Annotated in this window: 45 protein-coding genes and 2 tRNA genes (1 of these 47 running past the window's edge); 21 read left to right on the plus strand and 26 right to left on the minus strand. The window is 40.6% G+C overall.

What is annotated here, in order from left to right; translation table 11 throughout:
• Positions 1-93 precede the first annotated feature (93 nt).
• Positions 94-768: an SRPBCC family protein gene (locus ACXZ1K_RS16965; RefSeq protein WP_458970871.1), complete on the plus strand. Its 675-nt coding sequence runs from the start codon at positions 94-96 to the stop codon at positions 766-768.
• On the opposite strand, the gene ACXZ1K_RS16970 is transcribed toward ACXZ1K_RS16965, so the two are convergent.
• Positions 765-1,244, minus strand: coding sequence for a DUF5362 family protein (locus ACXZ1K_RS16970; protein ID WP_458970872.1), 480 nt, complete (start codon positions 1,242-1,244; stop codon positions 765-767). The genes ACXZ1K_RS16965 and ACXZ1K_RS16970 overlap by 4 nt on opposite strands.
• Positions 1,245-1,343: 99 nt before the next feature.
• Here ACXZ1K_RS16970 and ychF point away from each other — a divergent pair, with 99 nt between their 5' ends.
• A complete protein-coding gene (gene ychF, locus ACXZ1K_RS16975; RefSeq protein WP_458970873.1) occupies positions 1,344-2,438 on the plus strand; it encodes a redox-regulated ATPase YchF in 1,095 nt (364 codons plus the stop codon).
• A gap of 364 nt (positions 2,439-2,802) precedes the next feature.
• Here ychF and mgtE read toward each other — a convergent pair whose 3' ends face one another.
• A complete protein-coding gene (gene mgtE / locus ACXZ1K_RS16980; RefSeq protein ID WP_458970874.1) occupies positions 2,803-4,173 on the minus strand; it encodes a magnesium transporter in 1,371 nt (456 codons plus the stop codon).
• Positions 4,174-4,509: 336 nt separating this feature from the next.
• On the opposite strand from mgtE, the gene ACXZ1K_RS16985 reads away from it, so the two are divergent.
• The 4 genes from ACXZ1K_RS16985 (at position 4,510) to ACXZ1K_RS17000 (ending at position 8,542) form a co-directional block, all read left to right on the plus strand.
• A tRNA-Arg gene (locus ACXZ1K_RS16985) sits at positions 4,510-4,581 on the plus strand.
• Between the two features lie 495 nt (positions 4,582-5,076).
• Positions 5,077-6,888, plus strand: coding sequence for a glycoside hydrolase family 2 protein (locus tag ACXZ1K_RS16990; RefSeq protein WP_458970875.1), 1,812 nt, complete (start codon positions 5,077-5,079; stop codon positions 6,886-6,888).
• 115 nt (positions 6,889-7,003) lie between these two features.
• Complete coding sequence (locus tag ACXZ1K_RS16995) at positions 7,004-7,432, plus strand: hypothetical protein (RefSeq protein ID WP_458970876.1); 429 nt, start codon at positions 7,004-7,006, stop codon at positions 7,430-7,432.
• Positions 7,433-7,516: 84 nt separating this feature from the next.
• Positions 7,517-8,542 (plus strand): basic secretory protein-like protein, encoded by a 1,026-nt coding sequence (locus ACXZ1K_RS17000; RefSeq protein WP_458970877.1) that lies wholly within the window; start codon positions 7,517-7,519, stop codon positions 8,540-8,542.
• On the opposite strand, the gene ACXZ1K_RS17005 is transcribed toward ACXZ1K_RS17000, so the two are convergent.
• From ACXZ1K_RS17005 to ACXZ1K_RS17040, 8 genes are all read right to left on the minus strand, one after another.
• The gene (locus ACXZ1K_RS17005) at positions 8,539-9,897 is read right to left on the minus strand and encodes an FGGY-family carbohydrate kinase (RefSeq protein ID WP_458970878.1); all 1,359 of its coding nucleotides are present in this window, start codon (positions 9,895-9,897) and stop codon (positions 8,539-8,541) included. The two genes, ACXZ1K_RS17000 and ACXZ1K_RS17005, sit on opposite strands and share 4 nt — an antisense overlap.
• A gap of 2 nt (positions 9,898-9,899) precedes the next feature.
• A complete protein-coding gene (locus tag ACXZ1K_RS17010) occupies positions 9,900-11,174 on the minus strand; it encodes a sugar isomerase (protein WP_458970879.1) in 1,275 nt (424 codons plus the stop codon).
• A gap of 11 nt (positions 11,175-11,185) precedes the next feature.
• Complete coding sequence (locus tag ACXZ1K_RS17015; protein WP_458970880.1) at positions 11,186-13,306, minus strand: bifunctional aldolase/short-chain dehydrogenase; 2,121 nt, start codon at positions 13,304-13,306, stop codon at positions 11,186-11,188.
• A gap of 16 nt (positions 13,307-13,322) precedes the next feature.
• Positions 13,323-14,414, minus strand: a complete 1,092-nt coding sequence (gene rhaT / locus ACXZ1K_RS17020; RefSeq protein WP_458970881.1) for an L-rhamnose/proton symporter RhaT — start codon at positions 14,412-14,414, stop codon at positions 13,323-13,325.
• A 106-nt stretch (positions 14,415-14,520) separates the two neighbouring features.
• On the minus strand, positions 14,521-15,552 hold the full coding sequence (locus ACXZ1K_RS17025) for a GntR family transcriptional regulator (protein WP_458970882.1): 1,032 nt from the start codon (positions 15,550-15,552) through the stop codon (positions 14,521-14,523).
• A gap of 1 nt (position 15,553) precedes the next feature.
• Entirely contained in the window at positions 15,554-18,244 is a 2,691-nt protein-coding gene (locus ACXZ1K_RS17030) for an alpha-L-rhamnosidase (RefSeq protein ID WP_458970883.1), read from the minus strand.
• Positions 18,245-18,279: 35 nt separating this feature from the next.
• Entirely contained in the window at positions 18,280-20,931 is a 2,652-nt protein-coding gene (locus tag ACXZ1K_RS17035) for a family 78 glycoside hydrolase catalytic domain (RefSeq protein WP_458970884.1), read from the minus strand.
• Positions 20,932-21,321: 390 nt separating this feature from the next.
• Positions 21,322-21,534, minus strand: a complete 213-nt coding sequence (locus tag ACXZ1K_RS17040) for a DUF6965 family protein (protein ID WP_458970885.1) — start codon at positions 21,532-21,534, stop codon at positions 21,322-21,324.
• Positions 21,535-21,603: 69 nt separating this feature from the next.
• Here ACXZ1K_RS17040 and ACXZ1K_RS17045 point away from each other — a divergent pair, with 69 nt between their 5' ends.
• Entirely contained in the window at positions 21,604-22,161 is a 558-nt protein-coding gene (locus ACXZ1K_RS17045) for a hypothetical protein (protein ID WP_458970886.1), read from the plus strand.
• Between the two features lie 64 nt (positions 22,162-22,225).
• On the opposite strand, the gene ACXZ1K_RS17050 is transcribed toward ACXZ1K_RS17045, so the two are convergent.
• Complete coding sequence (locus ACXZ1K_RS17050) at positions 22,226-22,495, minus strand: hypothetical protein (protein ID WP_458970887.1); 270 nt, start codon at positions 22,493-22,495, stop codon at positions 22,226-22,228.
• Positions 22,496-22,552: 57 nt separating this feature from the next.
• Positions 22,553-23,989: an arabinose isomerase gene (locus ACXZ1K_RS17055; RefSeq protein ID WP_458970888.1), complete on the minus strand. Its 1,437-nt coding sequence runs from the start codon at positions 23,987-23,989 to the stop codon at positions 22,553-22,555.
• Positions 23,990-24,045: 56 nt separating this feature from the next.
• Here ACXZ1K_RS17055 and ACXZ1K_RS17060 point away from each other — a divergent pair, with 56 nt between their 5' ends.
• The 3 genes from ACXZ1K_RS17060 (at position 24,046) to ACXZ1K_RS17070 (ending at position 27,441) form a co-directional block, all read left to right on the plus strand.
• Positions 24,046-24,543, plus strand: coding sequence for a TspO/MBR family protein (locus ACXZ1K_RS17060; protein ID WP_458970889.1), 498 nt, complete (start codon positions 24,046-24,048; stop codon positions 24,541-24,543).
• Between the two features lie 67 nt (positions 24,544-24,610).
• Positions 24,611-26,914: a patatin-like phospholipase family protein gene (locus ACXZ1K_RS17065; RefSeq protein ID WP_458970890.1), complete on the plus strand. Its 2,304-nt coding sequence runs from the start codon at positions 24,611-24,613 to the stop codon at positions 26,912-26,914.
• On the plus strand, positions 26,911-27,441 hold the full coding sequence (locus tag ACXZ1K_RS17070) for a hypothetical protein (RefSeq protein WP_458970891.1): 531 nt from the start codon (positions 26,911-26,913) through the stop codon (positions 27,439-27,441). Before ACXZ1K_RS17065 ends, ACXZ1K_RS17070 begins: the two co-directional genes overlap by 4 nt.
• Here ACXZ1K_RS17070 and tamL read toward each other — a convergent pair whose 3' ends face one another.
• On the minus strand, positions 27,442-29,835 hold the full coding sequence (gene tamL / locus ACXZ1K_RS17075) for a translocation and assembly module lipoprotein TamL (RefSeq protein WP_458970892.1): 2,394 nt from the start codon (positions 29,833-29,835) through the stop codon (positions 27,442-27,444).
• On the opposite strand from tamL, the gene ACXZ1K_RS17080 reads away from it, so the two are divergent.
• From ACXZ1K_RS17080 to ACXZ1K_RS17090, 3 genes are all read left to right on the plus strand, one after another.
• Positions 29,826-30,575 carry a TrmH family RNA methyltransferase gene (locus tag ACXZ1K_RS17080; RefSeq protein ID WP_458970893.1) on the plus strand — a complete coding sequence of 250 codons (750 nt, stop codon included), beginning with the start codon at positions 29,826-29,828 and terminating at the stop codon, positions 30,573-30,575. The genes tamL and ACXZ1K_RS17080 overlap by 10 nt on opposite strands.
• A 49-nt stretch (positions 30,576-30,624) precedes the next feature.
• Positions 30,625-30,698, plus strand: a tRNA-Cys gene (locus ACXZ1K_RS17085).
• 28 nt (positions 30,699-30,726) lie between these two features.
• Positions 30,727-30,903, plus strand: a complete 177-nt coding sequence (locus ACXZ1K_RS17090; protein WP_458970894.1) for a spore protein — start codon at positions 30,727-30,729, stop codon at positions 30,901-30,903.
• Between the two features lie 51 nt (positions 30,904-30,954).
• On the opposite strand, the gene ACXZ1K_RS17095 is transcribed toward ACXZ1K_RS17090, so the two are convergent.
• Positions 30,955-31,980 carry a quinone-dependent dihydroorotate dehydrogenase gene (locus tag ACXZ1K_RS17095; protein WP_458970895.1) on the minus strand — a complete coding sequence of 342 codons (1,026 nt, stop codon included), beginning with the start codon at positions 31,978-31,980 and terminating at the stop codon, positions 30,955-30,957.
• A 58-nt stretch (positions 31,981-32,038) separates the two neighbouring features.
• Between ACXZ1K_RS17095 and ACXZ1K_RS17100 the strand changes: the two genes are divergently transcribed.
• A complete protein-coding gene (locus ACXZ1K_RS17100; RefSeq protein ID WP_458970896.1) occupies positions 32,039-33,958 on the plus strand; it encodes an ABC-F family ATP-binding cassette domain-containing protein in 1,920 nt (639 codons plus the stop codon).
• Positions 33,913-35,220: a type IX secretion system plug protein gene (locus ACXZ1K_RS17105; RefSeq protein WP_458970897.1), complete on the plus strand. Its 1,308-nt coding sequence runs from the start codon at positions 33,913-33,915 to the stop codon at positions 35,218-35,220. The genes ACXZ1K_RS17100 and ACXZ1K_RS17105 overlap by 46 nt, the downstream gene beginning before the upstream one ends.
• Here ACXZ1K_RS17105 and ACXZ1K_RS17110 read toward each other — a convergent pair.
• Positions 35,217-36,716: an alpha-amylase gene (locus ACXZ1K_RS17110; protein WP_458970898.1), complete on the minus strand. Its 1,500-nt coding sequence runs from the start codon at positions 36,714-36,716 to the stop codon at positions 35,217-35,219. The genes ACXZ1K_RS17105 and ACXZ1K_RS17110 overlap by 4 nt on opposite strands.
• 45 nt (positions 36,717-36,761) lie before the next feature.
• Between ACXZ1K_RS17110 and ACXZ1K_RS17115 the strand changes: the two genes are divergently transcribed.
• Complete coding sequence (locus ACXZ1K_RS17115; RefSeq protein ID WP_458970899.1) at positions 36,762-37,283, plus strand: acyl-CoA thioesterase; 522 nt, start codon at positions 36,762-36,764, stop codon at positions 37,281-37,283.
• 12 nt (positions 37,284-37,295) lie between these two features.
• On the opposite strand, the gene ACXZ1K_RS17120 is transcribed toward ACXZ1K_RS17115, so the two are convergent.
• The 6 genes from ACXZ1K_RS17120 to holA form a co-directional block, all read right to left on the minus strand.
• Entirely contained in the window at positions 37,296-37,700 is a 405-nt protein-coding gene (locus tag ACXZ1K_RS17120) for an EVE domain-containing protein (RefSeq protein WP_458970900.1), read from the minus strand.
• 82 nt (positions 37,701-37,782) lie between these two features.
• Entirely contained in the window at positions 37,783-38,520 is a 738-nt protein-coding gene (locus ACXZ1K_RS17125; RefSeq protein ID WP_458970901.1) for a hypothetical protein, read from the minus strand.
• 79 nt (positions 38,521-38,599) lie between these two features.
• The gene (locus ACXZ1K_RS17130; protein ID WP_458970902.1) at positions 38,600-38,974 is read right to left on the minus strand and encodes a VOC family protein; all 375 of its coding nucleotides are present in this window, start codon (positions 38,972-38,974) and stop codon (positions 38,600-38,602) included.
• A gap of 16 nt (positions 38,975-38,990) precedes the next feature.
• Complete coding sequence (locus ACXZ1K_RS17135; RefSeq protein ID WP_458970903.1) at positions 38,991-39,239, minus strand: putative signal transducing protein; 249 nt, start codon at positions 39,237-39,239, stop codon at positions 38,991-38,993.
• Between the two features lie 335 nt (positions 39,240-39,574).
• Positions 39,575-42,145 (minus strand): zinc-dependent metalloprotease, encoded by a 2,571-nt coding sequence (locus ACXZ1K_RS17140; protein WP_458970904.1) that lies wholly within the window; start codon positions 42,143-42,145, stop codon positions 39,575-39,577.
• 79 nt (positions 42,146-42,224) lie between these two features.
• On the minus strand, positions 42,225-43,250 hold the full coding sequence (gene holA, locus ACXZ1K_RS17145; protein ID WP_458970905.1) for a DNA polymerase III subunit delta: 1,026 nt from the start codon (positions 43,248-43,250) through the stop codon (positions 42,225-42,227).
• A gap of 45 nt (positions 43,251-43,295) precedes the next feature.
• On the opposite strand from holA, the gene ACXZ1K_RS17150 reads away from it, so the two are divergent.
• Positions 43,296-43,757, plus strand: coding sequence for a type I restriction enzyme HsdR N-terminal domain-containing protein (locus tag ACXZ1K_RS17150; protein ID WP_458970906.1), 462 nt, complete (start codon positions 43,296-43,298; stop codon positions 43,755-43,757).
• A 452-nt stretch (positions 43,758-44,209) separates the two neighbouring features.
• On the opposite strand, the gene ACXZ1K_RS17155 is transcribed toward ACXZ1K_RS17150, so the two are convergent.
• Positions 44,210-46,873 carry a valine--tRNA ligase gene (locus tag ACXZ1K_RS17155; protein ID WP_458970907.1) on the minus strand — a complete coding sequence of 888 codons (2,664 nt, stop codon included), beginning with the start codon at positions 46,871-46,873 and terminating at the stop codon, positions 44,210-44,212.
• Positions 46,874-46,984: 111 nt separating this feature from the next.
• Here ACXZ1K_RS17155 and ACXZ1K_RS17160 point away from each other — a divergent pair, with 111 nt between their 5' ends.
• Complete coding sequence (locus ACXZ1K_RS17160; protein ID WP_458970908.1) at positions 46,985-47,872, plus strand: DMT family transporter; 888 nt, start codon at positions 46,985-46,987, stop codon at positions 47,870-47,872.
• Positions 47,873-48,134: 262 nt separating this feature from the next.
• Entirely contained in the window at positions 48,135-50,165 is a 2,031-nt protein-coding gene (locus ACXZ1K_RS17165; protein WP_458970909.1) for a M13 family metallopeptidase, read from the plus strand.
• 145 nt (positions 50,166-50,310) lie between these two features.
• Here ACXZ1K_RS17165 and ACXZ1K_RS17170 read toward each other — a convergent pair whose 3' ends face one another.
• From ACXZ1K_RS17170 to ACXZ1K_RS17185, 4 genes are all read right to left on the minus strand, one after another.
• Positions 50,311-51,150 carry an aldo/keto reductase gene (locus ACXZ1K_RS17170; RefSeq protein WP_458970910.1) on the minus strand — a complete coding sequence of 280 codons (840 nt, stop codon included), beginning with the start codon at positions 51,148-51,150 and terminating at the stop codon, positions 50,311-50,313.
• A 104-nt stretch (positions 51,151-51,254) separates the two neighbouring features.
• Positions 51,255-54,314, minus strand: a complete 3,060-nt coding sequence (locus tag ACXZ1K_RS17175; RefSeq protein WP_458970911.1) for a glycosyl hydrolase — start codon at positions 54,312-54,314, stop codon at positions 51,255-51,257.
• A gap of 5 nt (positions 54,315-54,319) precedes the next feature.
• A complete protein-coding gene (locus ACXZ1K_RS17180) occupies positions 54,320-55,870 on the minus strand; it encodes a family 43 glycosylhydrolase (protein ID WP_458970912.1) in 1,551 nt (516 codons plus the stop codon).
• A 45-nt stretch (positions 55,871-55,915) separates the two neighbouring features.
• Positions 55,916-56,251: an MmcQ/YjbR family DNA-binding protein gene (locus ACXZ1K_RS17185; RefSeq protein WP_458970913.1), complete on the minus strand. Its 336-nt coding sequence runs from the start codon at positions 56,249-56,251 to the stop codon at positions 55,916-55,918.
• Between the two features lie 216 nt (positions 56,252-56,467).
• Between ACXZ1K_RS17185 and ACXZ1K_RS17190 the strand changes: the two genes are divergently transcribed.
• Both ACXZ1K_RS17190 and ACXZ1K_RS17195 read left to right on the plus strand, forming a co-directional pair.
• Entirely contained in the window at positions 56,468-56,884 is a 417-nt protein-coding gene (locus ACXZ1K_RS17190; RefSeq protein WP_458970914.1) for a hypothetical protein, read from the plus strand.
• A gap of 24 nt (positions 56,885-56,908) precedes the next feature.
• On the plus strand, positions 56,909-57,671 hold the 5' end (the start) of the coding sequence (locus ACXZ1K_RS17195; RefSeq protein WP_458970915.1) for an LruC domain-containing protein. Its footprint extends 767 nt past the window's final position; 763 of the gene's 1,530 nt are visible here — the first part of the coding sequence; it begins with the start codon at positions 56,909-56,911; its stop codon lies off the right edge, out of view.

Genomic DNA, 57,671 nt, shown 5'->3' on the forward strand with positions numbered 1-57,671 from the left:
GTAAATCGTTACAATTAAACAGAATCCTAAAACTAATAAGGAGTAAAACTGTTAAAAATACACTTGATGTAATCACAAAATAAGCGAGCGATTATGAAACTACAACATCTTCATTTACACAGCAGGGCCGGTGAGGCAACTATTGATAGACATCCATTTCAAAATATTGGGCGTTCTGAGCGGTTGTTATCTGTTTTCCTGGGTGGATTAATGCTTGGAAGATATATTACAAAACCATTTAAGGCACCCTTTTTATATGGAGCCTATTTGACATACCGGGGCGCTACTGGAAGATGCTTGTTTTATGAACGTATGGGAATTGATGCCAGCAGTACAAAAGCGATTAACATTCGAGGTGAATTTGAAGTGGATAAACCTGTCGCAGAACTCTATGCATATTGGCGAAACCTGGAAAACTTACCAGGAAGTTTAAAGCATTTGGCAGAAGTAAAAGTGATAGACGGACAGGTATCGCAATGGAAATCAAATTTACCTGGAAACCTATTTAACCTACATTGGGAGGCGGAGATTGTGAAAGATGAGCCCGGCAGATTAATTGGATGGAGTTCAACTCCAGGTTCCTTTCTTCAGCATGTTGGTCGCGTTACGTTTGAAGAAAAAGCAGATGGAAGCGGCACAATTATGAAAGTTGTTTTCTCCTACCATCCGCCTGCGGGAGGTGTTGGTATGGCTATAGCCAAGCTCGTAAATCCCTATCTTGAAGATTTGCTGGAGAAAGAAATGAGTACGTTTAGATTTAAGCGCTAGCCTATATTTGCTGCTACGCCGGCAACTACTGCAAACACAATAGCCAGGGCATAAAGTCCAAGCACGATAATAAATACCACGCCCCAAAATTTAAAGAACGACTTCAAACTGCTCATGGCATTATTAAGACTTTCTTGATCTCCATACAACACGCCTTGTTTTGCAGCATTGCTAAATTTAAACAGTACAAAACTTGGGTAAAAATAGATGGCGGCAGAGATCAGGATCACGATGGTAAGTGCTCCAGAGCCTAATGCGTTATATGGATTGTTTTTCGCCCCCATAGCCGAATCCATAGCGGTCATCATGGCACCAACACTAAATGAGATCAATACCATCAGCGCAGAAAATATGAATCCTATAATAGACAAGAATTTGGTCCACTTTGAAGCTTCGTAGATGTAGCTTCTGATGTCTTCAGATACAACAAGTTTAACAGCGTCGTGATCAGGTAATGATTGTTCGTATTCTTCCATAATTAAGCAAATCTTAACGGCTAAGCCTGGATAAACATAAAGATTATTTTTAAAAATTTGATACCTTTGCGGGCAAATCACGAAAAATAATAATCATACATGGCATTACAATGTGGTATAGTAGGTTTACCAAATGTTGGAAAATCTACCTTATTTAACTGTTTATCTAACGCAAAAGCTCAGGCCGCAAACTTCCCTTTCTGTACTATAGAACCAAATATAGGCGTAATCACTGTACCTGACGACAGGCTTACTAAGCTTGAAGAACTGGTAAAACCGAATCGCGTTGTCCCAAATACAATTGAAATTGTAGACATTGCAGGGCTGGTTAAAGGTGCTTCAAAAGGTGAAGGTTTGGGCAACCAGTTTTTAGGAAATATCAGGGCTACTAATGCAGTTATTCATGTATTGAGATGCTTTGATGATGGAAATGTAATCCATGTGGATGGTTCTGTTGATCCAATCAGAGATAAAGAGATCATTGATACTGAATTGCAGTTGAAGGATCTTGATACTGTTGCTAAACGTATCCAAAAAGTGGAGAAGATGGCAAAAACTGATAAAGATGCCAAAAGAACATTTGATATTCTGAGCGTAATCAAAACACATTTGGAAAGCGGTAAATCTGTACGTTCTGCTGCTGTTTCTGCTGAAGATTTTGAGTTTATTCAAGACCTTGGTTTACTCACCCAAAAGCCGGTAATGTATGTTTGTAACGTGGATGAAGCTTCCGTAGTTACTGGTAACGCATATGTAGATCGTGTTAAAGAAGCGGTTAAAGATGAAGGTGCTGAAGTTTTGGTGATTTCTGCAAAGATCGAATCTGAAATTGCTGAAATGGATAGGTATGAAGACCGTCAGGAGTTTCTTGCAGATTTAGGCTTAACTGAGTCAGGTGTTAATAAACTGATCCGTGCCGCTTATCGCTTACTTGACCTTTACACTTATTTTACAGCTGGTGTGCAGGAAGTAAGGGCCTGGACCATTACAAAAGGTTTTACCGCTCCTCAAGCTGCTGGAGTGATTCACACCGATTTTGAAAAAGGCTTTATCCGTGCTGAGGTTATAAAATACAACGATTTTGTAACATTGGGATCTGAAGTTGCTTGTAAAGATGCGGGTAAGTTAGGGGTTGAAGGTAAGACGTATGTTGTTGAAGATGGTGACATTATGCACTTCCGCTTTAATGTTTAAGGTTGAAAATAAAGCATTACTCTTCGAAGACTGCATCTTTTGCTGAAAAAGCAAAAGTGCTGAGGTCTTCTCTGAGAACGCATTTTTTTCTTGATTAAACCAGGGCGCTCATCTTAAAAGGGTTGAGTTGAAATATCTTGTCGATGAGATAAAGCGCATTGAGTTCAAAAAGCAAAAGTGCTAAATCCTAAGTCTTTCCCTTCCATCACAATAAAAGTGTAATCTTTTTAATTTCTGCGCCTTACCCGGCAACATTTGATATTTTCAGAGAAGGCCTAAGCGCTTTTTGCTCCCCCTTCAGGGAGCCTAAAAGATGCAGCCTTCGAAGAGAATATCAAATGTTGCACTAATCAACGAGCATAAATTAAAGCAATACACCTTTTAAAAACAACACCGCCATGGTGAAATAAATGATCAGCCCGGTAACATCTACAAGTGTTGCTACAAAGGGTGTTGAAGAAACCGCCGGATCCGCGCCTAATTTTTTTAACAGCAATGGCAACATAGATCCCATTAGTGTACCCCAAAGTACCACACCAATCAAGGAGCACCCAACAACTAAACCGATACGTACCGGCTCCTGCAAGTTGCCTGTCATTAACTGCCAGGTTAATATTACTGAAAAGCTCAAGGCGCAAAGTGTGCTGCCAAGAAATATTCCTGAAAAAATTTCCCTCCTCATTACACGCCACCAGTCTTTGATCGTAATTTCTCCTAAAGCCATCGCCTGAATAATCAAGGTTGCAGCCTGAGATCCGCTATTACCGCCGCTTGAAATGATCAAAGGCACAAAAGTAGCCAGCATTACCACCTTTTTGATTTGATCTTCAAAATTAGACATGGCAAAAATGGTAAGCAGTTCTCCAAAGAATAGTACAATTAGCCAAACCACACGTTTTTTGTAGAGCTCAAATACGGGAACATCCAAATATGGCTCGTCCAGGGCCTGGGTACCCCCTATTTTATGAATATCTTCGGTATATTCTTCATTGGCAATCCACAAAATATCATCCACGGTCACAATACCCAGCAATACATTGTTATCATCCACAACCGGCAAGGCCACGCGATTGTTCATTCTGAACACATTAATGGCCTCTTCCTGGTGATCTGTAACTTTAAGTGAAATTAGGCGGTGGTCTGTCAGCTCTCCGATTTTAGCTTCCGGATCTGCCAATAAAACCTCCCTGATTCGCATATCGTCAAGCAATATTCCGTCTTTGTCAATCACATAGATCACGTCAATGGTCTCAGAATTCTTTCCATAACGTCTGATGTGGGTCAACACGCGACTTACAGACCAGTCCTTCTTTACAGCAACATAGTCAGGCGTCATCAAGCGACCTACACTGTCCTCCTCATAACCCAGCAGAGATAGTGCCTCTACCCGGTCTTTGGCAGGAAGGAGGATAATCAGCTTAGCAACAGCATCGCCTTTCAACTCACTAAATAGCGATGTCCGATCATCAGGGGGTAATAGATTAATGAGTTCTGCCAGCTTTTTTCCTGGAAGCTTCTTGATGAGTTTCTCCTGAGTAGGAAAATCAAGAATACGGAATACGTTTACCGCTCTTTTGGCCGACAAAGTATCAATAAACTTTACGGCATGTTGTGGAAGTTCGTCGATCAGGTGCTCCACATCTGAAATATTCAGATCATCTAAATAACTTTTTAGTTTAAAGTCATCTTCCAGGGCTAACAGGGTTTCGATTTCTTCTACAACGATTTCTTCCATAAGCAATAAACTGAACCTATCTACTTTTAGGCCACCAACTGCAAAAATGCCTTTTTATTTTTAAAAACACCTATATTTCATGTTATGAAATTAAAGGGCCTAGCTGTTGATTCTTTAGTGCATCTCTTTCTGCACATGATTACAATCACAAAAGGCAATAACCTTGGAGATTGATACCAAATCTCATTTCCCAGTTACTTCGCACAGCAAAGCCTTAAAAATTACTACCAATGGAACCAGGCAATACAGCCCGCTAAATGTTGAATTGACAAAATGATAAGTTAAGTTCATTTCGTTATACAGAATAGTTTCCTATTTTTGCACTCTCAATTACCGGTCTTCGTAGTTCAATGGATAGAATGTCAGATTCCGGTTCTGATGATGGGGGTTCGAATCCCTTCGAGGACACTCAGTGAGAGTCAGATCTAATTTTAGTTCTGACTCTCTTTTTTTCATGCAACTTACTGTTTAAGTGATAGATAAATTTGGAAGTAATGAGAAACTATCACTTAGCACAACATTTCAAGCTGGTTTGGGCCTCATTTGCCTTCGGTAAGGGTTAAGGGAACCCCTGGACAACAACTGTTAATCTTACGTATAAAGCCTGTATCATCTTCAGGTCTTCGACACATTAACTACAGGTTCTCTACAGGTTAGATTCACTAAAACCTGAACATAACCTGAACATAACCTGAAGAAGACCTGAACATAACCTGAAGCAAACACGGCAGTTACTGCGTTTTTGTACGGCACCTATACTGGCTTACCCAGAATTATACCCCAATTCAAATAGGTTAATGCCCTAACCGGGAGGCAGTGGCATAATGTGATTAATCACATGGAGATTAATGCAGTTCCATTTTAATTATTTACTTTTAGGACACAATAACCATCACAAATCTAATGAACACCCTCAAACAATTTTTTTTCACAGGTATAATTATACTTACAGTTCTTCTCACTAAAAATACCATTGCTCAAACCGCTAAGCTCCCAACCATGTGGACAAAAGCAGCAGCGGTGGCAGAAGCACCATTTCCAGAATATCCCCGTCCGCAGTTACAGCGTAAGGACTGGTTAAATTTAAACGGCAAATGGGATTATATTGGGGGTAAACAGGTTGCTTCAGCGCTCCACCCTGAAAAACCAATTGGTTTTGCTGGCCAAAAAGAACAAATATTGGTTCCCTATTGCCCTGAATCAGTACTTTCTGGAATCGAACGCAAACAGGAAATCAATATGTGGTATAAAAGAGATTTTCAAATCCCGACTTCCTGGAAAAACAAAAAAGTAATCATTCATTTTGATGCTGTAGATCATGATGCAACCATTTTTATCAATGGTAAAAAAGCAGGAACTCACGCGGGTGGTTATGATTCCTTTAGTTTAGATATCACAGCATTTTTAAAGTCGGCCAACAACGAGTTAATCGTTGCTGCACACGACCCTAATGACGGCAGAACACCTTCTGGCAAAAACGGACCTCGTGGCGATTACACTTATACTTCAGGGATATGGCAAAGTGTATGGCTGGAACCAGTTGGACAAAGCTATATCAAGAACATCCGACTTACGCCAGATCTGTCCAATAACCGATTGAAGGTAAAAGTAGAAGCCAACGGCTTGCAGGTCTCAGCTAGTGCATTAGAAGGAAAGAAGGTTGTCGCACAAGTCAGTGGTACAGTGGGTACAGAGTTCTATATTCCAATAGAGAACGCTAAATTATGGTCGCCAGAGGATCCATTTCTTTACGATCTAAAACTCAGCTTGAAAGACAAGAACGGAAATGTTACCGACGAAGTCACTAGTTATTTTGGAATGCGGGACGTAAAATTGGGAAAAGTTAATGGTGTGGTAAGACCATTACTGAATAATCAGTTTGTGATGCAGATAGGCTTGCTTGACCAAGGATACTGGCCAGACGGAATATTGACAGCACCAACAGATGAGGCGCTTAAATCTGATGTAGAGTTTACCAAAAAAGCAGGTTTTAATTTGATCAGAAAACACATGAAGACCGAGCCAAAACGCTTTTACTATTGGGCTGATAAGCTCGGGATACTGGTATGGCAAGATATGCCTGCCATGTGGTATCAAAATGAAGATACCGCTCGTGTACGGAGTACGTTCAGAAAAGAACTGAAAGCAATAATGGACGATCACTATAATTCCCCATCAATCATTACCTGGGTACCATTTAACGAGAATTGGGGTGCATTTGATGTGAAAGAAATGACCGACTGGGTAAAAAAATATGATCCTTCAAGACTAGTAAATGGCAATTCCGGGTTCAATAATAATCCTGGTTATCAGAAAGCTTCAGGAGATCCGGGCAATGGTGATTTTGTTGATACCCATATCTATATAGGACCAAATGATGCCTCTAAACCTGACGATAAACGAGCCGCTTCATTAGGAGAATATGGTGGAGTTGGACTTTTCGTAAGGGGACACATGTGGCCTGTTGAGAACAACGCTTACGGATATGAACCTACCAAATCTGCACTAACGGATAAGTATGTACTACTGATGGACCAGGTTGAGCAGCTGATGAAATACCAGGGATTAAGTGTTGCAGTTTATACCCAAACCACAGATGTAGAACATGAGATTAATGGTTTGCTCACCTACGATCGTGCCTTTGAAAAGATGGATCCGCAAAGAGTCAAAGAAGTGAATCAGGCAGTGATCAACGAAAGTAAAAAAATTAGGTAACGCAGCCCGCTATTCAGTTTGTTCAGTTTAACTGCTTCTTTTTAAACACAACTATGTTTACCTAAATTTAGTCAGTGTCAGGCCCCCTCTAAAACCTGCATGACTCGCTAATCAAATGAAAAAGATATTAATATCCCTATTATTAATAGTATCGGCCTTTGGCTGTAAAAAAGAAAATCAAAATGCCCAAATTTCGCTAAGCGGCACTACCTGGGAGAGCTCCTCATTTCCGAATGGTGATGTAGTGGTATTGAATGAGCGGCTGGAATTTATTTCTGCTAACGAAGTCGTATTTTACAGCACATTTAGCACAAATAGACTGATGACGGCTCAGGGAAGAGCTACGATGAGCTTTACCATAGATGATCCAAATGCTGTATCTCCTACAATCCACATTAAGGGCAGATATAATTCTATTTCGGGCACTATTGGACAAGGTGCCATTGCAGATTTTAAGCTTACCTATAACAGAGCAAGTGGCAATGCCGAACCATCCTTAAGTGTTGGAGATGGTAAAATTTACGCGAAAGTGGTGTACCGTTAAGTATAACAAGAGACATCGACTGTATCCTCATTTTTACAGCAACAAATTGTTGGAAGAGATATCTTTACGGAAATATTTTTTAGCATGTTTCAAAAAGCAATTCTTTCAGCGGCTCTTCTGGTTACTTCTTTTTCCTTATTTGCGCAAGAGACACCAGCTAAATCTGCCGTTGATGCTCAAAGGCAACAAAGACGCGGGCCAAGGCCGTATACTTTAACCTTTGTTAATCACTCTGATTTTTTATTGGATACTGTTGCCAAGGCAGAGTTTAAAACAGTGTTTGATAAAGTATATCCAGCTTTCGCTCAGGCTGATGGCTACCGCACAAAGCGAGAGGTGAGCATGGAGATTTCAGATAAATTTGAGGGAACGTTAAGCGCTAAAGCTGGTGAAATTGTGGTAAACAGCAAATGGTTAAAAGATCACCGGAGCAGCTTTGAAAAAGCGTTGATGTATCAGTTTTCCCGCAACTGGGTATCTGCTGATACGATTAAAAAGAATGGCTATCAATTGGTGTTTATTAGTAAAGCACCTGAATTTGATCTCACTACCAAACAAAATTTGATAAACACCTATTTCAAGGTCTACCCAAAATTGGTTAAAAAGTTTAATAAGAAGACTACGAAGGAAGTATTGTTTGTGGTGGATACTGCTTATAAAGGCGTAGCTGAAGCTAGTGGAAATAGAATCCTTTTCAGCGCGACATACATGAAAGCACATCCAACTGACATAGATATTGTTACGCATGAAGGAATGCACCTTGTACAGGGTTATGGCTATAGCGCCGGACCGGTGTGGCTTACAGAGGGAATTGCTGATTATATTCGCTACAAGTATGGCGTGGACAACATTGGCTCTAAATGGGCGCTACCTGAATTTAACGATAAGCAAAGCTATCAAAACAGCTATCGTATTACTGCCCGATTTTTTGAGTGGCTGGAGCAGCATGTAAAAAAGGGTTTGATCATGAAGCTTGACAAGGAGCTTCGCGACCACACCTACACGGAGAAATCATGGGCTAATCTTACCGGCAAGACGATAGATGAGCTCTGGAGTGACTATTCCAAAGCTCCTGCTGTTAAACTTAAATATAGCGGCAAGGCAATTTAAAGTACCTGTGGCTGAAGGACCGAGTAGTATTTTAGGCCAATAATATCATTTGGAAGCGGCTTGGTATTCCATGATTTGTGGATAGCAAGTGCAGCACCAATTGCGGTAGCTTGTGCCATATGAGCGGCAAATACTTCTATTTCTGGAAATGCTTTTGCCAGCAAATTCATAAAGATCAAGTTCTTGCTGAAACCACCATCAACAAAAATCCTTTTTACTTTGGTTCCACTTAACACCAGCTGTGTAGAGTCGTATTGTGCCCTTACCAGATCTACAATAAGTTGATGATATGCAGCAATATCTGACTTGAACTGCGAAAGGTCCCGGTTGACGAATGAATCCTCCGGTATAGTTGGATCTATTAATTTCGGGTTATAACTGACATTTCTATACGCAATTACGTCCGTACCATAATGTGCAGCAATACGTTTTACTTGTTGTTCATGTTCGTAACCGGCAAAAAGCCTTGATGCTTTTACGGGCTTGCCCTGGTATTGAAGGTAACATAGACAATCCTGCTTCAACTCTTCTGCTGTTAATGGCGAGGAATTAAAAGGGTTTAAACTGATGCACCAGGTTCCTGTGCTTAGCAAGATAAATGGTTCTGTGAAACTAACAAGATACGGAATCAGTGCTGCTGAGCTGTCATGAAACCCCGGACCAACAGCATAGTTGTTACCAGGGAAAGCAGCAGGCATCACACTATCAGCCGGTACTATGGGCGCTAGCTTTTCTAATATGCCTTCTTTTTTAACCCATTCATGGTATTCGTTTTTAGAAAAATCCCAAAGGTTGGTATGGCAGCCGATACTGGTTAAGTCTGAATAGGCTTCACCTGAGATCAGGTAACTTAAATATTGAGGCAAATGCAATGCGTATTTAATCTGAGCAAATAGCTCAGGCTTTTCGTATTTAAGGCGATATAACTGCATACCTGAATTTAGGCTGCCCAATACTGGAGAAGCGGTACTGTTACTGAACGCTTCTTCTCCCCCATAATCATTATAAAACTTTGCCTTTAATGCTTCAGGGTACTCCTTCAGGTAATTGTACAAAGGTGCCAATGGTTTGCCTTGTTCGTCGATGTACACAAAACTGGCACCGTAGGTAGCAAAGTTGATGGATTTCACCTCAAACTGCGGAAGCTTAAAGACCTCACGAAGTGAATCAAACACGGAGAGCCTTAAACTCTCCAGGTTTTCGCATGGGTCGCCATCCTCGTCTACCGTTTCCGTAAATCGGGCTGTTCTTTCGAAAACAATTTGATAGTTCTCGTCAAACAGGAACAGCTTCTTATTGGTTTTACCCACATCAAAAACTGCCACTACCGGCGTTGCCTTAACTTTTACACTCATTCTTACAATCCTGTTGCAACGGTTTTTGCACCGCGGTTTTTGATCAGTTCTTCCCTAACTTTTTGCGTTCTGTACACTTCAAGTGGGTTCAATGCCGCGCCAGCACGTAAACGCGCTTCTGCTACCAGCGGACGAACATCTGTTCTAAATGCCTGTTGCAAGATTTCCTGGCAACGGACTACATCATTTATCGCTTGTGCTTCCTGCAAGCCTTTTCGGTCAACCGACAAAGCTTGTGCATAGGCAATCATAATGGCTTCTACAGATTGCAATAAATCTTCCAGCGGGTCTTTCACATTGTGAGAGGCATCAATCATCCAACCCAGATCTTCTCTGTGGTTCATTCCTCTTGCATCCATTCCTTCAACCAGTTCGTTAAAGATCAGGAACAACTGGTATGGTTTCATGCTACCTGCTGTTAGATCATCATCTCCATATTTGGAGTCGTTGAAATGGAAACCACCTAACTTTTGCTCCATTAAAAGCAGGGAGACGATTTGCTCAATATTTGCGTTTGGCAAATGGTGACCTAGATCTACTAAGGTATATGCTTTGGGTCCAAGCTTGTTTGCATACAATAGCGACTGGCCCCAATCTCCCACGGTAGTGGAATAGAAATTAGGCTCAAATGCTTTGTATTCAACAAAAACTTTCCAATCATCCGGCAATGCAGCATAAATCACTTTTAAGCTGTCCAAAGTATTTTGGAACGCTCTTCTAAAGTTAAGCTGACCAGGAAAGCATGAGCCATCGGCAAGCCATACGGTTAAGGCTTTAGAACCAAGCTCTATACCTTGACGGATTACTTCAATATTATGATCAATAGCCTGCTGTCTAACTGATTTATCTACATGCTGCAGGGAACCGAACTTATAGCTTTTTTCCTGATCTGGCTGATCCTGGAATGTATTGGAATTCATCGCATCAAAGCGCAATCCATGTTGTGCGGCAAGGGCTTTGATTGCCGATGGGTTTGTTGCAGTATCCCAAGGAATGTGCAAGGAAATAGCGCCACTGGCCGCATTTAGCTTGTGCAACAAACCTATATCTTCGATTTTCTCTTCAATATTTCTAGGCTCACCTCCAGACGAAAAACGTCCGAAGCGAGTGCCGCCTGTCCCAAGCGCCCAACTTGGAATGGCAATTTGAAAGGCAACCAATTTGTCTATAATAGCTGCAGATCCTTCAATCTCGCCAGTAATAAATTCCAGCTTACGCTGATGTCCCGCCAATAAAGCTTCGTTATGCGATTCTATGTGATAGTTTTCTAATTTCATGATGCAATAAATTAACGTACAAAGGCAGTGGCAACACCACCGTCTACATTTAAAACATTTCCTGTTGACTTGTTGAGTAGTCCACCAGTAACTGCAAAGCAAGCATTTGCGATATCTTCTGGCAAGATTACTTCATTCAATAAAGTGCGTTTGGCATAAAAGCCAGGAAGCTCTGCTACGGTAATACCGTATGCTTTTGCCCTGCCTTCTGCCCATGCACCTGCCCAAATTTTGCTGTCTGATATTACAGCATCCGGGTTTACTACGTTTACTTTGATTTTATCGGCACCGAGCTCAGCTGCATTCAATCTGCTCAAATGTAGCTGTGCTGCCTTGGCCGATCCGTAACCTGCGTTATTTGGTCCGGATACTAATGCGTTTTTACTTACTATGTTGATGACATCGCCACCAATGTCTTGTTTGCGCATGACTTCTACACCCTGTTGGGTAACAAAGAATTGCCCTTTTACCAAAACATCGTACAAGATATCCCAATCTTTTTCCGTGTGTTCTTCTATAGGTTTAGAGATGGATAGCCCTGCGCAGTTCACCACAATGTCGACTCCGCCGAAAGCTAATGCAGCAGTACTGTAGGCTTCTTTAATTTGATCTGCGCTGGTCACATCAAGCAAAGCCGTGGTATAACTGTCTTTGCTGTAAGCACCTCCGAACCAGGCATCTGCTTCGGCAAGGCGACCCGCATCATTGTCGTTCACCACAACAACCGCTCCTTCATCAATAAATTTCTTGGCAATTGCTTTACCAATACCGCCTGCACTTCCAGTTACCAAAGCTATTTTACCAGATAAGGCTTTAGGCTTAGGCATGCGCTGTAGCTTAGCCTCTTCCAACAACCAGTATTCTATATTAAACGCTTCTTGTCTCGGTAAAGAAGTGTAAGATGAAATGGCTTCTGCACCTTTCATCACATTAATGGCATTGATATAAAATTCAGCAGCTACCCTTGCGGTTTGTTTATCCTTTGAGAACGAAAACATACCTACTCCAGGGTATAGGATTATTACCGGATTGGTATCACGAATAGCCGGACTGTTTGCATGTTTACAAGTTTCATAATACTCGGTATACATCGCTCTATAAGCCTCAAATTCCGGGAGTAGTTTTTCCTTGAGTGCTTTTACATCACTAAGGTCTTCAGAAGGTTCAAGTTTTAAAACAAGCGGACTGATTTTAGTTCTCAAAAAGTGGTCAGGACAGCTTGTTCCAAGTGGCGCCAGCGTATCAAGATCGTTTGAGTTAATGAATTCGAGTACACGGGTATCATCTGTAAAATGACCAATCATATGGTTTTTGCTGGAGCATAAGCCTCTTAAAACAGGGGCCAGTATTGCAGCTTGCTTTTTCCTGTCAGCTCCTTCCAAACTGGCGATCTTTTGTCCGCCAAACACCGGGCCTTTTTTGCCATAATTCTCTTCCAGGTATTGCGCGCAGCGCTCAACAACTTCTAAAGTATTGATATAACTTTCGTACGCAGTATTTCCCCAGGTAAATAATCCATGAGAACCTAGCATAATCCCTTTAATACCGGGGTTTTCATCAAGACAGGCTCTTAATTGCAGTCCGAGATCAAATCCTGGCTTTTGCCATTCCACCCATCCTATCTCGCCATTAAATAATTGGGCAGTAATTTCCTTACCATCTTTTGCAGCCGCAATTGCGATTGCAGCATCTGGATGCAAATGATCGATATGATTGAATGGTAAAAAACCGTGTAACGCCGTGTCAATAGATGGTGCTTTTGAGGCAAGATCATAGATACAATGATTAAACAGCTCTACCATTTCGTCTTCATAAGCAAGACCACGATAGATATTTTTTAAGCTCTCTAAACGATCTACGTATAAAGCTGCCAGTCCGCTTTTCGTCAACGTACCAATATCACCACCAGATCCTTTAACCCACATAACCCGGGTATCTTCTCCTGTAAGGGGATGCTTTGTTGTGGCTTTACAGGAAGTGTTTCCGCCACCATAATTGGTTAAGCGCAAATCTGCCCCCAGTAAATTGGAGCGGTAAATTAATAATGCAACTTCGTCACCCGCCAATTCAGCAGCTTTTGCATCGTCCCATAAATAGCTTACGTGTTTAAAATCAGTCGTTCTAACAGTCATAAATAGATTATATATATTATTTTATTGAGTTACCGTAGCCAACGATCAGTACCGATAGGATGATGGTACAAATGCCGACTATTACAGTAATTAATGTCTTCTTTTTTACACCGCTCCACTCTTTTAATGCCAAACCCCATGCGTTGGCAACTAAGATGATAAAGGCCATGTGCAATATCCATGAACTGGCTCCATTACCCATTTTGCTTTCTCCCATTCCGTAGAAAAAGAATTGCAAAAACCATGTTGTTCCGGCTAATGCTGAAAAGATATAGTTCTTTAAAAGTGGTGTGCTTTTTTTAGTGTAATCTCCAAACGTCTTGTTTCTTGCGTTTAAGATCATACACCAGATAAAATTAGTGGTCAGGCCACCCCATAGTACAACGATGTAGGTAACGTTATTTTGGAACAGGAAATTGCCGGCTTCTGATGGATTTGCAGCTTTCCATATCGCATTTGCAGCATCAGCCATTGGCTTACCCGCCTCAATACCGAAGTTAAAGCATGCACTTAATATTCCTGAGATAATGCCGACAGTTAGTCCTAATGCAAATTTATATTCAGTTTTTACTTCCATCCCGTGAGGATCCGTAATGTCTGCTTTAATTTCCTTCTCTTTCATCGTACCAGCTTTACCGCAGATGATAATACCCAGAACGCAAACTATAAGCCCTAGCATAACCATTCGGCCCCAGTCGGTAGTTAAGAACACGCTAAAAGGATCTTTGCCTGCCTGTGGAAAGAATTCGAAATAGATGGACGGTAAGATTGAACCAATAACCATGCATAGCCCTAGGATAATACTACTACCCAGGGAAACACCCAGATAGCGTACACCGAGACCATAAGTAAGACCGCCAATACCCCATAGCACACCGAAAAAATAGGTAAGTAATAAAATACTACCACTGGTACTGGCTATGATATCACTAAAATTTGGTATGGTTAAGTATGCAGCAATTGGAGGAACGACCAGCCATGAGAAAAGGCCACCAACAATCCAATAGCTTTCCCAGGCCCAGCCTTTAACTTTTTTGTAGGGAACGTAAAAACTACCAGAGGCGAAACCCCCAATAAAATGAAAAATTACTCCGAAGATGACCTGCATACGTTTGCTTTATAATTTGGTTAGAAATATATGTTACTAATTTATACTTATTGTTCTGCTAAACCGTCCTGTACTATCATGAAAAGGCCTTTAGTTTAGTGTATTGTTATAGAGAAGCTCTTTTGGTGTAATAGAACGGAACTTCCACATGGCGTTTACTATTGTCCAATATCAGATTGGCCGCCACGGTTCCCATAAACTTAAAATCAGTGGATATGGTAGTGATGCCATTTAATAAAATTTTCTTCAAAGGCGTTTCATTGTAGGAGATCACCCCAATGTCTTTACCAATCTTAAAATTAAGGCTAATCAATCGCTCCAATAAGATCACTAAATCAGCTTCCATCAAGTTGATAAAAACCTCTCCTTCATTAATTGGCTCAGTACTGATATTGCTGACCACGTGATGTGAAAAGGCGTATTGCTGACAAAAGCGATGAAAGCCGTCCAAAATCTCTTTTGGAAAATAGCTTTTTTTGGGAAAGATGATTTTCAGTGTATGGTATTTGCTGAGCTCTTCTCTTGCCTGCTCCAGCGCTTCATAGATATTCTTTTCAAAATTCTCGTAGGCTGCTGCATATTCTCCCTCAACTCCTGCTATTTTTTTATCCAGCAGTATCAACTTTTCTTTTGGAATTTGATTGATGATGTCGCGGGCGTACTCTTCTCCTTCTATAAAATGTGGGATTACCACGTAGTGGGAATAATTTTCCTTTTTATTGGTAAGAAAGCGTTTAAACAGTCTAAAATCGTTGTTGTAAATATAGAAGTCTACTGAAACTTCATCGCCTAGCGCGGCAACGAAGGCATCGTAAACAATCTTCTTGTGCGCACTTAGTTTGTTAAACAGCAGAAACACCTTAAGTTTCTGCTTAAACTCTACATTGGAAATGTAATACCCTTTACCGGGTACAGATTTGATGACCCCAATATTTTTAAGGTATTTATAGCCCTTTTCTGCAGTATCCCTGGATATTTCCAACTTGATGCTCAACTCATTTATGGATGGCAATAAGTTTTCCTGATCCAGCTTTCCCTGTTCAATTGCATCAATAATTGCACTTCCCAGTTGCAGATATTTGGGAGTTGCAGAGTATTCGTCAATGCTAATGAAATCAAAGAAGGATGCAGGCTTCATATTATTTAATCTGAAATTGATACTGACCTGCCGCAACATTTAACACATCTGTTACTGGTTTGCCTGCGCTATAGGCTTTTTTACCTGCGGTAAGCGGGAAGTATATGGTTGCGGTTGAGTTAGCAGGAACAGTTACCTTGTAAACGACAGCGTCGCCATCGCGCTTCCATGAGGAGATAATTTCTCCATATGGACCTGTGTGTTTTGCTTCAAACTGATCCAATCCGGTAGCAAAGTTAGGTTTCAATACCACATTCTTAAAACCGGGTGCCATTTCATCTGCTTTGATACCGCCTAAACCTTTATATAACCATGCACCGACCTCTCCAAACATAATGTGGTTTAAAGAGATATCACTCTTAGCATCAATTCTCCAGTTTTCATATAAAGTAGTAGCGCCATTTACAATCCACCAGCCCCATGATGGGTAGGTTTCCTGTGCGGCTACTTTATAAGCTAAATCTGAATATCCATTCTCGCTTAGTGCATTCAGAATAGCTTTTGTACCTAGTAGACCAACATCCAGATGGTTATTGCTGGCTTCTACTTTTTTAGCAAGATTAGCGGCTACTTTGGCGCGCATGTTATCTGGTACTACATTCCAATATAGCGGCATACATAATTCTGTTTGCATACCGCCACCATAGATTCCTGTTGCTGTGTTTAAAAATTTAGCGTTAAAGGCATTCTTTATTTTTAGGGCAAGGGTAGCATACTTCTGATAATCATCCATCTTACCAAGTAACTTGGCTGTTTTAGATAGAATAACCGCATCCGCATAATAGTAAACTGAGGAGGTGAATTCCACAGGGGGTTTGTCGCTCACCGGTACCCAATCTCCCAAACCCCAGGTGGTTAAGCCACTCGGACTAATATCTGTAATGTGATCCACGTAACGCTTCATATTAGGGAAATTTGCGGAGAGAATCTTATCATCTCCATAATACAGATAAATGTTCCATGGAATAACCGCAATTGTGCTGGTCCAGTCTGGTCCGTTACCCCAATCATAACCCCAGCCATCAGTAGGGATAATTGAAGGAAGCACGCCATTAGGTTGTTGTTCATCTCTGTGATCTGACAGCCACTTCTCGTAAACGGTGATGCCATCAAAGCTATAAAGTCCGGTTTCTACCGCAATTTGCGCATCTCCGGTCCAGCCATTCTTTTCCCTTGTAGGGCAATCGGTTGGATAGCCAAAAAGGTTTGACAGATAGGAGTTATTGGCTGCAAACCAAATCTTTTCTAAAGTTGGGTTAGATGATTTGATCTCGCCCACTACAGGCACGTCACTGTGCATAAAATAACCGGTTAAGCTACCTTTTGTCAAGTTGATAGGCTTGCTGCTGGTCACTTCAACATATTGAAAGCCTTTATAGTTAAAGTGTGGCATGAAAGATTCTTCTCCCCTGCCGCTCAGGGTAAAAATATCTACCTGAAAGGGATCCTTGTCATCGGTAGGGCGGTAATGCTGATCGATGTTAGACATATCTGCGCGACCATTTTTATACAGCCTCTCCACATGTTTAAGCCTTACTTCCGTACCTGCTTCGCCATTTAAACTAATCTGACTTACGCCTGCAATGTTTCTACCCAAATCAAATACATATGCAGTATCATTAATTTTATTTACGCTGACGGCCGGAATTTTCTCGACGTTTCTGATTGGGTGCATGACCTGCGACACCACATTACCTGAAGGTGCCGTTCTTAGGCCTGCATTTTTCCATTTAGTATCGTCAAAGTTTACGATGTTCCAACCGAACTGCTCTAAACGCGCATCGTAATGCTCAGCAGTGTAAATGCTGTTAAATACGATTGGGCTTAAGGAAGTTTTCCAGTCCCGGTCGGTAGATACCGTTTGCACGCTTCCATCACTGTAAGTAATTCTAAGATCTAAACAAAAGGTAGGCCTGTTTCTCCATGGGGCTTTATGGAAATCCCATACGGCAGTAGATTGGTGATTATACCAGCCGTTACCTAAAAGCACACCTACAGCATTTTTACCATTTTGCAGTTGCGAGGTCACATCGTAAGATACATAAAGTGTACGCCTGTCGTAACGTGTAAACATCGGATCCATCCTATGGTTACCTACTTTTCTGCCATTGAGGTACAACTCGTATAATCCGCCGCAGGCGATATATGCCCTTGCAGATTTTATCTTCTTTTCTGCGCTAAATACTTTTCTAAAGTACGGCGCAGCTTTTTCGTTCATGTCATTACCGTCACTAATCCAGGCGCCCTTCCAATTGGCCATGGTCATCAATCCTGTTTCAAAAGTGGAAACCGCATTGCTGGAAACCGTTAGTCCATCTTTTCCCCAGATCTCTACAAGCCAATAATATTTAGTGTAAGGCTCTAAAGTCTTGCCTTTGTAATTTACCAGACTGGCAGAAGATAATATCTTCCCAGAGTCCCATGAATTTCCTTTTTTACCAACAACTTCCATGGAATCCTTACTTACGTAAATCCTGTAGGCTAATTGCTTTGCTCCCTGACGGGTATCTTGCATCATCCAGGACAAACGTGGGTTAGTGACATCAACTCCAATTGGTGCAACCAAATGCTCAACCTGCAGATTAACAGGTTGGGTAACTGCAGCAAAAGCTTCGGCAGAATTAAAAAAAATAGCCAGCAGGAATGAAAATGCCGTATACGTTTTGAAGTTTTTTTGAAAGAAAGATCTCATGTATGTTTATGGTGTGCAGTTACAAGGTAAGGTATTTAGTATTTATATTCAAAATGATAGTTACCGGAACCAATCTGCTCGGTTTTACCACTCTTAGGTAAAACCACAGTAGCCTTTGTATTGGCCGGTATGGTTACATCCAATTTAAAAGTTCCATCTGTTAACGTCCAGGCTGATTTCAGAGTTCCGTACGAAGTATTTATCTCTCCGGAAGCGCTGGTTAGTTTACCGCCAGGTATTGGTTTGATCAGAATTTCTTTATAGCCTGGTGCTGCAGATACAGGGTTAATACCCGCTACATTTTTATACATCCAATCGCCAATTGCACCATAAGCATAGTGATTGAATGAATTCATATCAGGAGTTTGAAAACTACCATCAGGTTTAATACCATCCCATCTTTCCCAAATGGTGGTCGCACCCATTTTTACAGGATATAGCCAGGATGGGTAACTCTCCTGCATCAACAAATCGTAAGCTACGTCTTCGTGCCCAAATCTGCTCAGTACATGACATAAATATGGAGTACCCAAAAAGCCGGTAGTTAAATGGTTTCCATAATCTCTAACATTTGCTACCAAGCGATCTGAAGCCTGTTGTCTCAACTCCTCAGGGAGCATATCAAATTGTAGTGCAAGTACATATGCCGTTTGCGTATTGGACACGAGTTTCCCGTTAGGAGTCATATATTCTCTTACATATGCCGCTTTTATATCTTTCAATAATTTTGTGTATTTGTCAACGTCTGCAGTTTTACCCAATACATTTGCTGCGTTGATCAGCAACTGTGTAGAGTGGGCATAAAATGTTTGGGCGATCATATATTTATCGGTTACCGCTGCGCGGCCATCATTGTCATCGTTAGGGCGATAGAATAACCAATCCCCAAAATGGAATCCTGTGTTCCAAAGGTTATCTTTTGATCTCGAGGTCATAAAGCCAACCCATTTTTGCATGCTTTCGTATTGCACATCTAAAATTCTCTTATCGCCATACGCCACATACATGTCCCACGGAATAACAGTAGCCACATCAGCCCAACCAGCAGAGCCGCTTTGGCCATCGTCAAGTACATTTGGCACAACGAATGGGATAGCTCCGGTTGGAGTTTGATCTGCCTTTACATCCTTTAACCATTTGGTAAAGAACCCAGACACATCCATGTTGTAAGCTGCAGTAGCTGCAAAAGCCTGGGCATCTCCAGTCCAGCCCAGACGCTCATCGCGTTGTGGACAATCAGTTGGCACATCTACGAAGTTTCCTTTCTGTCCCCATTGGATATTGTGCTGCAATTGGTTAAGCAATGCATTTGAGGTAGAGAACTGACCAGTAGCCTGCATATCTGAATAAAGTGCTACGCCGGTTAAATCTTCTAACTTCAACTCTCCAGGATAACCTTCAATTCTCACGTACCTAAGGCCCTGAAAAGTAAAATGTGGTTCAAAAACCTGCTCTTGTTCGCCTTTTAGGATATAGTGATTTTGGGCTTTGGCAGTGCGAAGATTATCTGTATAGAAATTACCTGCTTTGTCTAAAACTTCTGTGTGACTTAAAGTTATTTCTGTACCTGCAGGACCTTTGGCTTTTAGCATCACCCATCCTACCATATTCTGTCCGAAATCTACTACTGTCTCTCCTTTTGGTGTTTTAAATATTTTAAGGGCTTTAAAGGTTTCATGCTTTTTAACAAGTGGACCACTCATACCAACTAGTTGTTCAGTCCCTTTCTCTAAAATGCGAACTGCTTTCCAAGAGGCATCTTCCTGATAAGAACTGGTTACCCAACCTATTTTTTCTTGTCTTGCGTCGTAAGTTTCTCCATCATATACATCAGACGCCATTATGGGTCCTGTACTGGTTTTCCAAGTGTCATCACTGTTAATAGTCTCCTTTGTACCATCTGTATATTCCACTTCCAATTGTAATAATAAGGCTCTGGTATCACCGTAGAAATTATGCTGATAACCAAATCCGATTCTTCCTTTATACCAACCATTTCCAATGGTAACACCTATTGCATTGTCTCCTTTTTTGATGGAACTGGTCACATCATAAACCTGGTATTGAAGGTGCTTGCGATAACTTGTCCATCCTGGTGCAAAATAATAATCGCCTACCCTTTTACCATTGATATTGGCTTCGTAAAGTCCCTTTGCGGTAACAAATATTGTAGCAGAACGCACGGCTTTGCCCAAGGAAAATGATTTTCTGAAAAGCGGACTAACCGGTGATTCGTCTTTACCAGGTGCTGCAATCCATTTTGCAGACCAGTCGGCCGGCTTTAAGCCAGTTTGAAAGAACTGCACTGCAGACCAAGGCGATGTATTTCCGTGGTTGTCCTTTACGCGTACTTGCCAGTAATATTTGGTTTTACTGGAAAGCGCAGCCCCGTCATAAGCGATTAAAACTGATTGGTCTGTGGATTTATTACTCGACCATGAGCCGCTTCCCGTTGCCTTTGCTGTCTTTCCTAGTCTAATCTCGTAACTGGTTTGCGTTGTATTCTTTATTGAAGCCTTCAGTTTCCAGCTAAACCTGGGGTTCGGACTGTCAATGCTCATCGGATTAATTTGGTGTTCTACTTTTAAATCGTAAACACTCAACTTCTGTGCATCTGCATTATTTGCAAAAGGAAGTAATAATGTAAGTAGCAGTGCTACGGATAGCCTGCGTAATTGCTGGTTCATAGATGGTTAGTCTTAAAATAAATGATAAAAGATAACGCTACTAGTATCAGCAATATTTTCCAGAAAGCTGTCATGCACTGTCCTGCATACTTTTTTAACGCGCATGCTGCAGGTGTCCTGAAAAACAGAATTAAATTGATCGCCTACACAAACAATAAAGGGCTATTTTATGCAAATAGTGTATAAAATACACTATGGTACGAAAGTTGCTGTACTCATATCAGGAATACAGCACATTGCTGAATTAACGTTACAAGATTTGTGTATTTCCTGGAGGGGTAAATTGTGTGTGTGTGTTTTACCCCGCAAGGAAATTTAAGATATCCTGGTTCATACAGGTTTATATTTGGTTAGAAAAGGGAGGTACCTGGATAGGACGTCCCTTTTTATTTATCCATTATTTTTTTCCTGTATTAATTGAAGTAAAACACCTAAACGGTATTCGATAGGTGCCTGAATACGGGGAGCCGTATTGACCCTTAAAATTTCTATCTGCTGTTTAATATAACCAGGTACATCTGGTATGAAAGAGCCCGGAAATAAGTGAATTGACTGAGGCAAATCAATGCCGTGAAATGATGCTTCGTATTCGTCTGGAGTCATATTCAAAGATAAGAAATAATATGTGGCATGAAAGTAGCACAATGCTATAACATCAACCCATAGGACGACATGAGGATACCGAGGTTAAATACACAAAAGATTAAGCAGGATTTAAAAGCAGGCTTTACTGAACTTTCAGAAGGAGGTTTTCAGCAGATTTTCAGTCACATCGATCAGGTAAATATTAAAAAGGGTGTTGACAAATTAGGCATTGAGAAATTCATAAATCAATGCGCCTATATGGCTGCAGGATCCGGAATAGTTACCGGGGTTGGTGGCTTGAGTACGGTATTGATTGGAATACCATTGGACATCATAAACCTGATTACCCAGCAATTTAGGGTAACTATGGCGATAGCTTATCACAATACTGGTAGCTATCAATTCCCATTTGATGATTTTTTCAAAATAGTTGCATCTTCGTTAAAGGCAGATACCGGAATTGCCATTTCAAAAAATGTTATGGAAGAAGTAGCTGAGAAAATACTGATGAGCCTGGGTTCAAAAACCGCCCAACGTTTAATTCCGGTAGTTGGTGCAGTAATTGGTGGCACAATAAATTACCTTTTTATTAAAAGGGTTGCAGAATCTGTAAAAGAAAAGTATAGTCCGGTAATAGAGATTTAGCAGATATTTGCTAAAAAAAAGCGGGATGCTTTCACATGCCCGCTCTGTTTGTCCTTCTCACAGGTTAAATATTTTTTGGATTGAAAGACCCGTGTTCTCTGTCATTCTTATAGTTTAGCGCATCAGCTTCCTCACTATTATCTCCGTCTTGTTTACCTTCCCTCATTTCTTTAATGCTTAAGTTGGAGTCAATATTGTGCTCACGTTTGTCTTCTCTGCCACTTAGCCCCTTACTGTCATCCTGATGACCTAAAAAACCTGTGTCTACATCAGCATTTTCAAATACTGCATCATCAGCTTTCTTGTTCAAGCTATTCAAATCGTTGGTTTCCATAGCAATTAAATTTTAGTTACTTAGCGATAACAATGGCAATCTAATAAGGTTTTGATTTTAACAAATAGTTATGGTTTCGATCCCAAGCAGAGCACCTAGTTTTAGTATTTTTGATGAGATGTGACCAATGCCAATTGCACAGTGATGAGCAGGGCCATAAGAATTCCAGCTTTCAACAAATGCACGTGCGCCAATGCTAAATTTATAGCGGCTATTCGTATTGCCTATTTCTAATATCGGGCCCGCTACTGACTCTGCTTCGGCTACAAGGAATACAACTTTTCCATCTCCCGTTTCCACTACGGAAAGTAGTGTGACCGATCCATGCTTAACAGACATCTCTACAGACAGTCCCGAACCAACTTTGCCATGATAAACCTGAAGGGGCTTTACTTTGATCTTTCCTTGTGCGATACCGGCATGACATGGCCCGTCATGGCCCATCAATACCACATCATCATTGAAATCCATGGCATAATATTCTGTAAAGGAACCACCTGCGCCAAAGCTATCCATAATCTTCATGGCCTGGGCATTCTTTATCTCATATTCTCCGGCCACAGGAATTCCCCTCGCTGTTAATAATGAATTACCCAAAATAACAGAACTCATGGTATCTTCATTCTGATAGTTTCCACTTCCTTTATGATAATAGGCAATGGAACCTAATTTGTATTTTAAAACAAGTTGATCCAGTGCCACCGCTGTTTTTGCAGCCCGCTCCAACTCAATTCCAGAACAATCATCCTGTATATCAAACTGCGCGCTAAACTCTATTAGTTTCTGTTCAATTTCATCAAGTGATACTTGCTCCTTAAGGGCTGACAATTCATCAACTTCAATAATCTCGATATGTCCGCCAAAGGTGATGCACTGTAGCGTCAAATTGCTATAGATATCCAGCATACCACCGTAATAATTTCCCATCGCACCCATTCGATTGTGAGCCATAATGTGAGCTACTTTAGCAGCCGCTACCCAATCTTCGATTTCATTTATAACAAAAGGATCATTATTTAACATTCCAGTTACCTGATGAAAGGGAATACCTGCTCTTCTAAAAACATTGGCAATTTCCGGAACGCTGCAAGCTGCACAATTAGCCAACCATTCGCCTGTCATTCGTGTACGATCACCTATCTTATTAAAATTCTCGTAATCTATGCTAGCTTCTGGAGACAGATTCAAAATTATCACTGGAACACCCGCTTTTTTAACTACAGGCAAAACGGTTGATGACAAAGCATAAGTTGTTACATAAAGAAAAAGGATATCCACATCTGCTATCCTGAAATCATGACCTGCTTTTAGACCTTTTTCCGGAGTATCTATCAACCCCAAGTTAACGACTTCAGCATCTAAACTTGAGAGTTTTTGAGCCAATTGCCCCACATATCCGGAAAGCCTGGTTTCAAGTCCTTCAAATTGCGACCAGTATGCTTCCAGTCCGATGCCAAACAATCCAATTTTCAAGTGGTCGTATGTATTCTTCATCTTATAAATCTAGAAATAATATTGGGTTTCCTATATTGCAACAAACTCCATCAGCTATGAAAACAGCGTCTATAGATTCTAAAAAATTAAATATACCAACATTAATTATTAATTTGATTATTCCTTTAAGCTTCGGTGTAATCGGGGCATTGCTTACTCAGGTGTCTGTAAAAACTTGGTATTTAACCATTAACAAACCTTCCTTTAATCCGCCAAACTGGATTTTCGGACCGGTGTGGACAACACTTTATATCTTGATGGGAATATCGGCCTATTTAGTCTGGCAGAAGAGAAAACAAATTACACACCTGCCGCGCCTCATTGCCATCTATCTGATCCAGCTTGTACTAAACCTTTTATGGTCTTTCCTTTTTTTCTATGCTCATGAAATAGGTGCTGCATTTTATGAAATCATCGCGCTGCTTATTGCCATAATTATAACCGCAAGGGTATTCTATAAAGTGGACAGTACTGCGGGCCTGTTGTTTATACCTTATATTGCCTGGGTTAGTTTTGCAACAGTCCTCACCTATACTATTTTTAAACTAAACTAGTTGGCAAAAGAAAAGTAAAAAAGCTTAATTTTAACATGTGATAGGCTGGAAAACATATCTTTTCTCAATGCTGGTATCCTGTACATTTACGGCTTACGGGCAAAAGGTAGGTTTGGTTTTGAGCGGTGGGGGGGCTAAAGGTATTGCGCACATCGGCATCTTGAAGGCATTAGAAGAAAACCATATTCCCATTGATTACATTACGGGAACATCCATGGGCGGTATTGTTGGTGCAATGTATGCAGCGGGCTATTCTCCAGCACAGATTGAAAAGATAGCACTGAGCAGTGATTTTCAGGACTGGGTAGGCGGCAGGTATACAAGTGACTATAATTTCTTCTTTCAGAAAAAAAGCATCAATCCTTCCATCATAACTGCCAAGCTTTCGGTAGACACCAATCTCCGGTTTAACTTCCGTTCTAATCTGGTTAATGATATCCCTTTGAATTTTGCGTTATTGGAACTTTTCTCGCAGGCATCTGCTATTTCAAAAGACAACTTCAACAATCTTTTTGTTCCATACCGTTGTATGGTTTCAGATGTGTTGTCGCAAACCAGCATAACAGTTAACAAAGGCAGTTTGGCGGAAGCCGTTAGGGCAACTATGACGGTACCCTTAATTTACAGACCTATTAAACTGGACGACAAATATGTCTTCGATGGCGGTTTATATAATAACTTCCCCGCAGATGTAATGAAGAAAGATTTCAATCCGGATATTATGATCGGTTCAAATGTATCTTCTAAAATTTTTAACGAATATCCTAAAACTGGAGATGAACGTTTAATGAACCGTCTTATGGTGTTTATGTTTCTGTCAAAATCAGATTCTACATTAATCGGTAAAAACGGGGTGTACATCCAACCAGACCTGACCGGTTATTCTGTTTCCAATTTTAACCCGGTAGCAGCGCTGATTAAAAAAGGCTATGATGCGACCATAGCTGAAATGCCCCAAATAAAAGAAAAAATTAAAAGACGGGTGGATCAGGAAGCGCTTGTTGCCAAAAGAAATAGCTTTAACAATAGAAAACCCAACTTGGTTTTTAGTAGCATCACCGTATCTGGTGTAAATGCACAGCAGAAGAAATACATTGAAAGGTTGTTCAAACGGGATCAAAAAACATTTAATCTGAATGACATCAAACAAGGCTATTACAAACTTGTAGCGGATGAAACTTTTGAAACGGTATATCCGAAAACGTCATATAATGCGGTTACTGATAGCTATAATTTTGAAATAGTAGCAAAACCACAAAAAAGCTTTACGGTAGATTTTGGCGGAAATATTTCTACCAGACCAATAAGCAATGTGTTTTTAGGGGTTCAATACAACTACCTTAATAAGAAATCCTACACCTTTGGCACAAACCTGTATTCCGGAAGATTCTACGAATCTGTGCAATTGAGCGGTCGAGTTGATTATCCATCCAGATTACCACTTTTTCTAGCTGCAGAACTCACCTATAATCACTTTGATTATTACAATTCCAGTTCAATATTTATTGAAAACCCGAATCCAACTTTCATTGAGCAGGCAGATAGAAAAATTGGAATAAAAATGGGAATACCGCTTAATCGGAATACCCGCATCACCCTTGGTACTTCTTTCATCAACAATAGCGATGAATATAGCCCTGATAAGCAATACAATGTGGGCGATGAATTGGATAAAACTATTTTTAATGCATCAAGATCTACACTTGCGTTTGAACAAAACACATTAAACAGGAAGCAGTATGCAAATAGAGGGCGTAATTTCCTGTTCAGTATAAACTACTTCGCGGGACGAGAAAGCTTTAGATCCGGGAACATTAAGGTAAACCCTAACGTGTTGAGTGCATTACCAGACACCAAAATGATTGTTCTTAGCCAATATAGACAATGGTTTAACCTGAAAGTTGCTGATGAGAATTATTTTTTTAGGAATGGGAAATATGTGTTGGGTTATGCTGCTGAAGCGGTATTATCCAATCAGCCATTGTTCAGCAACTATTATTCAACACTACTGGCAGCACCTGCTTATTACCCATTGCAAGACAGCCGGTCTTTGTTTCTGCAAAACTTCAGAGCAACAAGTTATGCAGCTGGAGGATTAAAAAACGTATACGCTATAAGAAGGCATTTGGACATCAGAGCTGAAGGCTATGTATTTCTTCCGTATGAGAAATTTGAAAAAATAGGCTTTCAAGGAGTAGAACATAATCAACCATTTAAAAAATGGCAATATGCAGCTACAGCTGGCTTGGTGTATCACACTCCGGTTGGTCCTGTTAGTATTAGTTACAATATGTACGATGACCCCATAAAAAGAAACGGCGTTTTACTACATTTGGGATATCTGATTTATAACAAACGATCTATAGAATGAGAAAAGTATACTTGTTAATCCTGCTATTGTTTACGTTTTGCATCAGCTATGCTCAAAATTCTGAAATCAATAACTTTCTGGTAAAAGAAAGCTTACTTAAGAATAGTAAGCTGGCGATCATAGCGGCTGACTCATTAGAAAACCCTATCGAAACCATAAATGGTCTTTATACTTTTACCATAAGTGGATTTACACAGGAAGTCACTTTTCATGACGGTATTGCAGTCCTTCCTATGCAATTGGAAAATTCGGCGTTTGTATACATTAAACACCAGAATGATAAGGGTACGCATAGTAAGCTGGTGTATGTTTATAAAAAAGATGGTAATTTATCTCCTTATGCATTCAACAGTTTTTGGCTGGTACTATTCCCTGTTATCTTAATTGTTCTTGCCTTTGCCTTCCGAAAGTTTATTATCGTGGCGGTGATACTAATGTTAATTTTCATTTACTTTAATCACAGCAATGGCTTGAGCCTTTCTACATTCTTTGAAACGATATTCGACGGATTGAAAAGCGTTTTCTAGTTAGAATGGCATTCCAATACCAAAATTATATTGCACAAAACGATATTGAAAAGGAGTGTTTGCAGCATTGTATATACGCTTAAACTCTTTACCTCCACCAAGGAATTTGCCAATTACCCATTGGTCTGATCCATCAAACTGAGGATCTTTGAGCTTTAAGCCCACATCGAACCTAAATACAAAGTACTGAACATCATACCTAAAACCCATGCCGGTACCCAGCGCTATCTGTTTACCAAGTTTTGAGAAATCAAACATGCTTTCCGGATCAGAATTGGACTTGGAAATATTCCATACATTTCCTCCATCTAAAAATACCGCACCTTTCAGTTTTGCACCAAAAAACCTGTTTAACAGTAGGAACCTGTATTCCAGATTGGCTTCAATATGCATATCACCTAACTGATCAATCCCAAACAAGGAACGCCTTGTAGCAGAATCAGGAATGCTTTCGCCCCGGTTATAGCTACCAGGACCCAACGTTCTTGCTTGCCATGCACGTATTCCACTGGATCCGCCTGCAAAAAACAACTTTTCAAATGGCATAGCGATGGAATTGCCATAGGCAAAACCAACCCCGGCATTTACTCTGGATACCAATTGCTTTTCGCCACCAAGACCTTTATACCACCTAAAATCAACTTCTGGCCTAACATACTGATTAAAAGGCAATCCAAAAATAGTTGCAAAATCATTTGCCTGTGGATTGTGCCTGTTGCCAAGTAGTTTTGATGCCAGTTGCAACATGTTGCCTGCGATATCAATATTACCTCTAAAATAGACAAAATCACTATTGGTAAGCAGTTTCTCAGCGTTAAGGGAATAACTGTATTTAATACCCAGGGTGATGTCTTTGCGACTAAGCAGTCTTACATAATATTGGTTGTTCTGTATGATGCTATCCGCGAGGTCGCTGCTTAGGTTACCGAAACGATATTCAAAGTTTAGAGGGGTAACAGAGTGAATTTTAGACTTAGACTCTACGAACTCGTAGGTCACAGAATTCAGCAATACGTGCCTTTGAAAAAAGCCCGTCTGTAACGCATAAGCATAGCTACTGGAAAATATGGTATGGGGCATACCTCCCCTTCTGCCAGGCCGGGCTGAAATAAATGGGAGCAGGAGTCTGGGAACGCTTAGGTTCGCGCTCATAGAGAAATCACGCTGATAAATATCATTCAAAAATTTACTACCATTACCAATTCTTGACTGCAATCCACCTTTAACCTGGAATTCAAAGCGCTCTGCACCTCTAAAAAGATTATTGTTGGTGTAAGTATTGCTAAGCGTGAACCCTACCGTACCACCGTTAAAAGGAATCTCACCTTCTATACGGTTACTCATAATCTTCTGAGGAATCAGCTCGATTACAGGAAGTACTTTATTGGAGCTATCTTGAGCTTTGTTATAGTCAATCTTGACGTTTTTAAACACGTTAAGCTCATAAAGCCTATCGTAGGTTAGCGTTTCATTTCTAATATCATAAACAGATGAATCTCTTAAGAAATTATATCTGGCAATTGGCCCCCTTCTAAACTTTCCCGAAAAATCAGTATATCTCAGTCCCCTAAAAACTTTATTGTCTAAAATAACAGTGTCTTTTCCTGTTGGAAAGCCGTCAGCATTTGGTGCTATCACCATATTTGCCTCACCCACACTGTATTTTACATGGTGGTCTTTATCTCTTGGATTGTCAACCAACAAAGCTACATTCACCTTACTGGAATTCAAATTGGTATCCAGTTCAAACTTAACATACGGCCTCACAAAATCAAAATACCCATTTTCTTTCATCACCTGGTAAATTTGGTCGCGCTCATATGACAACGAATCATCGTCATACCGCATACCCTCTTTAAAATGGGTAAAGAGCGCTCTATTCTGAAGATATACTTCCTTTGTAGCAGCATCAGGAATTTTGTAGGCTATCTTATTGATCTTAAATGATGGGCCCTGATCTGCCGTAAAGCGTACCTTTGCTTTTTGATTCTTTATAGTAATGCTTGATTTCACTTTGGCCTTAAAATATCCTTTACTTTTCAGAAACTTCTCAATTTGATCCCTCGATATTTCTACAAGAGCACTGTCCAGGATGGGCGGAGGAGTACCTAAGGGCTTAATCCCTGATGTTTTGTAGCGCCCGTCTTTTGTATTAAAAATATTGTAGATCATCACATTGATCCCGATGGTAGACGTAGGCCTGATGTCTTTCTGTATATAATTCAGTGCTTCTTCTTCAAAAGCTTTATCCACGCTGTCTATGTTAACTTTCTTAACGATAGATTGGTAGTCGGCAATGTACTTTGTTGAAGAGCAGCCCGTAACAAAAAGAATAATTAATAGTAATATTGCAGGAAAAAAGAGGTTATTTTTATAAGGTAGGTATGCTTTCAAAGTCTCAGTTAGGTTTTATTAAATCGTTACATCAAAAAAAGTACCGTAAAGAAAATGAGCTGTTCATTATTGAAGGTATAAAATCTATCACAGAATTCATTAATTCGCCTTACAGTATTAAAAGTATTTATTTCCTGCCTCAGTACGGTCATTTACTGACTGATTTGCCCGCAAATATAAAGTTATTTGAAGTAAACAACGCCGAACTGGACAAGATTAGTACTTTACAAACTCCACAGGGTGTGCTTGCGCTTGTTGCCATTCCCAAAAATACTACACTACAAACGACTCAGTTGAAAGGTAAGTTTACGCTGCTTCTCGACGGGGTACAGGATCCTGGAAATCTGGGAACGATTATTAGAACAGCCGACTGGTTTGGCTTTACCCGCATTATTTGCTCTTTAGACACCGTGGAAGCCTACAATCCAAAAACAGTTCAGGCTACAATGGGATCATTGGCAAGAGTTGTTATTTATTATGAAGATTTACCCGCATTTCTAAAAAATAATGAGTTACCAGTGTATGGCGCATTGCTGGAGGGACAAAGTTTGTATAATACGGAATGGGCTAATGAAGGGCTGATCCTCCTGGGCAATGAAGGCAAAGGAATAAGTGCAAACGTACTGCCTTTCATTAGCGATCCAGTTCACATACCCGGGGCTGGAAATACAGAATCACTGAACGTAGCCATTTCCGCTGCCATCATATGTGCAGATATCTATAGAAATTTACAGAAATAAATTGCATACTAACATATAATTACTATTTTTGCAGCCTGAATTTTAACAGGGTCGAGTGGCCGAGTGGCTAGGCAGAGGTCTGCAAAACCTCCTACAGCGGTTCGAATCCGCTCTCGACCTCCAGATTTATATTTAAATAAAAAACATTGACATGGCAGTTACAAGATTAAAAAGAAAAGACAGAAGAAATAAAACTTTCGCAAAATTAGATGTGAAAAACTTGAAACTTGCTACTAACATCGAGTTAGGAAGCCGTTCAAGACAATCTACTAAAGATCAGTTGGCTAAAAACAATGCGATCTTAGATCAGCTTACTGCTAAAGCATAAGTTCAGTCTTAAAATCTTAAAAAGGGATACTTGAATCAAGTATCCCTTTTTTTATTTAACCAATTCCTTACATATCTGTTTAATTAATGCTGGTCCTTCATAAATGAAGCCAGTATAGAGTTGAATTAATGTAGCCCCAGCTTCAATTTTATCCTTCGCATCCTGCGGAGAGTGAATACCCCCTACACCGATGATTGGAAATGCTTTATTTGACTTTTGGGAAAGATAACGGATCACCTCTGTAGAACGCTTAGTTAAGGGCAAACCGCTTAAACCACCTGTTTCATTTTTAGATTCGCTATACAGCCCTTCTCTATCAATAGTGGTGTTGGTAGCAATTACACCTGCAATTCCGGTTTCTAAAACAATTTCAACAATATCGTCCAATTGCTCATTGGTTAAATCTGGTGCAATCTTCAATAAAATAGGTCTCCTCACCGGATTTTTCTGATTGCGCTTTTGCAGGGTATTCAGCAAATCCATCAAGGGTTCCTTCTCCTGCAAAGCCCGCAACCCTGGTGTATTTGGCGAACTCACGTTTACCACAAAATAATCTACCACTTCATGAAGCCTGTCGAAACATTTGATATAATCGTTAACTGCATCTTCATTGGGTGTATTTTTATTTTTGCCAATATTCCCACCAATAACAATTTCTGAATTTTTACTTTTAAGCTGTCTCAATCGCTCAGCAAGTGTATCTACGCCCTTATTATTAAAGCCCATTCTATTTATCAGGGCTTTGTCTTCCTCCAGTCTAAACATTCGGGGCTTGTCGTTGCCCGGCTGCGGCAGCGGTGTTACTGTTCCGACTTCAATAAAACCGAAGCCGATATCACTTAAAGCTTCAATATATTCGCCATTTTTATCAAATCCAGCGGCGAGGCCAACCGGGTTCTTGAATTTTATACCAAATACCTCACGTTCCAGTCCTTTAATCTTCACATCGAAGCTGCTTCTCAGAATGGTCTGTCCTAGCGGAAAGTATTCATGAAACCATTTTAATCGTTTCACCACGAAATGATGGACTTTCTCCGGGTCAAACTGAAAAAAAATAGGCTTAATTAGACGGTACATGCAACGAAGATATTAATTAATGCCAAAAATGCACATTTGTTTGTATTTTTGCAATCACATGATTTCGATAAACGACTTAACATTCCTTATAGGCTCCAGAGCTTTATACGACGAGGCAAACTGGCACATTAAACCGGGCGACAGGGTTGGACTTATTGGTGCCAACGGAACAGGAAAATCTACACTATTAAAAATAATTGTTGGCGAATATGGTCCATCATCAGGGTCCATTTCTATGTCGAAAGACATTAAGATTGGATACCTAAACCAAGACTTACTTTCTTACGATTCTCACCATACCATTCTGCATGTAGCAATGGAGGCTTTTGAACGCCAAAACCAACTGCATGACGAGATTGAAGAGCTCTTAAAAAAAATTGAAACAGATTATTCTGAAGAAGTTCTTTATAAACTCAGCGATAAACAGCAGGAGTTTGAAGCCTTAGACGGTTATAATATTGAATATCGTGCAAATGAGATACTTGCCGGTCTTGGTTTTAGTACAGAAGATCAGCACCGTCCATTAAATACTTTTTCAGGTGGATGGAGGATGCGGGTTATGCTGGCCAAAATCCTATTGCAGACACCAGATATCCTCTTACTGGATGAGCCTACCAATCACATGGATTTACCATCAATTAAGTGGCTGGAAACCTATTTAGGTAGCTTTGAAGGTGCAATTGTAATTGTATCACACGATAGGTATTTCTTAGATAAGGTTGTAAATAAGATCGTAGAATCACGAAAAGGAAAATTAACTCCTTATGCTGGTAACTATACCTTCTACCTGGAAGAAAAAGCATTAAGAGGTGAGATCCAAAAGGGCGAGTTTAAAAACCAACAGGCCAAGATTAAACAGGAAGAACGACTGATCGAACGTTTTAGGGCTAAAGCTTCCAAAGCCAAAATGGCCCAGTCGCGTATGAAGGCGCTCGACAAGATGGAGCGTGTAGAGGACGTAGATGATGACAATCCTACAGTAAACTTCCAATTTAAGTTTTCAAAGCCATCTGGTCGGCACGTCATCAGAGTGGAGAATGCATACAAAAGCTACCCGAATATTGACATTCTTGCTAATGCAGAAGGTCTAATTGAAAAAGGGGATAAGATTGCGTTGATCGGTGCCAACGGTAAAGGTAAATCAACCCTGTTGAGGATAATTGCAGGTACCGAAGGTTTTGATGGCAAATGTGAAACCGGACACAATGTAACTACAACCTTCTTCGCACAGCACCAGTTGGAGTCTTTACATTTGGAAAATACAATACTAGAAGAATTACAAGCTTTTGCTCCAAAACATACAGACACGGAATTACGTGGAATTTTAGGTTGTTTCCTATTTACAGGTGATGATGTATTTAAAAAGATTCGTGTACTTTCCGGAGGAGAAAAATCGAGAGTTGCTTTGGCGAAGTCTCTAACTACTGACTCAAATTTCCTCATCCTGGATGAGCCTACAAATCACCTTGACATACAATCTGTAAATATACTTATACAAGCCTTAACGCAGTATGAGGGAACTTTTATTGCGGTTTCTCACGATAGGTATTTTCTGGACAATGTAGCCAACAAGATTTGGTTCATTGAAGATATGGATATTAAGGAATATCCTGGAACTTATGCTGAGTATGAGGAATGGAACAGTAAAAGACCTCCTGCAAAACCAACGCCTGTACCAGTAAGACCGGATAAAGAAGTAAAGAAGGTAGTTGAAGATAAACAACCAGCGACGCCTAATTTACAACAACAGCTTAAAAAGCTAAATGAGCAACTGAAGAAAATTGAGACAGACATTTCAGAGTTTGAAAGCCAGGTAAAAGTGATTGAAGACGAAATAGCTGATGAGAAGACCTACACTGACTCAGGAAAATTAGCTGAAGCCAACAAACGCTATCAGGCAGCTAAAACATTACTGGATACCGCTCAAAATACTTGGGAAGATCTGGCATCAGACATCATGGAAATAGAAGGAAAATGATCAGGCGATTAATCTTGTTCATCGCATTGTTATTAACAGTACAAATTGCTGCCGCACAGCAGCAATTTGTGTATGAGAACAAGATTTACCAGCCAAATATCAGGACTATACAATGTTTTAACGCACAGAAAGAACAGTCACTTCCCGTAATTGCACTTAAATCAAATGAACAGCTGGTGTTTTCGTTCGACGATCTTAAAGGCGGGAGCAAAATCTATTGGTATGCCATAGAACATTGTACGTCCGATTGGAAATCATCGCGTTTGTCTACTATGGATTTCCTGGAAAGTTTATCGGAAGATAGAATACAGGATTACAAATACTCTTTCGGTACCCTTCAAAAATACACGCATTACCAACTTACCCTTCCAAACAGTCAAATCAAACCTAAAATATCAGGCAATTACCTGCTCAAGGTTTATGAAGACGGTAACTTGAACAAACCGGTAATTTCCCAACGGTTTTATGTAGTAGAAAATATCGTGAACGTTGCGGTAGATGTTGTACCTAGCCAGCAAGTAGCCCTCAGGTTTTCCAATCAAAAGATAAACTTTACCATTTTCCATAAAATAGCTATACAAAATCCTTATACAGATTTAAAGGCGGTAGTGATGCAAAATGGAAATCCAGGGACATCCGTTGTAAATACAAGACCATCTTTTATAAAACCGGGATCTTTGGTATACAATGACCTAAACACCAATGATTTCCCTGGTGGTAATGAATTCAGGAAATTCGATATCAGAAGTTTGCGTTATAAGGCAGAAAACGTGCAGGACATTATTAAAGACTCTATTATTAACGTTGTCCTCTTCGGCGACCCTGTACCGAGCAAATCCAAGTATAGCAACCTGGTAGACGAGAATGGAGATTTTTTTATTCGTAACAACGAAGGCAGGGAGCCAGATACCGACAGTGACTACGCGGGTGTGGGATTTACGCTAAATGCAACTCCCCCAAATAAAAATGGAGAAGCTTATGTAGTGGGGCGATTTAATAATTACCTGTTAAACGAAAACAGCCGACTAACTTACGAGCCATCCAGAAAAAAGTTTTACGGCAACAGCTTTTTGAAACAAGGGTTATATGATTACAAATATGTATGGTTGGATAAAGACACGGGAAAAACAGATCCAACCGTGTTTGAGGGTTCTTTTTTTGAAACCGAAAATACCTATCAGGTATATGTATATTACCGTAAACCAGGTTCACGCTGGGAAGAGCTGATTGGCTTCACCAGCGTAAACAATGTTAGGCGTTAATGCTCTGCTTCAGTTTTGGCAATCCATACAGAAACACTTTTGTGTTCACATTTAAATTGAGCCCAACCCTCATCATTAACCTTAATCTCTTCCTGGCAATGCCCGAGCGCGTCAACAAAAGTTTTGCCGGCATGCCTGATACCAATCTCCATATCCTTATAGCCATCTCCCCCGTTGCACATGATTACCGCAAATCCAGAACAAGAAACCTCCTCAGTACCTTCTCGTGTCCAACCTATACAATTCGGATGGTTTAAGTAATCCCTTTGCAAACCAGATGAACATTCCTTTCTCAACCTACACAACTCATGAAGTTCTGGAACACCAATAATTTCTATCTCCTGTTCCTCTCCGGTATGATCTTTATCCTTGTATTTACAACCGTATAGATCAGGGTAAAACAAACAGGGTATGCCCTGTTCCCTCAAAAGGATCAAGGTGTATGCCAATGGGCGAAACCAAAAATCTACATAAGACTCCAGCGACTGCAGGGGTTGAGAATCATGATTGTCCACAAAAGTGACCGCCAAAGTTGGATGCGACTGAACAAGCGTATTCTCGAAAATCTGACTCAGGTCAAAATCCTCATGGTTTTGAGCTGCCTGATACATATTATGATGCAACATGGTATCAAAAAGCTGCATTCTGCCTTCAGTAATTTGAATATAGTTCAGCAACTGATCAACATCATTAACTACCCAATTTTCCGCAACCACAAAAAAATCTCTTTTAAAAGTATTTTTCATATGATCCAGCCATTCGTTCAGGAAATCGGCGGAGATGTGTTTCACTGCGTCCAGCCTAAAACCGTCCATACCGCAGGTTTTATAATACCATTCTCCCCATTTCTTCAGCTCTTCCCTTACAGCAGGATTTCTGGAGTCGATATCATTAAACATTAAGTAATCATAATTACCCAGCTCATGTGAGGGAACGTCCTCCCAAGCATCACCGTACTCATTTTGAATAGAAAATATTCCTTCTTCTTTTAAATCGTCGGCATAATCTATTCCACTAAAGCATTGATGGTCCCAAATAAATTCCGAATATTTTCCGTTCCTGCCTGGGAACGTAAACTTAGTCCAGGCATCAATTTCCATTTCATCAGAAATAAACTCGTGACGGTTCTCGGGATCAACTTTTCTAACAGTTATTCTTTCTAACTCATCCGCTCCCGCCTTATGATTGAACACAATATCTGCAATGGTCGATATTCCCTTTTCTTTCAGAGCACTAATTGCAGCAAGATAATCGTCTTTACTACCGTACCTTACTTCTACGGTGTCCTTCTGCTCAAATTCACCTAAATCGTACAAATCGTAACAATCATAGCCTACTGAAACGTTACCGGAAGTTGCCTTATAAGCAGGGGGCAGCCATACGCCAGTCACGCCCAAATCTGCAAGGTGACTTGCTTCGTCTCTAACTTTAGCCCACAGTTTTTGATCTTCGTTATAATACCAGTGAAAATACTGGATAATTAGTTGCTTGGTCATAATGCAATAACATGAAGTGCTGCAAATTGTTTATTTTTGTGTGATATGACACTAAAAGTAAAAAACCCAAGCCATTCTTTTACTATAATGAATGAATTGGTGTTGCCAAATGATACAAATACACTAAATAATTTGATGGGCGGGCGCTTGCTGCACTGGATGGACATTGCCGCGGCAATATCTGCACAAAAGCACTGCAATAATATAGTGGTTACTGCTTCTGTTGATAATGTATCTTTTAAACAACCTATTAAATTAGGTGATGTCATCACTATTGAGGCAAAAGTTACCCGTGCATTCAATACTTCAGTAGAAGTGCGGTTAGACGTGTGGGCAGAAAATATCCCTTCAGGAGCACGTGTAAAATCAAACGAAGCCTACTATACCTTTGTAGCGGTAGGTAAAGACGGCCAAACGATACCTGTGCCGGAACTGAGCCCTGAAACTGAAGAAGAAAAAGAGTTATTTGCGGGAGCCCTGCGCAGAAGGCAATTGCGATTAGTACTTAGCGGTAAAATGAAAGGACACGATGCTCTGGAGTTAAAAGCGTTGTTTTACCCAGAGTAAAGCCCGGATAAATTAGCTACCCATTTCCAGTATTTTATCAAACTCTGCGGCCCTTAAAGGCATTACAGATAATCTTCCTTGCCTGACCAGGGAAATGTCCTTCAAGCTTTCCTCCGCCTTGATCTGCTCCAGGGTTACGGGGTTCTTCAAGGCTTCAACCGGAACCAGATCTACTACTACCCAATTGGTGTCATCCGTAGTTGGGTCCTGATAAGCTTCCTTCACTACTTTTGCTATCCCTACAACGTGCTTTCCTTCATTGCTATGATAGAAAAGAACCAAATCACCCTCCTGCATGTCCCTCAGGTTATTGCGGGCCTGATAGTTACGAACACCGTCCCAAAAGGTACGCCCATCTACATTAAATTTATCCCAGCTATATTTAAAAGGTTCCGATTTGACTAACCAGTGTTTCATAGTTTTTCTCATTTGATGGGGCAAATCTACTAATTATGAGATGAAATGAATACAGAAAATGCATTCCCACTTCCTCAGTTCACTAATGGCGATTCAATGTACATTTCCCGCTAAAACTGGTCGGAAAAGCCAAATCCAAATATTCAGGATTTAATGGAAAAACAATATTCGATATATTTTTACCTGTGACCATCAATAATCTCCGGTTCTCATCTACTACAACGTCAGATTGATTTGCACTAATGCCGTTTAATACCAGTTCATAATAGAAGGCACTATCCTTTTCAATATCTAAAACGAATTCCGATAATGGAACTAAAACTTCGAAAATGTAATTTAGTTGCGCATCAAATTTTGATTTCACTTTTATTGAACTGTGATTATATACAGAAAGAACACTATCCGTAAATGACTTAAGTCCTTTAACTCTAACGAGTTTCATTTTACTATCTACCATTCTATTTCTGGCTTTAAAAACTGAAACAACTGCGTGCTTGTTATTCAAGGTGTCTTTGAATTCCATCAGCTCGCTGTTCCACAGCGGATAATTTTTAGTATATATCGGAAAGATAACCGAAGCGGGATTTTGTTTATTTTGAGCTTTAAATTTCGATATGCGAACTTCTACGCCGCCTAATAATATTTTCCTGATTGCCTGCCTGTCATGTACTTTAATGGTTAAATAAAGTATTGAATCATTGTTTGAAAAAGCATAATACATACGGAGCCTGGTATTGTAGGCTGGAAATGTATTTTTCCATTCACGGTCAACTCCATCAATTACAATCTTATCGGGTGTCCTCAATGCCGATGTTTGCATATCCGGTAGCTTTTGACCACTACATATTGAAAAGCAACCTAACAAAAAGAAAAGTATTGTTGATCTCATCAAAAAGGATCTAAAAAAATGCACCGAAATGCCAAAGTATCCCTGAAGGATCATGTAGAAAACATTCTCTACCCCAACTTTCTTGTCTTATGGGCAACAGTCTAACCCCTTCGTAGTTCCTTGACAGCTCCAATGCATTCAATGTTTCCCAAATATCTTCCACATTTTCAACTTCAAAAAATATCATAGTATTATCAATCCAATCCTTTACATAGGCCTTCTGCAAATAAAATCCCAGTTGCCCCCACTTAAATAAGGATAATGATGGGTTCAATACGATTTCCTGAAAGCCGATGTAATTGTAAAAGCTTCTGGACAGCTCAAAATCTTTCGCTCCAATAAAGGGACGTATAGACACTGGATTATTTTCATGTAGGTTTTCCATAATTTAATACCCCGCCCTATTCAGCTTGCGAACTATTAAATTCCTCCAATAATTCCATTGCCTTATCATAATCGGCATTTGGCACCAATACCTCTGCCGCACCAAATCCACCTGGTGTAACTGCCCAGGGTTCAATGGAAGACATCAGTCCGTTTTTCAACTGGACGAAAATATTGTTGGCTTCTAATACATTCTGTATCATCTTTGCCTGCCATGTTTCGCCTGTAAAGACAGGTAAAAACATTTGCTCCACGTTCTGTTCCATAATTATAAATTCTTAGTGGTAAGATACCACTTTTAAAATAAACCCGACAAAAAACAAATGCTATCTACACAACATGGCTAAAACCTCTGTCGTTACACTCGTCTCAAGGCACTGCCTTGTTATAAAGCGTTTTGCAACTATATCCGCGTAGTTCATCCTCAGAAACTATTTTAAATTTATTTCCTTACTCTCGGATTGTGACAGTTTCATTAGATGGTGATATTTATTTTGCTAATAGCACAAGTTTAAAAAGTAAATTAAATAAACAAGCCCCGGCGATAACTATCACCGGGGCTTGTTTTAATCCCTCAACTTATCTCGAAATTAGTAAAACATTAATCTTTAGCTTTAAGCGCTGCATCAATGCGGTCTGATAAATCATCTAAATGGTACTTACTTAATCCAGTAGCACTTGTAGCTGATGTTTTGATAGCGGCAGATAATTCTTTTAACTGACCTTTAACTACGGAGATCACGTCACTTTGTGATGGCGCAGCTGCAGCCGCCATACCTCTTCCACCTTGGGTGGACAAGATAGTAGTATTACCTCCAGCACTTGGGGTAACAATTGCAATTAGCCTGTCAATATAAGTCTTTTGCAGGTTACGACGATATACATCAATTGCTGAGTTCGACTTCAATTCTGAGAAAATAGAAGCATTCATATCTGTAAAGAAATCCGTGATCTTGTATGCAGAAGCGCCATCGGCCGCTTCGGCTGTAATTAGTTTATTCAAAGTTGTATTACTAACTAACCTACCAATTGTTGGCGCCTGAAGTCTTGATATTACAGTTGTTGGATCTTGACCTATATCATCAAGTATCGTCTTATCTAGCAACCACGTCGGGGTCGTAAATAATTGCTTGTCTAAAAATACCATTGCTTCTTTTTGTTTAGCGGCTGGGTTACGTTGATAAATTGTACCCGCCTGCTCAACAGTTTTCGGAGTTTCTAACACACCTGCGATGTTCTTCGCCACATGGCCCATATAACGACCCAATTGAGTAGTTAACTGACCATACATTACTTCCAGATTTTCATAGCCTTCATTGTCGGCCTTAGTCCAATCCGGGAGTTTAACTAAAATCCTTTTTAAGTTTTTGATTCCGTATTCACTTGAGATCATGGCATTATCACCAAGATCTTCGTTTTGTGAACGTGGATCATCTGGATTGGTTTCAGTTCCAAACCATAAACGGTTATTCTTTAATTTCTCCATGGTGAGCTTATTCAACACAGGCACCTCTGAAGTCGCAGATTTACCATCCAACACTTTATATCCCCATTCAATAGCCCACATGTCGTAGTCGCCAATCCGTGGATAAATTCCTTTCGGTTTAATGTTATCTTCTGGTTGGGCAACATAGTTGAAACGTGCATAATCCATAATGGATGGCGTATGTCCGTTCGCTTCAACAAATGCTTTATCACGCAACTTCTCTGAAGGAACTGTTGAGCTTGAACCATAATTATGGCGAAGACCCAAAGTATGTCCCACTTCGTGTGAGGATACAAAACGGATCAAATCACCCATTAACTCCGGACTAAAGTTCATCTTTTGTGCCCTTGGATCAATAGCTGCTGCTTGAATCATGTACCAGTCGTGAACCAGTTTCATCACATTGTGATACCAGTTGATATGGCTTTCCATGATCTCTCCACTGCGTGGATCTGAGATACTTGGCCCGCTGGCATTGGCAATTTCTGAGGGTTTATAAACGATTGCCGAGTGGCGCGCATCATCTAAACTCCATGTAGAATCTTCTTTTGCAGTAGGTGCCATTTTAGCCATGATAGCATTTTTAAAACCTGCTTTTTCGAATGCTTTTTGCCAATCATTGACGCCTGCCATTAAATAAGGAACCCACTCTTTTGGTGTAGCAGGATCAATATAAAAAATGATTGGTTTAGCCGGTTCTACCAACTCGCCTCTTTTAAATTTGGCAAGATCAGCAGTTTTAGGCTCCAGCCTCCAACGCTTCACCATTTCCACTTCTTTAACTCCTTGCGGGTTGGAATCAAAATCGGTATAACCAACAGTGAAATAACCTACCCTCGGATCAAAAAACCTTGGTTTCATAGGCACTTTTGGAAGGATAACCAGGGAAGCATTCAATTCTACAGTAGATGATCCTGACGGCGCACCGCCTCCAAAACCTGCTGGTGCAGCGGCTCCAAATGGAGAAGGGGCGGCTGTTAGCGTATAGGTCTTAACCACGTTGATCTCTACATTGGTTGGAAAACTTCTAACACCCAAGACATAACTTCTGTCTGCAATCTGGGTACCTAACCTGAAGTTCGTTTTCACAGCTGGCGAACCAAAATAGAAGATTTCGTTATCACTATTGATAAAATCAGTCATATCAATAACGCTTCCTTTTTTATCCGGAGAATAAGCCGCGATGTTAAAGGCTGCAGCAATTGCCTGGATGTTTGAACGTTGTAGATTTTGGTACATTGCAGTAGTACTATCGGGTCCGTAAGTTCTGTAAGAGATCTTGCGCATGAAGATGCGGTTAGATGGCCCTTTTTCAAAACGGATCACGGTGCTTCCAATCTGATCGCCGGCATAACCTGATGCAGAGCGTACTTCAGCACCTGCTTTAGAGATGCGACTAACTACCAGGATGTCTCTTCCTAGTGTAGAATCTGCAATTTCAAAGAAGAACTTATCATCCAGTTTATGAGTGGTGATCATTCCTTTACGGGTTATCGCTTTATCAGTGATGACCTGTGCATAAGGCTTAGGCAACGCCTTAGCGGCGCCTGGAAAACCTGGTCCGCCTGATTTCTTGGTGGTATCCGCAGTTGCAGGAGTAGTTGTTGGGTTAGTCGGCCTAGTCTGGGAATTAGCCACAGAAATTGCCGCAACCCCGAATAAGGTTAACAATAGTAATTTTTTCATGAATTAGTTTGTGTAAGTGGGGTAAAGATAAAAACTGTAAATTGATTAGCTTACCTTCTCTTATAACTTTACAGTTACATTAATGTAACATCTTAAACATTAATTCTTTGAGTAATTCTCCGTCCGTGGTATTGCCAGAACTATCCACTCCCTTGCTTTTAAGATCGTACTCTCGCAAAAGGCTAATGATGTCGAATGTTTTGTTCAAGTTATAGCTTCTAGATGCAGTTTCAAAATCCTTTACAAAGTATGGGTTAACCCCTAGTTCCTTGGGCGCATCTGCCTTGTTAGGTAAATAATGATATTTCAGGATTTTTGAAAAATAGGCATTAAGGTTGGCCATTACCATTACCATAGGGTTGGCTTTTGGATTATCAGCGAAGTAATTTACGATTTGATTGCACTTCAAAACATTTCTGACCGCTAGTGCTTTTTGCAGCTCAAAAACATTGTATTCCTTGCTAATCCCAATATTTTTTTGAACCAGATCTGTGTCAATTGTAGTTTGCTTGTTAATATTGAGCATCAGCTTTTCAAGTTCGTTAGAGATCTTTGAAAGGTCTGTACCCAAATATTCTGCCATCAATGCGGAGGCTGGCGGCGCTATTTTATAGCCTTTCTCTTTAACTAGATCTTCTATCCAACCTGCTAGTTTGTAATCTCTGACTAATTCCGATTGAAAGACCACCCCATTTTTATCTATTGCTTTATAGATCTTTTTTCGTTTGTCAAAGTTTGCATATTTATAACCCAACACCAATATGGTTGTAGGCATTGGCTTTTCAAAGTAATTCAATACAAATTCAGCTTCCTTACTGCTGCCTTCCGTTTCTTTTGCCCATTTTAAATCTTGCGCTTCCTTCACTACAATCAACTGGAAATCAGACATCATTGGATAACGCTTTGCGGCATTCATGATGGTAGCCATATCTGTATCTTTCCCATAAAGTACAGTTTGGTTGAAACCCTTTTCCATGTCATTCAATATGTGCTCTTCCATGAAATGGATAATCTGATCGATGTAGTAGGGTTCTTCTCCATGTAACAAGTACACGGGTTTAAACTTACGGGCTTTTATGTCTCTGATGATCTCTGCGGCACTCATATGATTCTTCAAACTTAGATAAAATTTTTCCCTATTTTTACACAAATGTCATTTAACCCGACCCCTCTTAATTTACCTGAATATCCTTTTAAACTCACCTTAAAAGATGAGAGGCACTACATTTTTGATGAGATTAGAAAAAAGCATTTGGTGCTTACACCGGAAGAATGGGTAAGGCAGCATTTTATCCAATATTTAGTCATGGTGAAGAATTTTCCAAAATCACTGATCCAGATTGAAGGTGGGCTTAGCCTGAATAAGTTACAAAAACGCACTGACATAGTGGTGTTTAATACAGCTGGTGAAAGGATTATGGTAATAGAATGCAAGGCGCCCTCTGTTAAGATCAGTCAGCGCACTTTTGATCAGGCAGCACGCTATAATTCAGTCCACAAAACCAAATGGCTTGTGGTTACCAACGGCTTGATGCATTGCTACGCGACAATTGACCACGCGTTGGAAAGCTTTCAATTTGTGCAAGACTTACCAGAATACAGACTTTTATAAAGTTGATTTTTAAATATTTTGCTGGAAAAAACAGCCATTCTGTTCGTAGGCTGGCATCTGCTGTCCTGAAAAAGGACAACAGCGCCTATGCCTCCTCACAGAAGGCATATTTCTTCTAATCGCAAAATGCCAGGATGCAGATTTCTAAGATGCGATTTGACGGTGTAGAAATTTTGACGTCATAAGAAATTGCCGACAATAATACAATGCTGGCGATATTTGTCATAAGTGAATCGAGGCGACCAACACTATGGACGTCATTGGCATGGCTATAAATATCTTAACCTTGCCCAGAACTTATACATAGTCATTAAGGCTGTTTTCCATAACTTAAACTGCACAAAGTTTGGGCTATTGCAGCAAATTTATTTTCTCAGAGAAGACCTAGGATTTGTGCGCTTCTTCAGCGCGCAAGGTCCAGTCTTCGAAGAGCAAACTAAAATTAAGCTCAATTAGCCCAAAACCTCCAAACTTTCTTCTATAATCTTAATCTTGCTTTCCGCATCAGCCTTTTTATTCCGCTCGTTTTGAATAATCTCCGGCTTTGCATTCTGCACAAACCTTTCATTACTCAACTTTGCATCAACAGATTTTAAAAAGCCTTGCAAATATACCAGATCAGCATTTAAACGTACTCGCTCTGCATCAACATCTATTGCTTCATTAAGATGAATAAAAAACTCATCGTTACCAACTAGAAAAGCTACGGCACCAGGGATTTTTTCATTTACAAATTCCACCTGACTAATATTCGCTAATTTAAAAACAATGTTCAACCACTTTTCGTATTCGAGTGCAGAGTTCAATTTGATCGCAAGCGGTAAAGACTCTTTTGGAGAAATCTGTTTGGTATTTCTTACATTCCTGATCTCCGCAACTAATCCTTTTATCACTTCTACTTCTTTAAGCAGCTGACTATCTGCCGCTCCAGAAACAGGATAACTGGCCACGATGCAGCAGTCCATCTCTTCAGTATGCCCAAACAATTCATCATGCCAAAGTTCTTCTGTTATGAAAGGCATGAAAGGGTGCAATAAAGTCAAAACCTTTTCAAAAAAACCAATGGTAATTTTTAAAGTTTCTGCATCGACCGGGTGCTGATAGGCGGGTTTAACCATTTCCAGGTACCAGGCACAGAAATCATCCCAAACCAGCTTGTAACATGCCATTAAAGCTTCAGACAGTCGGTATTGTTTAAAGTTATCTTCAATTTCGGCCAATGCCTCATTAAACCTATTCTCAAACCATAAAATGGACTGTAGATTTGGATTTTCCAGATTTTCATCAACTTCCCAGTTTTTGATCAGCCTAAATGCATTCCAAATCTTGTTGGCAAAATTCCGCCCCTGTTCACAATAACTCTCATCAAACATTAGGTCGTTACCTGCTGGCGAACAAAGTAACATCCCAACACGCACGCCATCAGCCCCATACTTTTCTATTAATCCAATTGGGTCTGGCGAGTTCCCAAGAGACTTGGACATTTTACGACCTAACTTATCCCTAACAATTCCAGTTAGGTACACGTTGGTAAAAGGCTTTTGACCCCTAAACTCATGTCCTGCCATGATCATCCTGGCAACCCAGAAGAATAAGATTTCCGGCGCGGTTACAAGATCATTGGTTGGGTAATAATAATTGATGTCCTTGTTATCTGGATTCTTAAACCCGTCAAATACAGAAATTGGCCATAGCCAAGAGGAGAACCAGGTGTCCATTACGTCGGGATCCTGTACCAGGAAAGGTGCCAACTGGTGTTTAAAACCAACTGCCTCCTCATCTGTAAATACACCGTCAATATCTTTTAATTTTAAGAATTCGTTTAACGCCTCGTCTTTTGTTTTAGCAACCACCCAATTCCCTTTATCATCAAACCAGGCCGGAATTTGTTGCCCCCACCACAGTTGCCTGCTGATATTCCAGTCGCGTACATTCTCCATCCAATGACGGTATGTGTTCACAAACTTCTCAGGAATCAGCTTTACTTCACCATTCAACACATCTTCAAGGGCAGGCTTAGCCATCTCGTCCATTTTGCAAAACCACTGCATCGAAAGTTTCGGTTCGATGGCAGCGTTTGTACGTTCAGAAAAACCTACCTGAGATTTATAATCTTCTACTTTATCCAAATGACCAGATTCGTCCAATAGAACAGCAATCTTCTTTCTCGCCGCAAATCGATCTTCACCCACTAAGATTACCGCAAGCTCATTTAGCGTACCATCATCATTCAGTATATCGATTACAGGTAGCCTATGTTTAACACCAAGTTCATAATCGTTTAGATCATGTGCCGGAGTTACTTTTAAACACCCTGTTCCAAAGTCCATGGTTACATATTCATCTTCAATAACAGGAATTTCCCTGTTAATCAACGGAACAAAAACAGTTTTACCTTTAAGATGGAGGTAACGCTCGTCGTTCGGATTCACACAAATGGCCGCATCAGCCATAATGGTTTCTGGTCTGGTTGTGGCAATAGTTAGAAAATCATTGCTGCCTGACACCAGGTATTTTATATAATATAGTTTCTGGTTAACTTCTTTCCTGATAACTTCTTCATCGGATACGGCTGTTTTTCCGGCCGGATCCCAGTTTACCATCCTCACACCACGGTAGATTCTTCCTTTTTTATAAAGGTGGATGAAACTGTCAATAACGGCTTCAGAAAGGTCTTCTTCCATCGTAAAACGGGTCCTTTCCCAGTCGCAACTAGCCCCAAGCTTTTTTAACTGGTCTAAAATAATACCGCCGTATTTTTCTTTCCATTCCCATGCATATTTCAAAAACTCTTCCCTGCTCAGGTCTTTTTTGCTGATGCCACGCTCTTTAAGCATTGCCACAACTTTTGCTTCTGTGGCAATAGAAGCATGATCGGTCCCCGGCACCCAGCATGCATTTTTACCCTGCATTCTCGCCCTTCGTATCAGTACATCCTGAATGGTATTGTTCAGCATATGGCCCATGTGTAAAACACCAGTAACGTTTGGTGGAGGAATTACGATGGTGTAGGGCTCGCGCTCGTCTGGTTCAGAATGGAAAAAGTTTTTTTCCATCCAGTAGCTGTACCATTTATCTTCAGTTGCTGCCGGATCGTATTGTGTAGAGATGCTCATTATTTAAAAAAGTATCAGATTTTAAGGTGCAAAATTAAGAATAAAATGGCTTTACTTTAGGTTCTATAGAAAATAGTCTGCTAGCCCTCTTAGGAATCTTAACTTTGCACTGTGAAAAATTTCCTCATAGGTGTTGTATTTGCCATGCTGTGGGCTTCAGCTTCAGTAGCTACCAAGTTCGGTATTCACTTTGCACCTCCCCTTATTCTTGCCAACATCAGGTTTTTTGTTGCCAGCGTACTTTTACTGGCTTACGGTTACTTTTTTAATAGAAGAAATAAGAGTTATCGAATGCCAAAAGGTAAAGAATGGCAGCAGTTAGCCATCTTTGGCGCATTAAACACCACGATATATTTAGGACTCTACGTTTATTCCATGAAATATGCAGCCGCCGGAATTGGGAGTTTATCCACCTCCACAAATCCATTGCTTATAGTACTGTTTTCTTCCTGGATCATGGGCAGGCAGCCAAAATCGGAAGAAATCTGGAGCATTGTATTCGGTATGGCGGGTATCGGCCTGGCGACATATCCCTTATTAATGAATAGTACAACTACACCCGCTGGACTAATTTTACTTGCCCTGAGCATGATTTCCGTTTCTTTTGCCAGCGTGTATTACGCACGTGTGAAATGGGAATTACCGAATCTGCTCATCAACGGCTGGCAAGTTGCTATAGGCGGAATCTTGCTACTGCCATTTACGCTAGCCTTCGGAAATTTCTCTTCCGTAAATTTTAATAGCACACTACTATTCTCCATTCTCTGGCTTAGCATTGCAGTCTCTGTAATCGGGTTAATTTGCTGGTTTTATCTATTAAAAATTGACACGGTCAAGGCTTCGTTGTACCTATTTCTTTGCCCGCTCTTTGGATTTTTATATGCATGGTGGTTGATGGATGAACCCATAACAACTTATACCATTGCCGGAACATTTCTTGCGCTTTTTGGCTTGTATCTCGGTCAGCGCAGAAAGTTCAAATCAATCGCGAGCAACTAGCGTTACAAAATATTGCAACATTTTTTATCCCCTTCACACAATAATAAATGTTAAAATATGTTAAATAGATATTAAAATCAGAGCGATGAAAACGGTAAATGTATTCTCTTTAACTGCAACGATCTTCAGAAAAGTTGGATTGGCCAAAATCTACTATTGGTTCAATAAGTAATATTTTGAATAGACAGGTACATACCTAAGTGTATTCCCTATTTTTACTTCACATTAACGTTGATTTAATATCAATAACTAACTTATGAATATGATTAAAATTAAAGGCTGCTTTGCGGCTTTGGGCATTTTAGCTGCCAGCTATTCTGCTAATGCACAGGTTCCTGCCAAATTAATTGATCCGGCAAACATGGATCTGTCTGTTAAACCTGGAGACGATTTCTATACTTATGCCAGTGGTGCCTGGATTAAAAATAATCCTGTCCCGGCTAAGGAAACAAGATGGGGAAGTTTTAACTTATTAAGAGATTTTAACATAACCGCTGTAAAAGGATTGGTTGAAGATGCCGCGGCGGATAAAACTGCATCACCCGGATCTGTTAAAAAGCGTGTTGGCGATTTCTACGCCGCTGCAATGGACAGTGCTACTATTGAAAAGCTGGGCTATACTCCAATAAAGGCTGACCTGGAAAAAATTAAGCAGCTGAAAACCCTTCCAGCAATTCTGGATCAAATTGCTTATATGCGTATTTCAGGCATTGCTTCGCCAATGTTCAATTTTGATGTCGATCAGGATGAGAAAAATGTCACTAAATATATCGTACAATTGGGTCAGGGGGGCACTACGCTTCCAGATCGCGACTACTATCTGAAAGACGACAGCAGAAGCTTAAAAATTCGTGAAGCGTATCACACTTACATGACCACCTTGTTTACTTTGACAGGCAGCACTCCTGCTGAAGCAGAAAAAAGGGCAGTCATCATCATGGCCATTGAAAAGCAATTGGCTGCTGCGCAGTTATCCCGACTAGAAATGCGTGACCCTTACAAGACCTATAATAAATTTACAGTTGCAGATTTTAGCAAGACAACGCCAAATATCAATTGGGCAAGTATGCTTACTAAATTCAAAGTTACCGGACAAGACACCATTATCGTTTCTTCTCCTAAATTCTTTGCATCGCTGGACGGTATGCTGAAAACTGTGAGTGTTGCAGATTGGAAAACTTACCTGAAATGGAATGTATTGAAAGGGGCTGCAGGCAATCTTAGTTCTCCTTTTGTGAATGCAAGCTTTGCTTTTGGACAAGCACAAAGCGGACAAAAAGTTCAAACCCCGAGATGGCAAAGGATGTCACAGCTAACGGATGGTGCCATCGGCGAGTTATTAGGACAATTGTATGTGGCTAAATATTTCAAACCGGAAGCGAAAGCAAGAATGACGGAATTGATCAGCAATCTTAGAAAAGCTTTTGAAATACGCATTAAAGGTTTGGAATGGATGAGTGCCGAAACCAAGGAAAAAGCGCTTGCAAAATTGAATGCTTTTGTGGCCAAAATTGGTTACCCTGAAAAATGGAAGAACTATGACGGCTTGGTAATAAACAGGTCGACTCATTTTCAAAACCTACGTAATTCAGGCGCATGGAGATATAATGAAATGATCAGCAAGTTGGGCAAACCGTTGGATAGAAAAGGATTTGGGATGACCGCACCTACCGTTAATGCTTATTACAACCCTGTATTAAATGAGATCGTCTTCCCCGCAGGAATCCTTCAGTTCCCTTTCTTTGATCCTAATGCAGATGATGCTGTGAATTATGGCGGCATCGGTGCAGTGATTGGCCATGAGATGTCGCACGGTTTTGACGATCAAGGCAGTCAGTACGACAAAGATGGTAATTTACGTAATTGGTGGACTGCAGAAGACAGAAGTAAATTTGATGCTAAGACTAAAGCACTTGGAGAGCAATTCGACGGTTATACCGTATTAGATACGATTCACGTGATAGGAAAATTAACCATGGGCGAAAATATTGGTGATTTAGGTGGCTTAAATGCTGCTTACACTGCATTCAAAATGACTAAGCAAGGCCAGTCTGAAGAAAAGATTGATGGCTTTACTCCAGATCAGCGATTCTTTCTTTCCTGGGCACAGGTTTGGAGGGGGAACATCCTTCCTGAATCAGCTGCCCAGCTGATCAAAACGGATTCGCATTCTCCTGGTCCGTACAGAACCATAGGTGCGCCGGTAAATATGGATGCCTGGTACAAAGCATTTGATGTGAAACCTGGTGATAAATTGTATAAGAAACCAGAGGATAGAATTAGAATGTGGTAGGAAAATTAAGTGATCTGCTATCGGGCTGCATTAATTTGCGCTGAAGAAGCGCAAAAGAACGCTAGGCCCTCTTCCAGACACTGAATTTTTGGATAAGAAATAGATATAAAAAGGCTCGGTTTAAAACCGAGCCTTTTTTAGCTAATTAACCAGCTAATTCTTCGAACTCTTGTTCTGAAAGTTCGATTTCCGCAGCTTTGAGGTTTTCTTGTAGATGTGCGATAGACTTGGTTCCTGGGATCAGTAAAATATTGTTTGATCTTTTTAGTAACCATGCAAGGGCGATCTGGGCGGTTGTTGCGTTATGTTTTTCGGCAATCGCCTTAATTTTATCTTCTAGTTTGGCTGGACCTGATGCCAAGGGGAACCAGGGAATAAAAGCAAGACCTTGTTCTGCAGTATAATCTAATACAGCCTCCCATTGTCTGGCGCCAAGGTTATAAAGGTTTTGTACTGAAATTATAGGAAGAATATCTTGTACTTCTTTAATCTGATCTACATTCACTTCAGAGAGGCCTACATGCTTAATCTTACCGGCTTTTACTGCTTCAACTACTGGAGCTAACGTTTCGCTAACTTTTACCTTTGGATCAATTCTATGCAACTGCCACAGGTCGATCGAATCGACTTTTAATCGCTCCAAACTTCCTTCTATGTTCTGGCGGATATAATCAGGATTACCATTAGGAACCCAGTTGGCAGGCCCCGGTCTGTCAAAGCCTCCTTTAGTTGCAATATGCAATCCCTTAGCATAGGGATGAAGTGCATCTGCAATAAGTGACTCATTCAATTTCGGGCCATAAGCTTCCGCCGTGTCAATAAAATTAACACCACCGGCAACAGCTGCCTGCAAAACTTTGATGGCATTAACACGGTCGGCCACCTCACCGAAGACTCCGGTACCTGTTAACTGCATTGCTCCGTATCCGAGGCGGTTAATTTGTTTATCGCCTAATTGGAATGTCTTTGATACTGTATTTTCCATTTGTTCTATATTTAAATATAATGGGCTATTGCCTTGATGAACTACCACTAAACCACAGTAAATGTTTAACCTTGCCTATCGATTTCCGACAAACACAGATAAGTTTACTTTGTGATTATAGATACTGGCCCAAGCAGCCCTGATTTAAACAGAGGAGAATCTTTTGAGTAATGTTTAAAAGTAGTGAAGGTAAATCGCTTACTTGGTCTGGGAAGTCCTTTGATCAACCAGTCAGGCCATTGTCCATTGATTATTCCGTCATCAGGTACTGCCTCATCTCCTATCAGTCTGTTCGGCCAAAGGTTTGCAACTTCAATTTCCAGCACATTCCCAGCAGGTTTCACAGCATTGCTGATATCAACCTGCCAGGGAGCAGTCCAGATTACACCTAAGTCTTTTCCATTTAATTTTACCCTCGCCATGTTTTTTACTTCCCCTAAATCAAGGAAAAGCTTGCTGCCCGTCTTCCTGTCGCCCGATAAATCAAATTGCTTTTTATACACCGCAATACCCGAGTAATATTTGATTCCTTTGTTTTCATTAACTGACCAATCTGTTAACTCATTAAAAGTGGTCTCTTTTGGTCCGCCCCATTTTGGATCAAAGCTTAACTTCCATGACCCCTTCAATACTTCTTTTGACTTAGGCGATGCAAAGTAGTTTTCCCTCTCAAAATTGGCGGCCGGAACTACTTCTTCTATTTTATCTTCAGAAAAAACTATAAAGAAACTCTGGAAGGGTTCGAAGCTTAAGTTAATGACAGCTGAACCAGCACCGCCTTCTAACAATGTCAAATTGCTAACTTTTCCGTTCACGGCATCAAATAGCACAGGTTTGCCCTTTGCATAATCTCTAAATTTAGCTTTTACCGCAACGGAATTATCTGTACGATTGGATACGAAATAAATGTCCCATTTCGCAGATGACCTATGGGTATATCTAATTGGGCCGTCCGATTCAAAATCGGGTTCAATGCTCAATTCCTTTAATATTTTAGAGGTTAGATCATATTGCGGATACAGAAAATCCAACTTCGTTTCTATATCTGTACCCCAAATTACTTTTCCTTTGCCGTAAGTCCTGGTAGTTTGCGCAATAGGAATATTCGTTCCACCCCAGATTTTAGCAGTCATATCTTTTATAGTTTGGTCAACTTCCGGGTAGCCAGCCAGGCCGGGCGACTGGGTAGGCGGCCCCCCAACTACTACAGCCCCATCTGCTATCAAACTGCTAATCTTCTCCAATAGTCTTTGCGTCATGGTTTTTACCGCCGGCAGCACCATGATCTTGTAAGACGCACCTCCCGGAAAAACAATCCGGCCATTTTTTACAGCAGCCTTATAAAGTTGAGATGGGGCACAGCCATCAAAATTATAACCTTTCCTGTCTGGCATAAGTACATTATCCGCCGTCAATGCAGAAAGCGGTGGTTTAAAAACATGTGGAGATCCTTCAGGTGTTAAATACAATACGTCTGCTACCGGGTTGCCTTGCTGCAAAATATATTGTGAACGCGATAAATACTCATGGTATGCCCCGGCCATTGGCCACCAGGTCTGGTTCCTGTTCCATTGTACACCATACGGTCCCATTGTCATCCCCGGCTTTAGCGAATCCGGCAATAACTGATTTTGAAAGGTATGAAACACAAAGCGATTGATCCCGGCGGCAAAAGCCCAGTCGCCTTGATTCTTCATGGATGCTGGATGTTGCTTCCAACCCTCATTGTCCTGCGCAGTAAATGCCTCTGCAGGCACTGCTGCTATACCATTAACATGCGCCACCGAGGTTGCCTCAATACAGCTAAATGCAGCGTTAAATCCGAATCCAGCACTCCAAAATTCTGCCATCACCACATCAGCTACGGCGCCCAGTTCCAAATCGGAATTTGGGTTCATATCGTACGGCTCTATAGATAAGCCCAATCCATTTTGATGTGCATATCGCTTTACATAACCAGCGTGGTTTTCCAGGATCAGCTCCTGGGAGGTTTGCCTTAAATCCCATAAAAACCGTTCACTAATTTCCGTACTTTCCACAATGTTGCCATTATAAACCGGGTAAAAAGGCAAAGGATCATACCCTCGCCTGCGTGTAAATTCTTCTCTAAAACGGCCGGTCCAGTTTTGGGCACCCATTTCCCAGCTGTCCATATGCAGCATCTTTAAACCACCAATGCTGTTCTTGTAGTTCTTATTCAATCTTTTCATCAGGGCACCAGTGTAATGATCCAGGTGATTTCTCATGGCCAGGGTATCGAACTTATCTGCTTCGAAACCTAAACCAGGATAAGGTGCCGGGCGGGTAATAGCACCATTATTCCGCTTAACAAACCTAACCACGTTCCATTTACCTGCAGGCGCTTTCCAATCCAGGTCTCCATTGGGTTTAAGTTTATCCGTTAAATCTATGATGTCGTTTTTATGAATCACTAAGTTTGGCGCAACATTTCTATAATCCGTTATGTAAGGTAAATATGGTTTTACACCAGGGGCGGATGAGTATGGCGCACGGTAGAATAATGCCTTTTCACCAATATCCTCAATGCGCGGAAGCTTAGCTTGATCTGCCACACCTACCATAGGATAGGCCAGCACCGCTACATCTTCATAATAATCAGTCCATTCTTTCTTCAACTCCTCTGTAAAGGCGCCTTCTCCAAAGAATGGCGCCATTGGTTTAGGAACAGGCAAAATAATTTTTTCGCGAACAACGCCGTCCACTACAGTCGTAGAAGAAACCAAATGTAGCATAGATTCGGAGGGCTTCACCCAGGGGCCACCACTCCCCGTCCAGCCCGGACCTATACCCAGTGTCATGGCGATATCCAACCGCTCACACTCCTTAACCGCATAGGCAAACATGTCTTGCCATTCTTCACTCAAAAAATCAACCTTTCCCCTTGGTATACCTACATTCACCTCCAAAAAAACCAAATTTCCAATACCTACTTTTTTCATAGATTCCAGATCGGCAGTCATGGATGCTTTGCTCATATTTCCATCCATAAAATACCAATATACTCCTGGCTTTGCAGACGGAGGCGGGTTTAAAAATCCTTTCACCAAAGTTGAAGATGTTGCCTCCTTAGTAATTTTTCTGTTGCAACCTGCCAGGAAATAGAATCCAAACAACAGTAGAATACCCGCTATTTTCTTATTCATTACGCTTAATTTTTTTGTATGATGGTTTGGAACATTAATGATCTGTTTTCTTCTTTTTTGAATGATGCTCCTGCATCCGAACTATATGCAGCTCCACCGCCCTTGTAGGCAGCAACATCACTATAGGCTACTCCATAGCATCCCTTTCTGGCTTTCGATCTCAATACAATTGCATAATTCTTTCCGGAAACGACGTTTACAGATGGATATACAGTTGTAAAATTGGCCGACCATTTCAAATCTTTTTGCGCAATAGTTGCTTCCCAAAGGGGTAAGCCTGTTGGTGTAAAGTCAGCCGCAGCTGCAAATAATACAATTTGCAGATCGGCATCCGGAAAGCCACTTTTAAACGAGGCGATAGACAACTTACTCAAACTACCACTTCTAGAAGCCGTGAAAGATTGCGAACGCTGTATGTCCTTGTTGATGTCGCAATATTGATTAAATCCATCATGTCCAGTGGTGTTATCTAAATCCTTAACCTTAACGATTTTATTTTTAGCAACTTTATCCAAAGGAACAACTACTTCATTTTGGCAAACCATCGGGTTTATTGACCCATCTTCTGCAAATGATAATGGTGCCCAATAGAAGTTAGCAAGTGATTCGTTTTTGGCAGCATTATTCCAAAGATCACTTCCATACAAGAAAATAGTACCGGAAGCCAGTTTTATGGTTGAAACGAATGAAGGCTGTCCGCCACAGGAATTATTGCTGATTCTGATGCCTTCAGACCAGGGTCCTAAAGGAGATTTTGCAGTGCGGTAGGAAGTACCGGTGCCGGAACAATAGCCACAATTGGGATCGGAATATGTGACGTAGTAAATACCCTTACGCTTAAATAAGGAAGGTGCTTCTGTACTCCCAGCCGTTACCGCTTTAACATGCTTGCCAGTGCCGCTCAAATAATCATTACTGAGCGCTTCAATAACGATAGTCCCTTGAGTTCGCCAATCCGTATAGGCGATATAACCTTTGCCATCATCGTCCACAAAAGTATCATGATCGCCGTTGTTTAATCCAGCCACAGGCGAATCACTATTTACCGCTAATTTTGGTTCATTAACTTCAAGAAAAGGACCAATCGGTGATTTGCTGGTAAACACTCTGAAACCAACACGGTTGTCGTAAACATTAATCCACAATACATACTTGTTTGTTTGTTTATTGTAGATAACATGAGGCCTGAAACAACCGTAAGTATTCCCATTACAGCGCGATTGCCATATCGGCGTACTTGCGTCAAACAGTTGTCCCATATCTGTCCAATTCACCATATCCTTGGAAGAGTAAACTTTAAACCCACAAAATGGTGCATCTTTTATTCCCCAGGAAAATCCGCAGCCATAACTTGTTCCATATAAATAATAGGTTCCGTTGAAATAAGCGATCTCGCCATCATGTGCATCAATCGCTTCTCCCATGGAATTGAATTTCATGACCTGGCCGCCTTTACTGTTAAAATTGGTGATGGTAGTGGAAGGGCTCTGGGAAATGGCCTTAAACACAGGTAATAAAATAAAGAGAGCGGCTAAACTGAAATGCCTTGTAGTCATGTGTACTTGGTTAGTTGAATAGCTAGATCCAAATATACCAAAAGACTAGGCGTATCTATCCTGAACCTTCCTGCTCAGTTTTTGTAACACCAACGCTCTCGATTGCACTACCCGCTTTTTAAGTTCATTTTCTGGCATTACTTCTAAATTATCTATAGCTATCCATTGTCGCCTTGCAAAGTGTGGTGCCTGCTTAACTCCATTTCTTGCCACTAAGGCATCAAATTCTTCCGGGTTACACTTAAAGCACAGCCCATTATCGTCCAGCGATACGAGCACAAAGATTTTGCTTTCAATCATAAAGCAAAGGTGATCCCACTTCATTCCCTCAGTAGTACCTTTTAAACCAAGGCAAAAATCTCTAAACGTTTCTATGTCCATGATATAAAATCAACTATTTGATTTTTCAGTTAATTATTATTTACAAGTAAAATAAGTATTTTCAACATTACGGGGCGTCATATGAGCGATTTTTTCCCAAAAATCCCTATATTATGCTGGCCCTATAACGTAAATGACTTTAAAATGATCATATTTGAATTGGATATAAATTTGCTTAATTATTTACAAAATTATCAATACGCCTAACTCGTTGCTATGAATAAACCACTACTAACCCTTTCAGCAGTTTGCACATTATTGTTTGCTTCTTGTAGCAAAGAAGTCATTACCACTAATCCAGAAGTCGTTGCAGAAAAACCAACTGCAGCTCTTACTGTGCCAAAAGGCTTCTCCTGGGAAAATTCCAGAAATGTTAACCTGAATGTTTCAATTGCCGAAACAAAGTTCCCCGGAAAAACCTATATCGTCGCAATTTACGCAACAGATCCTTCCCGCGGAAGCAAATTATTAAGTAAAGGTGCTCTAAACACTATAAAGAAGTTTAAAAGCAAAATGTACCTTTCTAACCAGATCACTGAACTTTATTTGATTTGTATGGCACCTGATAAGTCCATCACTTCAAAAAAGATACAGGCTAATGCTACTGAACTCAACATCTCATTCGGCAACTAATTTCAAATACTTCAAAAAACATTTATGAAAGTTATAGGATTTTCCATAATCAGCATACTATTTTACACGTTGTCTCTCAATTCTGCTCATGCCCAAACCGTACCTTCCTTTGGGGCAGCTAAAGAATTTGGGGTAGTCGCCGCAAAGGCAGTTACTTCTATTGGCCGCACCGTGATCAGCGGCAGTGTAGGCATCACACCTGGTACTGAAATCAAAGGATTTCCTCCTGGCGTGATTATCAGAGGCAGTACACAGTTAGGAGAAAAATCTTCAGCGCCTGAAGCCATGGCTTCCGTAAAGGAACTTAATGAATTCCTAAGAAAACAGGAACCTGATAAGGACGGTGACCTTAAAGATGCTGCACTCGGTAAGTCAAAAGAAACAGCAACCCTAAAACCAGGTATATACAGAATTAATACAGGTAAGCTTGGTGAAACTTTAACGCTGGAAGATGGCGGGGATCCGGAAGCAATTTTCATTTTCAAAGTTGATGGGGGTTTTACGGCTGATAGCTACACTAAGGTATTAATGAGCAGCGGGGGTTCTGGCCCTAACGTATTTTGGCAAGTAAACGGAAATGTTAAAATAGCAGACAACAGTACGTTTGTCGGTCATATTATCGCTGATGGAAGTATCGAAATGGGTTTGGGTGCAACTACGACCGGAAAATTGTTCTCCTTAAATGGAGAAATCGTGCTCAGCTCGAACACCATTGCTTCGGTCGTAACTGAAGAAGGTGACTCCGATGGCGATGGAATTCCTGATTTAATGGATGATTATCCTGATG

This window comes from Pedobacter jaeyakensis, assembly GCF_054461315.1.

Bases quoted from the DNA above. Each gene is read 5' to 3' on its own strand.
- ACXZ1K_RS16965 (WP_458970871.1), top strand. From the start codon at position 94: ATGAAACTACAACATCTTCATTTACACAGCAGGGCCGGTGAGGCAACT.
- ACXZ1K_RS16970 (WP_458970872.1), bottom strand. From the start codon at position 1,244: ATGGAAGAATACGAACAATCATTACCTGATCACGACGCTGTTAAACTT.
- ychF (WP_458970873.1), top strand. From the start codon at position 1,344: ATGGCATTACAATGTGGTATAGTAGGTTTACCAAATGTTGGAAAATCT.
- mgtE (WP_458970874.1), bottom strand. From the start codon at position 4,173: ATGGAAGAAATCGTTGTAGAAGAAATCGAAACCCTGTTAGCCCTGGAA.
- ACXZ1K_RS16990 (WP_458970875.1), top strand. From the start codon at position 5,077: ATGAACACCCTCAAACAATTTTTTTTCACAGGTATAATTATACTTACA.
- ACXZ1K_RS16995 (WP_458970876.1), top strand. From the start codon at position 7,004: ATGAAAAAGATATTAATATCCCTATTATTAATAGTATCGGCCTTTGGC.
- ACXZ1K_RS17000 (WP_458970877.1), top strand. From the start codon at position 7,517: ATGTTTCAAAAAGCAATTCTTTCAGCGGCTCTTCTGGTTACTTCTTTT.
- ACXZ1K_RS17005 (WP_458970878.1), bottom strand. From the start codon at position 9,897: ATGAGTGTAAAAGTTAAGGCAACGCCGGTAGTGGCAGTTTTTGATGTG.
- ACXZ1K_RS17010 (WP_458970879.1), bottom strand. From the start codon at position 11,174: ATGAAATTAGAAAACTATCACATAGAATCGCATAACGAAGCTTTATTG.
- ACXZ1K_RS17015 (WP_458970880.1), bottom strand. From the start codon at position 13,306: ATGACTGTTAGAACGACTGATTTTAAACACGTAAGCTATTTATGGGAC.
- rhaT (WP_458970881.1), bottom strand. From the start codon at position 14,414: ATGCAGGTCATCTTCGGAGTAATTTTTCATTTTATTGGGGGTTTCGCC.
- ACXZ1K_RS17025 (WP_458970882.1), bottom strand. From the start codon at position 15,552: ATGAAGCCTGCATCCTTCTTTGATTTCATTAGCATTGACGAATACTCT.
- ACXZ1K_RS17030 (WP_458970883.1), bottom strand. From the start codon at position 18,244: ATGAGATCTTTCTTTCAAAAAAACTTCAAAACGTATACGGCATTTTCA.
- ACXZ1K_RS17035 (WP_458970884.1), bottom strand. From the start codon at position 20,931: ATGAACCAGCAATTACGCAGGCTATCCGTAGCACTGCTACTTACATTA.
- ACXZ1K_RS17040 (WP_458970885.1), bottom strand. From the start codon at position 21,534: ATGACTCCAGACGAATACGAAGCATCATTTCACGGCATTGATTTGCCT.
- ACXZ1K_RS17045 (WP_458970886.1), top strand. From the start codon at position 21,604: ATGAGGATACCGAGGTTAAATACACAAAAGATTAAGCAGGATTTAAAA.
- ACXZ1K_RS17050 (WP_458970887.1), bottom strand. From the start codon at position 22,495: ATGGAAACCAACGATTTGAATAGCTTGAACAAGAAAGCTGATGATGCA.
- ACXZ1K_RS17055 (WP_458970888.1), bottom strand. From the start codon at position 23,989: ATGAAGAATACATACGACCACTTGAAAATTGGATTGTTTGGCATCGGA.
- ACXZ1K_RS17060 (WP_458970889.1), top strand. From the start codon at position 24,046: ATGAAAACAGCGTCTATAGATTCTAAAAAATTAAATATACCAACATTA.
- ACXZ1K_RS17065 (WP_458970890.1), top strand. From the start codon at position 24,611: ATGCTGGTATCCTGTACATTTACGGCTTACGGGCAAAAGGTAGGTTTG.
- ACXZ1K_RS17070 (WP_458970891.1), top strand. From the start codon at position 26,911: ATGAGAAAAGTATACTTGTTAATCCTGCTATTGTTTACGTTTTGCATC.
- ACXZ1K_RS17080 (WP_458970893.1), top strand. From the start codon at position 29,826: ATGCTTTCAAAGTCTCAGTTAGGTTTTATTAAATCGTTACATCAAAAA.
- ACXZ1K_RS17090 (WP_458970894.1), top strand. From the start codon at position 30,727: ATGGCAGTTACAAGATTAAAAAGAAAAGACAGAAGAAATAAAACTTTC.
- ACXZ1K_RS17095 (WP_458970895.1), bottom strand. From the start codon at position 31,980: ATGTACCGTCTAATTAAGCCTATTTTTTTTCAGTTTGACCCGGAGAAA.
- ACXZ1K_RS17100 (WP_458970896.1), top strand. From the start codon at position 32,039: ATGATTTCGATAAACGACTTAACATTCCTTATAGGCTCCAGAGCTTTA.
- ACXZ1K_RS17110 (WP_458970898.1), bottom strand. From the start codon at position 36,716: ATGACCAAGCAACTAATTATCCAGTATTTTCACTGGTATTATAACGAA.
- ACXZ1K_RS17115 (WP_458970899.1), top strand. From the start codon at position 36,762: ATGACACTAAAAGTAAAAAACCCAAGCCATTCTTTTACTATAATGAAT.
- ACXZ1K_RS17120 (WP_458970900.1), bottom strand. From the start codon at position 37,700: ATGAAACACTGGTTAGTCAAATCGGAACCTTTTAAATATAGCTGGGAT.
- ACXZ1K_RS17125 (WP_458970901.1), bottom strand. From the start codon at position 38,520: ATGCAAACATCGGCATTGAGGACACCCGATAAGATTGTAATTGATGGA.
- ACXZ1K_RS17130 (WP_458970902.1), bottom strand. From the start codon at position 38,974: ATGGAAAACCTACATGAAAATAATCCAGTGTCTATACGTCCCTTTATT.
- ACXZ1K_RS17135 (WP_458970903.1), bottom strand. From the start codon at position 39,239: ATGGAACAGAACGTGGAGCAAATGTTTTTACCTGTCTTTACAGGCGAA.
- ACXZ1K_RS17140 (WP_458970904.1), bottom strand. From the start codon at position 42,145: ATGAAAAAATTACTATTGTTAACCTTATTCGGGGTTGCGGCAATTTCT.
- holA (WP_458970905.1), bottom strand. From the start codon at position 43,250: ATGAGTGCCGCAGAGATCATCAGAGACATAAAAGCCCGTAAGTTTAAA.
- ACXZ1K_RS17150 (WP_458970906.1), top strand. From the start codon at position 43,296: ATGTCATTTAACCCGACCCCTCTTAATTTACCTGAATATCCTTTTAAA.
- ACXZ1K_RS17155 (WP_458970907.1), bottom strand. From the start codon at position 46,873: ATGAGCATCTCTACACAATACGATCCGGCAGCAACTGAAGATAAATGG.
- ACXZ1K_RS17165 (WP_458970909.1), top strand. From the start codon at position 48,135: ATGATTAAAATTAAAGGCTGCTTTGCGGCTTTGGGCATTTTAGCTGCC.
- ACXZ1K_RS17170 (WP_458970910.1), bottom strand. From the start codon at position 51,150: ATGGAAAATACAGTATCAAAGACATTCCAATTAGGCGATAAACAAATT.
- ACXZ1K_RS17175 (WP_458970911.1), bottom strand. From the start codon at position 54,314: ATGAATAAGAAAATAGCGGGTATTCTACTGTTGTTTGGATTCTATTTC.
- ACXZ1K_RS17180 (WP_458970912.1), bottom strand. From the start codon at position 55,870: ATGACTACAAGGCATTTCAGTTTAGCCGCTCTCTTTATTTTATTACCT.
- ACXZ1K_RS17185 (WP_458970913.1), bottom strand. From the start codon at position 56,251: ATGGACATAGAAACGTTTAGAGATTTTTGCCTTGGTTTAAAAGGTACT.
- ACXZ1K_RS17190 (WP_458970914.1), top strand. From the start codon at position 56,468: ATGAATAAACCACTACTAACCCTTTCAGCAGTTTGCACATTATTGTTT.